The sequence below is a fragment of the Paenibacillus sp. P36 genome (assembly GCF_045866505.1).
GTDB lineage: Bacteria > Bacillota > Bacilli > Paenibacillales > NBRC-103111 > Paenibacillus_E > Paenibacillus_E chondroitinus.
Map to the genome: position 1 here is coordinate 3,600,913 of NZ_AP038372.1, position 57,671 is coordinate 3,658,583.

Here is a 57,671-nt window from a genome sequence, read left to right on the forward strand (position 1 = left end):
ATGTGGTTTGGCATTGGCGAGACTTCCAAATTATTTCTGGTTTCTCTCGGTGTTGCTTTTCCCATCTACTTGAATACCTTCCATGGCATTCGTTCCGTTGATCCGGGTTTAATCGAAATGGGCAAAGTATACGGGCTCCGAGGGTTCTCGCTATTTACGAAGGTCATTTTACCCGGAGCGCTGGCGAACATCCTTCTCGGTATCCGCTTCTCCTTGGGGATCATGTGGTTGAGCTTGATCGTTGCTGAAACAATAGCGGCTGATTCCGGTATCGGTTATATGGCAACACACGCCAGGGAATTTATGCAGATGGATGTCGTGGTGTTATGTGTGATTTTATACGCCGTATTAGGGAAGCTTTCGGATCTGATTGCTAAGTTTTTCGAAAATCGTTGGTTGAAATGGCATCACAATTATATTCACAAAGCGTAGAAGGAGGGGATTCTTATGAGTAAGGTTGGCGGTACTCAGCTTCATATTCGTAACGTGAACAAATCTTTTGGCGCAACACGAGTGCTCTCAGGTATCGATTTAAACATTAAACAAGGAGAGTTTGTTGCGATTGTGGGCCGTAGTGGATGCGGAAAAAGCACGCTGCTTCGCCTTATTGCAGGCTTGGATGAAGCGACGAGCGGAGCCATTATGCTGGATGCTCAAGGCATTCAAGGCGTGCACCAAGATACGCGTGTACTTTTTCAAGAACATCGGCTTCTTCCTTGGAAAAAGAATATCGATAATGTTCGGATTGGCATTAAATCCGGCGACAAGGAAATTGCTTTTAAAGCGCTGCAGCAAGTTGGCCTTGAACATAAGAAGGATGACTGGCCGGCTGTGCTGTCTGGGGGTCAACGGCAGAGAGTGGCGCTTGCGAGGGCGCTTGCCGGTAATCCTAGACTGCTGCTTTTAGATGAGCCGCTAGGCGCTTTGGATGCGTTAACCCGCATCGAGATGCAGCAGCTCATTGAGCAGCTATGGCTGGAGAAGCAATTCACCGTCTTGCTTGTCACACATGATGTAAGTGAAGCCGTAGCGTTGGCGGATAGAGTCATTGTGATTGAAGACGGGAAGATTGGGCTGGATTTGAAAATATCGCTTGCCAGACCTAGAGAGCATGATAGCGGTTTTGCTTATTTTGAGAAGGTTATTTTGGATCGATTGCTTGTGAAACAACCGTATGAGACAGCGAAAACAGCTGCAGAAGCTTTTTCCATATAGGAAATTTGAAAATGAGGAAATAGGGAGGGCATATAAGATGGCTCAATATGATTTGCAATTACAGGCGGATGTACTCATTATCGGTGGCGGGCCTTCTGGAGCATGGGCGGCAATTACAGCTGCCAAAGAAGGAGCAAAGGTCATCCTTGTCGATAAAGGATATTGCGGAACGAGCGGTGCAACAGCTCCGTCGGGAACAGGGTTGTGGTATGTCAATCCAACAGCCGAAGAACGGGAAGCTGCGATGAAGAGCAGAGAGGCGCTGGGCGGATATCTTGCGGATCGCGGCTGGATGAAGAGGGTATTGGATCAAACCTATAGCAATACGAATCAAATTGCAGCTTGGGGATACCCCTTCCCACTGGACGAAGCAGGTACTTCACATCGGAAAAGTCTGCAAGGACCAGAGTATATGCGTTTAATGCGCAGACAGGTGCAGAAAGCGGGTGTCCGCATTCTCGACCATAGTCCTGCGCTGGAGCTGCTCGCAGATGAGCATGGTGTGGCAGGAGCGACAGGAGTAAACAATCAAACCAAAGATACATGGCGCGTTGATGCTGCATCGGTCGTTATTGCAACCGGAGGCTGCGCGTTCCTGAGTAAAGCGCTGGGCACGAATGTATTAACCGGCGACGGGTACTTGCTTGCCGCAGAAGCAGGAGCAAGCCTTTCAGGCATGGAGTTCTCCACGGCGTACTCGCTAGCTCCGGCATTTTCTCCGGTAACCAAATCAGCTTTCTACACTTGGGCAACGTTTTACTATGAAGATGGCACCGTAATTGAAGGGGCTGGTTCGCAGAGAGGGCGTTCGGTCATTGCCAAAACGCTGCTGACTCAACCTGTATTTGCCCGCATCGATAAAGCGGATGACATTGTCAAGAAGGCGATGCGGCAAGCTCAGCCTAACTTCTTTTTGTCCTTCGATCGCTTGGGCATCGACCCGTTCACACAGAAGTTTCCCGTGACGCTGAGATTTGAAGGGACTGTGCGGGGAACCGGCGGCATTCATATTATCGATGAAACGTGCGCGACGGAGGTACCTGGCCTTTATGCGGCGGGAGATGCCGCGACGAGAGAGCTGATTTGCGGCGGATTTACCGGCGGTGGCAGTCACAATGCGGCATGGGCGATGTCATCGGGATATTTCTCAGGGGAAGCTGCAGCGAAATATGCGCTTAAATTAGGCGTAGGTGCTGCGAATCGCAAGGCCAAAGGTTTGTCAGAAGCAAGCGGTGTTCCGAAAGTCGCAACGACGAGAGCCGATGTAATTGACACACAAGAAATTATCAAAGCGGTTCAAGATGAGGTATTCCCATATGACCGTAACTGGTTCCGCACAGGGGAAGGTTTGCAGAACTCTTTAGGGCGCTTGGATAATCTGTGGCATGAATTAAAACAAGGAATTCAAGCAAGTGATGGCAATATTGTTCGGGTTCGCGAAGCAGCAGCCATGACGGCTACGGCAAGATGGATGTATACCAGCGGACTGGAACGCAAAGAAACCCGAGGCATGCATCGCCGGGAAGATTTCCCGCGTATCGACGAAAATCAAAAATACCGCATTAAGAGCGGCGGTTTGGATAAAACATGGGCGAAGCCATTGGTAGATGGTGCCCAGCCAAGGGTCATTAAGGAGGCTGTTGTCTAATGATAGAACTATTAAGTAAAGATCGCTGCATAAGCTGCAACCAGTGCGTTTCCGTATGCCCAACGAATGTGTTTGAGGCGGTTAAGGGAGATATTCCTGTCATTGCCAGACAATCGGATTGCCAAAGCTGCTTTATGTGCGAATTATATTGCCCGACTGATGCCTTATATGTATCTCCGGTGGCAGAAGAGAAGACAAAGGTGGACGAGAGCGAATTAGTTCAAGATGGCTTAATGGGCAGCTACAAACAGAACGTGGGCTGGGGCAAAGGCAGAGCTTCTACGGCCTCTTCCGACGGTTCGTATATCATTTTCCAACGTATGCATGCATCGCATTAATTGATTTATCATTCATTTCATTTACGAATCAGGGGGTCAAGACATATGAAACAGAGCACTGTGAAGGTGATCAACCTTGCGCTCATTTTAACTTTATTTACCTTTTTATTAGCGGCTTGCGGGGCTAAAACAGAGAAAACCGCGGCTCCGGCAGCCTCCAATGCGGCATCAGACGCAAAAATTTCGCTTCCTGAAACACTGCGAATCGGATTTATTTCAGCAAACAATAACAAGACGATTACCGGACCTGAAGGTTGGGCGCAATCCAAAGGATACTTAGAAAGTGAATTAAAGAAATATGGGGTTAAAGAGTTCAAATACTTCACATTTCCTAACGGACCCAACTTAAACGAGGCTATCTCGGCAGGGACGCTTGACGTTGGTATCTATGGCGACACGCCGGCCATCAATGGGAAAGCGGCAGGTTTGAAGACACGGTTAATCAACGTTACGCAAGTAAATATGAATGCCTGGCTGGTTGCGAAAGCGGACGGTTCCAAGTCGTTGGATGATCTCAAAGGTAAAAAAGTAGCTACTTCACAAGGTTCTTATATGAGCCGTTATTTAACTAGCCTATTGAAAGAGAAGGGGCTTGATAAGGATGTGAAAATCCTGCACTTATTGCCTGCTGATGCAGAAGCCGCCTTATCTCGTGGAGATATTGCCGCTTATGCGTACCCGACTGGTTTCGGACCCTTATTGCTGAAGAAAGGGTATGTGGCGATTGACGAAGCTGCCAGTCATCCGCTTTTGCAAGGCTCCAGCTTGACCGTGGTGACGGAGGATTATCTGGCCAAAAACCCGCAATTTCCTAAGCTGTGGAATGATCTGCGCACCAGAGCGGTCAAAGAAATTCGTGAAAACAACGAAGAATATTTCAAATTTTATGCCGAAGCATCGGGTTATCCGCTGGATGTTGTGAAAGCATCTTTTAAAATTGAGCAATGGCCAGTAGAGGCAGCGCAACCTGACGGACTGAAACTGATTGAAGAAACGAAGAAATTTTTGGTCGATCAAGGCTTAGCGAAGAAAGATTACGCGATCAAGGACTGGTTAGCGAATTAGGAGTGACGCAAATGAGAGAAGTCCCGATATCCCTTGTGAAGGCGAATCAAACAGGAATTGTTGTCTTTGTTCTACTGGCAATAGCGTTTCAGTGGCCTTGGTTAGTTGCTATTCTGTGGGCAATACAGGTACTTGGATTAGCTGGAGGAGCGAAGTGGAATCTATTCATCTCGGTCTTAAAGAGGTTTTTTCCGGAAAATCGAACAGAAACGCAAGCACTTGAGTTGACTAAGTTTAACAATGCTTTGGCTGTCCTATTTCTTTCCATATCCTCCTTAGCTTTCGCAGTGGGTTGGTCTTTGGTGGGTTATCTCTTTGCGGTAGGCTTGCTTTTGGCAGCCGGTGCGGCATTGCTCGGTTATTGTGTAGGCTGCACGATTTACTTCCAGTATAAGCAATTTGTGAGCAGACAACGAATGAAACGTGGTTAATGCATGCCAAATATGGAAAGACTCTCACTTGGAGATAACTTTAGTGAGGGTCTTTTCAAATCAACCTATGTTTACCGAAATTTTGTTAAAAACAGGATTGACACCCTCGTACGCGGATGCTAATATTGGTATATAACTAATTCATACTAATCTTATCGGAATTATACGAAAGGGAGTAAACATCATGGAGCATGCCATCACTATACAAAGCGACGACATTGAATTGTCGGCTACACTGCATTACCCAACGAATCAAACAGGAGCTGCAAAAGCTGATTGTCAGCGCTGGCCGTTGATTATCATCTGTCATGGATTCATCGGCAGCCGGATCGGGGTGGATCGGTTATTTGTGAAGGCAGCACGTGAGTTTAGTTCAAAAGGCTATTTGGTCTTGCGGTTTGATTATGGCGGCTGCGGTGACAGCACAGGGGATTATGGTGCAGGCGGTCTGGACGTTCTCATTGATCAAACGCGCAGAGTGATTGATTATGCATTAACAATTGATTGCGTCGATTTGAGCCGCGTGATATTGGTTGGACATAGCTTGGGCGGAGCTACAGCGGTTCTGACAGCGGCGAAAGATTCCCGTGTTAAAACTCTCGTACTATGGTCGGCAGTAGCCCATCCGCATAATGATATCGTTCGAATTGTTGGCAGAAATGAATATGAGAAATTACCACTTGGCGGCGCCATCGATCATCATGGATATTCACTTACCAGCCGATTCTTTGATACACTTGCGCAGCACCAGCCGTTTGAACAACTGCGCAAATTTAATGGCGATGTACTCGTCATACACGGAACAGCGGATGAAGTTATCCCAGTTGATTATGCCCCTTTATATCAAAAGATGTTCTGGCTGCGCAATGAAGGGCAGTGCGATCTGGATCTGGTCTATCAGGCTGATCACACGTATTCGACTTCCGGAGCGACCAAGGAACTATTGGAGAAAACAAGCAATTGGCTATCCTTCATTCAGAAACAGAAAAACGATTGGAATGATTGGACGATCTGATTAAGAAGCGGAGGAAATTGAGATGGCGAAGCCACTAGAGTTAGATGACATTTGGGTGGATAGAATTAAACAAATGTTGAATGGGTTAGAATACGGATCGGTACAAATTGTGGTACACGACGGTAAAATTGCGCAAATCGATAAAACAGAGAGAAAACGGTTTGACACACCTTCGCAAGCACAATCGCAGCTGCAAGCTGTGAAATCAGTCAAACAAACGAGTAAAGTTTAGCTATTATACGTATTTTACCGATCAGCCCGCTTTCTTCGGAAAGGGGCTGTTTTCATGTGCAAAGAGCAGTATACTGAAGAGAATATATGCAATTGCAGGGTAAGGGGGACGCAGGTGATATGCGCAAACAGCACTTTTTTTGGCGTGATGATCAAAATGTGAATCATTATGTTTATGAATGGCTTCCTGAGGAAGCGGTTACAATGAAAGGGCTTGTGCAGATTGCACACGGAATGGCCGAAACGGCTGAACGATACGAGAGACTGGCCGAGAGGTTGACGAAAAGCGGGTATGCCGTGTATGCGAACGATCATTTGGGGCATGGGCGAACAGCCCGATCGCCGGATGCCGTTGGCAAGTTTGGAAAGGATAGCTTTCGGCGGATGGCGGGAAATATGGGCCAACTGACAGGGCAAATTCGGAAACGGCATCAGGAGGAGCTCCCCTTATTCGTGATGGGGCACAGCATGGGCTCCTTTTTGACCCAATATTACATGGGGACGTACCTCATGCAACATCCCAACCAAGTACAAGGGATCATATTATCAGGCTCTAATGGCAGTGAGGGCGTCGCTCTTAACGCCGGAATTGCGCTAGCGGCTTGCGAATCAGCCATTCGGGGAGATCATCACCGGAGTTCGCTGCTGACGGGGTTGTCTTTTGGTGCGTATAATAAAAAATTCACACCTAATCGTACGTCTTTCGACTGGTTAAGCACTGATCCGGTGGAAGTGGATAAATACGTGGCTGATCCTTACTGTGGTGTCGTGTTTACTTCAGGATTTTTTAGAGATTTCTTCAAAGGACTGAAGGAGATACATCGTCCCGCACATGTGCAGCGGATACCGAAGGAGATACCGCTCTATATTTTTTCCGGTGAAGAAGATCCTGTTGGTGGACATGGGAAAGGGGTGCGAAAGCTCATACGGATGTATGAGAATTACGGACTCCAGAACGTCAGCAGCAAGCTTTATCCAGGCGGGCGGCATGAGATGCTGAATGAAACGAACCGTGAGGAAGTGATGGGGGATTTGGCAGCTTGGCTGGATGAACAGGTTGGTAGAGGTCGTGGGTGACCTTAAAATATAGTTTAAATTAATGATTTGACATATTGCAAATTTGTAATATATAATGGGTGACATGAACAATTCAATTGAGATTTTTAAGGCACTATCCAATGAAGCGCGTATTCAAATTTTAGAATGGCTGAAGGATCCAACAACCCATTTTTCACCCCAGGAAGGGGCTGATCTTCTTACAGTTGGGGTATGTGTGAGTCAAATAACTGAAAAATTAAAGATGAATCAATCTACAGCTTCGCAATATCTCTCAATGCTCCAAAGAGCAGGACTGGTGCATGCGACACGTTTAGGGAAATGGACTTACTACAGAAGAAATGAAGATGCGATTAATGATATTGGTCGTTTTCTTCATAAATAATCTCATCAATATAGAGAAAATTGAATTCATTCTAAGAATTCAATTTTTCTTAGAGCTAACATATCGACAATTTGCAAAATATAAATTTTTTTATCAAATCATATTGATAATTTGTAATATATGAATGTTTGTTTAAAGGAGGTGATGTGCATTTCAACACATTTGGCACAATTTATGAATGACTTGGTCAACAAATATAATCTCAATGGAGAGAGGAATAACGAATATGCAAAACTTTGAATTTCAAAACCCGACTAAACTTTTGTTTGGAAAGGGTCAAATAAGCAGCCTGAAAAAAGAAATTCTTGCTTACGGCAAACGCATCTTGCTAGTGTACGGTGGAGGAAGCATAAAAAAAATTGGACTGTACGATAAAGTTATCAATGAACTGAAGGAAATCGGTGCATTTGTCATTGAATTAGGAGGGGTTGAACCGAATCCACGACTAACAACCGTGCAAAGAGGGATTAACCTCATAAGAGAAAATCAGCTTGATTTTATTCTTGCAGTGGGCGGCGGCAGCGTCATTGATGGTGCTAAAGCCATTGCCGCGGGTGTGCCATACGATGGCGACGTATGGGATATCGTGACTAGTAAGGTGAGTGCCCCTTCTAATTCCGTACCGATTGGCACAGTTATAACGATAGCGGGAACGGGATCAGAAATGAACGGAAATTCCGTCATTACGAATTGGGAAACGAATACGAAAGCATTCTTTAACTCTAATTATGTGCTTCCAAAATTCAGTGTTCTAGATCCAGAGCTTACAATCTCTGTACCTCGTGATCAAACGGTATACGGCAGTGTTGATATTATGTCACATGTCTTTGAACAATATTTTCATGGTTCGAGCAATGCCCCTCTTCAAGAAAGAATCGGAGAAGCGATTCTTCGCACCGTTATCGAGACCGCGCCTAAGCTGGTGAACGATCTGAACAATTACGAATATCGCGAGATCATGTTATTAAACGGAACACTTGCTTTAAATGGGCTAACTGCAATGGGTGTCAGTCCGGATTGGTCGACTCATCTAATTGAACATGCCGTATCAGCTGTCCATGACATCCCTCATGGCGGTGGGATTGCGATCATTGCCCCGCACTGGATGGAACATGTCGCGGCGGTACGTCCAGAGAAAGTCGCACAGTTGGGTGTTCGTGTATTCGATCTGGATCCAACAGGAAAAACGGATGCCCAATTAGCAGCGGAAGCGATTCAGTCTCTCAAGAATTTTTGGGAATCCATTGGAGCGCCTACGAAGCTGTCGGATTATGGCATCGATGACAAGGAAATTGAATTGATGACAGAAAGGTCTATGCTTGCCGATCAAATAGGGAGCTATGTCCCTCTTTCAAAAGAAGATGTCAGAAAGATTTTGAGAAATTCTTTATAATGTACGCAAAACGGGCTGTCTCAAGATGAGACAGCCCGTTTTTACATTAGCTAGTGCCTAAACTAATGGTTCATATAGAATCAGTTTAGCCTTCAATTTTCACGCCGGTCATTTCCTCGCTCATGATCCACAAGCGTTCTGCCATGTCAGGGTCGACGGCCCAAGGAAGAACGCCATGATACTGTTGGCTCATATCTCCCATCTTAAAGTCAGCGATTAACTCAGCAATGTTGCAGTCCAAGCAGTATACGCCGCCTTTTCCTTCCAACTGCTGGCTTGTTGCACACCAAACGCTTGTTGCTGCTCCTTGCTCTGTTGTTTTGAATATGCCACCAACACCACGCTCTTGATCAGATAAAAAACGAGCAAGTTCAGTGTCAATTCGGCCTGGATGCACGGAGAACGCACGGATTCCATCCGCATACCCGCGCTTGTCCAGGCCGACCGCAAACAAAGCATTGGCCGATTTTGACTGGCCGTAAGCTTTCCATTTATCGTATTCGTGCTTTTCAAAGTTAGGATCTTCGAAGTCAACACCGCCGAAACGAACTCCAGCTGAGGAAAGCGATATGACTCGAGCGTTCCTTGCTTGCTTCAATGCCGACCATAGACGCAATGTCAATTGGAAGTGGCCCAAGTGATTCGTAGCAAATTGAGATTCATAGCCGCGTGCATCGCGAACTAGTGGAGGTGCCATAATACCCGCGTTTGCGAACAAATAGTGAAGCGGTCTGCCGGAATCAAGAAAATGTTGAGCGAATTTGTCGATGGACGCAGGATCAGACAGATCGAGTTTTTCTATTTCTACGCCAGTAATACCGGCAAGAGCGGTACCGGCTTGCTCGGGAGTACGAGCTGCTACTATGACTGTAGCGCCAGCCGCTGCCAGCGCCCGAGTCGTTTCAAGACCAATACCGGAATGTCCACCGGTTACGATTGCGATTTTACCGTTTAGATTTATGCCGTTAACAATTTCCAAAGCGGTCGTTTCCGCGCCAAAGCCCGATGAGATCGGTGTTTGTGGAGTAATTCTGTATTCGTTGTGAGTCGTCATGATTTAATTCCTCCTCTGAATAATATTGCGCTTTAATAATGAATTACATACTAATCAATCGTTCTCCTAACTCGCCAAATCGATCCACCATTTCGGGGTCAATCGCTAAAGAAGAGACTTGAAGAATGATCACATCATAGCACGATATAGATACTAAGTAAACAAAAAGTGTATTAAACGTCTCAAATGTATCAAATGTTTCATTTGATTAAACTGTATTGTAGAATAGAAAGATTGAAGGAGGAATTTAAAATGAATGCCCCAGTAAAACAGGATGCTAAAACGAAACTACTAAAGAAACTAATTGTATCCGTCAGTAGAGACGGTTTTCAACATTTAAGGATGGACGATATCGCGAAAAATATGGACGTAAGTCGAGCAACTATGTATAGGCATTTTCCATCTAAAGAGGATGTTATGGATGGTGTAGTTCGCATGATCGTTGATTACATCGAAAGGCTTGAGGAGAGTAAAGAAAACGAAGATGAATCGTATTTTTGCGTCTGGTTTCAGCAGCTGTTTGAACAATCAGTATCACTCGTAGAGTATATTACTGACGTTTTAATGAAAGATTTGCAAATAGCGTATCCTGACCTCTACAACATGCTTAAGGGCGTATTGCAGAAGCGCGAAGAAAATTCTCTCCGCTTTTATCGACAAGGAAAAGACAAGGGCATTTTTAACACAATCAACGAAAAGTTTATTTTGCTGCAAGATGATCTTCTGCTACACGAAATCACTAGTGTTAGATATTTGCTCAACAATCAAACAACAATAAAGGAAGTGCTGAACGACTATTATCAGTTTAAAAAAATACAGCTATTTAAAGCTGATAAAATTTCGCTTGTTGATGATGCCAATATTAATTCCGTTATAGATCGGCTATCAGAAAAATTCAATCGGACGCTTATGTAAACTAATCCATTCAGCTTCAGTTGCGTAAAGACTTCTAGATATCGTAGAAGCTGCTAACATGTTCCTAAAATATTTGCTAAGCATACAAGGTCACTTACTATCAAATCTGGATTAGTATTCCCCGGTGATTCAACGTAGCCGCTATGTTTACCAAATTCGTTTGGGCGAGGAATATATACCGTTGAGATGCCAGCATTAGCAGCACCGTCCAAGTCTGTAGGATGAGCTGCAACCATCAATATTTCTTGAGGATTTCCACCAAGGAGATTCACTGCATCCACATAAATAGTTGGATCAGGCTTAAATTTTTTAAACATTTGACCTGATATAATAAAGTCCCATGGTAGGTTCCAATATTTCTCCATATCTAGTAAAAGTCTAAAATCACCGTTAGAGAAGGGACCTAACCTATATTTTTTGCTCAGTTGTAATAAACCAGGTAAAGAATCGCACCATGGCCTTAACCGATGCCAAATTAAATTAAGTTTTTCGACATCCTCTGTACTCATAAACGAGATTCTATAACGCTCAATTAACTCAAGTAATTTTCTTTTATTAATCACATCATTTGTTTCCCAGGGCCTTAAACCTTTGACTATTTCATCCACTGCATTAATATAACTTTCCACTCTCCATGAATTTGCAAAGGAATTCCAATCTATCGAGAAACCATACTTATTTCCTAAACAAATACCGGTATCTACAATAGCACCGTGCCAATCCATCACAGTACCAAACGTATCAAACATAATAATTTTTATTTTTGAAATATCCATGAGAACCCCCTTGCAGTGTGTAGAATGTGCAATTTCATTATTATATTCATTAATAAGAATCCATATGGCTAATTTAAAAGTGAAAGCTGAACGGAGAGAATGTTCTAAAGATCTAATTCTTGCGCCTAACGTCTTGTATATGGGTTAATGTGCTAGGGAAACTTAACTTCTGATGGAGAAATGATGAAGACATTGGAGGAATTGTGATGCCAAGAACTCAATTTAAGGCTCTAAGGATGGCGAGACTGCTGATCATAACGCTAATGCTTCTCCCCGTAAGCTTGGCAACCTACAAGCAAAATGTCGCAACGGCAGCAGAACCGACATTTATTACTGCGACTTCGGAATCGGGTAGTAACGATAATCAGGACGAAGAACTAGTTAAAACGCTTCCGGGCTTTCAGAATGGAACTAAAACGGTCAATGGAATCAAACTTCACTATGTAGAAGGCGGCAAAGGCGAACCGCTATTTTTGCTGCCAGGATGGCCCGAAACGTGGTATGAATATCGCAAAATAATGCCTGAGTTAGCTAAGCATTATCATGTTTATTCCATCGATATTCGAGGAATGGGCAGTTCCGATAAGCCTACAACCGGCTATGACAAGAAAACGATGGCATCCGATATTTATGCATTGATGAACGAGCTGGGCTATAAGAATATTTATATTGCAGGCCATGATATCGGGTCCACGGTTGCTTATGCTTTCGCAGCCAATTACCCGCAAGCCACAAAAAAACTAGCCATGCTTGACATTTCACATCCAGACAACAACATGCTGAAGTTACCTCTCGTGGCACCATCTGGCTCGTACGATGAGAATAATCCAGCCCGTGTAAAGTTTCCGTGGTGGTGGGCGTTTAACGCTGTACCCAATTTGCCGGAACAATTACTGCATGGTAAAAATCTAGACATAGCCTACAATTGGGCTTACGATTATTTATCCTATGACAAACCTGCTCTTACCCCACAAGAAAAAGCGATCTATCTCGCGGCCTATGCAAAACCTGATGCACTTCGCGCAGCTAATGATTGGTTTCGTACATTTCGCCAGGATATCGACGATTTCAACACCTATAAAAAACTATCTATGCCGGTCTTGGGTATCTATGGTTCAACGGGCATTAGCGATCTGGGTCCTTTCCTAAAGGAAAATACAAGGAATCCGAAAGTGGTTGAACTTAAAAAAACCGGACATTGGATTGCAGAAGAGCAGCCTGAAGAAGTCATTAAACAGTTTAAGGAGTTTTTTCGATAACAGGTTAGTAAATACATGGATTAATATGCAAAAACACATCGCATCCCAATAAATGGGCGACGATGTGTTTTTTTGATTTTGTAAGCGTGGAAATGAGAGGGGTTTAAGCATTTCGCTGAAGCTGCAAACGGATGCCTTCGCGGTCAATTTGAATCCAGTATTCGACGATTCGTTCGTTTTCGATGCGATAAACAGCGCTTGCAATCTCGATAATCGCTTTGCCTGTAGGCGCATATCCGTCTACTTCGCCGATATGTGTGCCGGTTTGCTTCCAGCGTACGTAGACACGATCATTCTGCGCGATCATTTCTTGGATTTCGAGCTGGAAATCACCGTAAGCGGCAATCATCTCCCTGACATGATCCGCATAATTGGCCGGTGTGCGGTGAACGGTGGTTTCGTTTTCTCCCGTCATTTGATGGGCCAGCACGTGCTCAGCCATATAATCATGAGCGGCATCAGGTTGTATACCGGAGCGAGCTTTCGCAAAAAAATGTTGAACAACTTCGGTTGGGGTCATGGACATGATGAGAACTCCTAACATCTGGAATGTATGATGAGTTTACTGGAATAGCAGAAGAATTTCAAGAGAAGAGTTCGTTCGGCGAACCGGAAAAAGGAACTAGAGAGAGCTATTCAGGCTAAAACAGCCAAACGTGAGATCTAGGGGAACTGCAGGGCTCTATTTGCCCAGGAGACCTGCTAATCCACCCCGAAAGGGGGAATTAGCGGATCACAGTTCCCTAAGATCGCCAGTTTGGCTGTTTATGCAGCTAGTAGCTGAGCAGCTATTTCAGCAGCTGCCGGAACTCCTCGGTCAGCAGCGGCACGACCTCGAACAGATCGCCGACAATGCCGTAGTCGGCTACTTTAAAGATCGGCGCCTCGGCATCCTTGTTAATCGCGATGATGACGCGCGAGGAGCTCATCCCCGCAAGGTGCTGGATGGCGCCGCTAATGCCGCACGCGATGTAGATCTCCGGCGTCACCACCTTGCCGGTCTGGCCGATTTGCATCGCGTATTCGCAGTAGCCCGCGTCGCAAGCTCCGCGGGATGCCCCGACAGCGCCGCCCAAGACGGCAGCCAGCTCTTCGAGCGGCTGGAAGCCTTCGGCGCTGCGCACGCCCCGTCCGCCGGAGACAACGATCTTGGCTTCTGCCAAGTCGATGGCGCCGGACGTTTTTTTAACCACCTCCCGAATGATGCTGCGCAGGGAGGGGGCTGGGTAGGCAACATCGATGACCGAAGCCTGACGCGTGGCGTCTGGCGCTTGCGGCGCGATGTTGTTCGGTCGGATCGTGACGACCCATGGGCCATCCGGATCGGTAAACGCTTTCTTCTCCACAGCTTTGCCAGCGTAAAGCGGCCGGGTGAATTCGACGCGATCGCCGCTGCGCGAGACCGCCGTCACGTCCGACAGCTGGCCGGCGCCAAGCTTCGCTGCGGCCAGCGGTGCCAGATCTCGGCCAGCAGCCGTATGGCCGAAATATAAGGCATCAGGCTTCGCAACGCCAGTTATGGCTAGCAATGCGCTGAGATAGGCTTCCGAGTTGTAGTTATCAAGAGCGGCATCTTCAACAACATAGATGGATTCCGCGCCATATGCAGCAAGTTCGCCTGCTAGAGCTTTGGTGCCGCTCCCGCCAATGAGTGCAGCGTGAATCGCATCGCCTTCCGCAGCAGACAACTGCGCAGCACGTAAGGCTTCAAAGGATACTTGGCGCAGCTTGCCTCCGCGAGCTTCGGCGACAACGAGAAATGTTTTAGCCATGATCGTAGCCTCCCCTTCGTTAAATCACTTTGGATTCGTTGCGTAACGCTTGGACAAGCTCCGTCACCTGCTGCGCGATTTCGCCTTTGAGAATGCGGCCAGCTTGGCGTTCAGGAGGCAGTGTTAATTCAAGTCTTGTCGTCTTGGCGGTGGCTGAGACGGCGCCTTCAATGTCATCAAGGGTTAAGTGTTGAAACGGCTTCTTCTTAGCTTTCATGATGCCTGGCAGGGAAGGGTAACGAGGCTCATTCAAACCTTGCTGTGCAGTGAAAAGAGCTGGGAGCGGAACCTCGACAACTTCAATATCCCCTTCCGCATCACGGTGGGCAACCGCTCCGCCACCCGAGATTTCAAGTTTTGTAATGGATCCAACATGCGGTAAATCAAGAAGAGAGGCTAACCGAATGGCCACTTGCCCAGCACCATTGTCTACAGAGAAGTTACCGCCTAGCAAGAGGTCGAAAGACTGACTGCGCAGGTATTGTGCTAAAATTTCAGCAGCCTCGTATTCATCGCCTTGAATGCGCTCATCGGTGATAAGAACAGCCTCATCTGCCCCCATAGCCAGTGCGGTACGAAGGGCTTCAGCCGTCCTGTCGGGACCTACGGAGAGGAGGGTGACTTTGCCTCCGAATTCATCTCGCAGCTGAATGGCTTGCTCCACAGCGTATTCATCATAAGGATTAATGACGAATTTGGCGCCATCCTCTTGAACGCTTCCTGCTTGCAGAACAATTTTCTCCTCTGTATCAAAGGTTTGCTTCAATAATACAAAAATGTCCATAGCCAAGCTCCTTCCTGAATATACATGTTATACAGACCCTTAAGCCTCGATGCCTTTCATGAAAAAGTTAACCGTAGGGCCGACTTGAGCGGTTAAGGAATACTTTTGCCCGGAGATGAGCCAGGAGGTCACAACTTCATCCATGCCTCCAAAGATGAGAAGCCTTACGAGTTTCGCATCAAAATCGGCGCGGAAGCTCCCGTCTTGTTTGCCTCTTTCTAATATATTTTCAATGAGGATAATATATCTCTTGAGTGCAAGGCCAATCTCTTTGCGCAGCTCCAAATCGCTTTGTCGCAATTCGATTTGCGTGAGAAAGGCAAGATTGACATTCCCTTCAAGCTCGCTGAAATGAATTTCACAAACTTTATAAAGGGCTTCTTTCGCTGTCATCTGTTCGTTGACGCCACTGTTAAACTTCTCTACAAGCTCGCCTAATTTCTCTTGGAACAGGCTGGTCAAGATATCCTCCTTCTTTTTGAAATATAAGTAGATGGTTCCGTCAGCCACACCGGCTTCCTTGGCAATTCGGGATACTTGTGATTTGTGAAAGCCGTTCTCTGCAAATACTTTCAGAGCGCCTTCGAGAATGGCGTAATACTTGTCTGGTTTTTTGCTACTTGTCAAGGAGATCACCTCGGTGTTAAGATACAATTATCGGTGAATGAATACTCATTCATTTTTGTAATTTCATCATAAAATACGTAGTACGCCTTGTCAACGACTTATTCAGCTTAAGAAGCAAGTAAGAAAGTTAGCCGGCTTACACGAATGATTAAGCATTTTTCAACTCTGGAAATAGGGGCATATGGAACTTGCTTTTTTACGATGCTTCCATGTAAGCGCTATCTTTTCAGGTGAGGAGGTCCTCTATGATTGGTTCGCTCATTCAGTTTGTATTGTTTCTAGCGGTTACCGGTTATGCGTTGTTCTTATTTGGCCGAATTGTGTACCACCGATATTTGTACATCCAGTTAGGTAAATCAGTGAATTTGAAGAAAGAAGCAAAAGCCCGGTTGAAGGAGTTTGCCATTCAAGTGTTTGGCCAGACGAAACTATTGAAGGATAAGAAAAGCGGGATCATGCACATCGTTATCTTTTATGGTTTTCTTATTTTACAGCTAGGAGCGCTTGATCTGATTCTAAAAGGATTAATCGGCCGTGGGCTGCCAATACCCGGGTACGAATATTTTACTTTTATCCAGGAAGTGACGGTTGCGCTGATTCTGCTGGCTATGGGGTATGCGACTTATCGCCGTTATATTGAAAAGCTTAAGCGTCTAAAACGGGGCTGGAAGCCCAGCATTGTCGTGTTTTTTATCTTTTTCCTCATGCTGTCCGTTGTAGTAAGCGGGGGTTTTGAACGGGTGCGAGAGGGGCTGGGAGCTTCCGGTTATGCGCCCATTTCATCCGTTTTTGCCGGGATGTTTAGCGGTCTTTCGCACATTGGGGCGACCATAGGATTTTATGTCAGCTGGTGGATGCATTTGCTGATTTTGCTGTCTTTTCTGATCTATGTTCCGCAATCCAAACATTTTCATATCATTACGGCCCCTCTAAACATATTGCTACGGCGCACAGAGCCTACCGGCAAACTGGCTTCGCTTGACTTGGAGGATGAAGAGGCAGAATCATTTGGTGTCGGCAAAGTGGAGGATTTTACGCAAAAGCAGATGCTTGATTTCTACTCTTGTGTAGAGTGCGGGCGCTGCACGAATGTTTGCCCGGCCAATACGACCGGCAAGCTGCTTTCCCCCATGCATCTGATTACGAAGCTTCGTGATCATTTGACGGAAAAGGGCGCTGCTATCACATCCAAATCGCCGTGGGTTCCGGCGGCAGCATTTGCAACACATAGCGGGCATAACCCGCTGGAGGTGGAACTGATCGGCGGTGTCATCACCGAGGAGGAGCTATGGGCTTGCACAACCTGCCGCAATTGTGAAGACCAATGTCCAGTTGGCAATGAGCATGTAGATAAAATTGTCGATCTGCGCAGACACCTGGTGTTGACGCAAGGCAGTATGCCGCATGACGGGCAGCGTGCCCTGCAAAACATTGAGCGTCAAGGGAATCCATGGGGAATCTCCCGAAATGATCGCGTGAAATGGGTGAAGGAAGTAGATCCAGGAAATGAACTGAATGTTCGTACGGTGAAGGATAATCCCGATTTTGAGTATCTCTTTTTCCTGGGCTCAATGGGGTCGTATGATAACCGCAGCCGTAAAATTACGCATGCTTTTGTAAAGCTGATGAACGAAGCCGGCATCTCCTTTGCGATATTGGGGAATGAGGAGAAAAATTCCGGGGATACCCCCCGTCGTATGGGGAATGAATTTCTTTTTCAACAGTTGTGTGCTGACAATATTGCGACTTTTCAAAAGTATAAAGTTCAGAAAATCGTAACGACCTGTCCACACACGTATCATATTTTCAAAAATGAATATCCCGAATTTGGCCTGGAGGCCGACGTTTTTCATCACACGGAACTGCTTGATTTATGGGTGAAAGAAGGCCGTTTGAAGCCGCAATACGAGGTGCATGAACGCATCACGTATCACGATTCTTGTTACTTGGGCCGTTACAACGAGGTGTATGAGGAACCACGCAGCATTTTGCGTGCGATTCCAGGGGCCGTACTCGTGGAGCAACCGCGTTCCCGTGAAAACAGTATGTGCTGTGGTGCCGGTGGCGGCATGATGTGGATGGAAGAAACGGCCGGCACACGCGTTAATGTAGCGCGCACGGAACAACTATTGAGTGTGAAGCCGACGGTGATCACTTCAGCCTGTCCCTATTGTTTAACGATGGTCGAGGATGGCACGAAGCTGAAGGAGGTTGAGGAGCAGGTTAAAGCGCGAGATATCGCTGAAATTCTAGCCTTATCTGTATTTGGAACTGCGTAAGACAGTCTGAAAATTTCATGTAGGAGGAAATTTCCATATGACAAAGATTCGTACTGCTGCCGTTATCGGCTCCGGTGTGATGGGCTCCGGCATAGCTGCCCATTTGGCAAATGCAGGCATTCCCGTCTTATTGCTCGATATGGTGCCGGCCCAATTACTGCCACAAGAAGAAGCCGCAGGATTAACGTTGGAGCATCCAAAAGTACGGAACCGTCTTGCGGTTAGCGCGATGGATAAGCTCAAAAAAACGAACCCGGCCCCCTTATACAGTGAGGCTTTCATCGACCGACTTACACCAGGCAACTTGGAAGATGATTTGGCAAAGCTCGGCCAGGTAGATTGGATCATTGAAGTCATCGTGGAAAATTTACAGGCGAAGCAGCAGTTATTAAGCCGAATTGAAAAGGTATGGAAGCCCGGGACGATCGTCTCGTCTAACACCTCCGGTATTTCGATTCATGCAATGACCCAGAACGTAGGCGATGAATTTAAAAAACATTTCTTAGGCACTCATTTCTTTAATCCGCCTCGTTATATGAAGCTTCTGGAAGTCATTCCAAGTCAATACACAGATCCGGCGATTATTTCTTTCATGACGGAGTTTTGCGAGAAAAAATTAGGAAAGGGCGTCGTGCAAGCCAAGGATACACCGAATTTTATTGCAAATCGGATTGGCACTTACGGACTTTTAGTTACACTGCGTGAAATGATCGCCAACGGATATTCCGTCGAAGAAGTCGATGCCGTGACAGGTCCTGCCATGGGCCGGCCGAAAAGTGCGACATTCCGAACGCTAGATCTCGTTGGTCTGGATACTTTTGTACATGTCGCGAATAACGTGTTTGGGCTTGTAACGGATCCAAGCGAGAAGGCTGTTTTCGACACACCGGCTATTTTACAGACCATGGTGGAAAAGGGTTGGATCGGCGAAAAAACAGGTCAAGGCTTTTATAAAAAAGTGAAAAGTGAAACTGGTAAAGAAATCCAGTCGCTAGATGTAAACAGCATGACGTATGCAGCAGGCCGGAAAATCAGTTCAGTCTCCCTTGAAGGAGCTAAGCAGGCCAAAGGCGCAAGCGGAAAGCTTAAGGCGCTGCTAGGTGGCAAAGACCGATACTCGGAGCTGGCGTGGAACATTTTGAAACCGGTGCTGCTGTACTCGGCTGCAAAGTTGGATGAGATCGCAGACTCCATCGTCGAAATCGATAATGCGCTCAAATGGGGATTTAACTGGGATTTGGGGCCTTTTGAAACATGGGATGCTATTGGACTTAAGCGTTCTGTGGAGCGTATGGAGGCGGAGGGCAGCGAGGTGCCTGACTGGGTTAAAGCTTGGATTGCTGCGGGCAACGACAGCTTTTATACAAGTAAAGAAGGGCAAGGCTTCTACTATTTAAAAAATGAGTGTAAAGGTATTGAATCAAGACCCGAGTTGATTTCTTTGGCAGCTTTAAAACAGCAAAAGAAAGTTATTCGTTCGAATAGCGGCGCAAATTTAATTGATATTGGCGATGGAGTTGCCTGCTTGGAGTTTCAATCTCCCAACAACGCCGTAGGCGGAGATATTCTCACGATGATTCAGATGAGCGTTGATGAAGTTCGCAGCAATTACCGTGGGCTTGTCGTCGCAAACGAAGGGAAAAATTTCTGTGTCGGCGCCAACTTAATGCTGCTGCTTATGGAAGCGCAAGATGGCGAATGGGATGAAGTGGACGGCATTATTCGCTTATTTCAAAACTCCATGATGAAGCTTAAAGGATTGGATAAACCGGTAGTGGCAGCGCCTCATAAAATGACGCTCGGCGGCGGTGTTGAAGCTTGTATGCCGGCCGATCAAATCATTTTCTCATCGGAGACGTATTATGGGCTCGTTGAAGTTGGCGTGGGCTTAATTCCTGCCGGTGGCGGCTGTAAGGAACTGGCGCTAAGGGCAAGCTCTTTGGTGCGCGATCCAGAAGTGGATCTGCAACCATGGATCAACGCAAGCTTTGAGACCGTGGCGATGGCCAAGGTGTCGACAAGCGGGCATGATACGAAACGGCTCGGGTATATGCGGCCTCAAGATACGGTTGTTATCAATCCGGATCATCGGATTTATGAAGCCAAACAAGCCGTTCTGCGCATGGATGCGGCGGGTTATACCCCACCTGTGCGAGAAAAGATCCGCGTTGTCGGCGAAAATGGCAAAGCGGTCATGCAAGTTGGCGCGTACTCCATGAAGCAAGGCGGCTATATCAGTGACCATGATGTACTTATCGCAAATAAGTTAGCGCATGTGCTTGCAGGTGGCAATGTACCGGCTGGCACGCTGGTCACCGAGCAATATTTGCTTGATCTGGAAAGAGAAGCTTTCCTCAGCCTGTGCGGGGAGTTGAAAACACAACAACGCATGCAATATATGCTTTCTAAGGGAAAACCGCTGCGCAACTAAGTGGTGTAAGCGTAGGGAGAGATGAATGGAAATGTAAATAGGAACAAAAATTCAAACGGAAATTCATAAAGAGCACGCCTTACTACTCTAATTGAGGTGAGAAACGATGAAGGAAGCAGTCATTGTATCGATTACGCGCACCGCCGTCGGACGCGCAAAGAAAGGCAGCTTCGCTCAAACGAGAGCGGAGGATCTGGGCAAAGCCGTCTTGGAGGAGGCTGTGCGGAGGGCTCCTGGCCTCGATAAAGGCGATGTTGACGATATCATCATCGGTTGTGCGATGCCGGAGGGCGAGCAAGGGCTTAACTTCGCCCGCACGATGTCGCTTTATGCGGGCTTTCCGGTGACCGTGCCGGCAATCACGGTCAATCGCTTCTGCTCCTCCGGGCTGCAGGCCATCGCTTATGCGGCGGAGCGCATCATGCTGGGCCACGCGGAGGTGATCATTGCCGGAGGCGTAGAGAGCATGAGCCACGTCCCGATGACGGGCTTCAAGTTCTCGCCGCATCCGCAGCTTGTTGAGACCATGCCCGAAGTGTTCATGGGCATGGGGCATACGGCCGAAGCTGTAGCGCAGCGCTTCGGTATCTCGCGCGAAGCGCAGGATGGCTTCGCGGCGCGAAGCCATCGTCTGGCGGCTGCGGCGATTGCAGCCGGCAAGTTCGTGGATGAGATCGTGCCGGTGGCCACGAGCGTGAAGGGCCTTGACGAACGCGGCAAAGCGTTTGAGCGTTCGTTTGTTTTTGCCGTGGATGAGGGCGTTCGCCCCGATACATCCGTGGAAGTGCTTGCCAAGCTGAAGCCTGCGTTCAGCTTGAACGGCACGGTTACGGCGGGCAACGCGTCACAGACGTCGGACGGCGCAGCGGCGGCCGTGCTGATGAGCCGCGAGCGCGCGGAGGCGCTCGGGTTGAAGCCGCTGGCGACGTTCAAGTCTTTTGCACTTTCCGGTGTGGAGCCGGAAATCATGGGGGTTGGCCCGGTGAAGGCGATTCCGAAGGCGCTGCAGATGGCGGGGATCACCCAAGATCAGGTGAATCTGTTTGAAATCAACGAAGCATTCGCTTCGCAATGCTTGCATATTATTCGCGAGCTCGGATTGAACGAGGAGCTGGTGAATGTGAACGGCGGCGCCATTGCCCTCGGGCATCCGCTTGGATGTACCGGCGCGAAGCTGACGACCTCATTGATTCATGAGCTGCAGCGGCGCGGTGGCGGTTATGGCGTAGTATCGATGTGTATCGGCGGTGGGATGGGCGCTGCTGGAGTATTTCAGGTCCACGCTTGACCCTCGAATTTAGCTGTATTTCCAGTTAAGCATCGTGGGCAGACACTTTCAGCTCTTGCACCTGTTCCAACTCTTTCATCATTTATTAACCCTTGTCCAATTCAATCTGAGGAGAGATGAACCATGTCAGATAAAGTTGTAGGCGGCAGTTTTGTCATTTCAGATCTCGATTTCCACAATATCGTGACACCGGAGGATTTTACGGAGGAGCATCGCATGATCGCAGAGACGACGCGCGATTTTGTGGCGGGCGAAGTGCTGCCGAATGATGAGCATATCGAGAAGCTTAATTACGATTTGACGGTTAAATTGATGCGAAGCGCCGGTGAGCTTGGTTTACTCGGGGCTGACGTGCCGGAGATTTATGGCGGTCTTGGACTGGATAAGGTTAGCTCCACGATTATTAGTGAAAATCTGGCACAAGCGTCTGCTTTTGCTTTATCGATTGGAGCGCATGTTGGAATCGGAACGCTTCCCATTGTATTTTTTGGAACTCCTGAGCAGAAGAAAAAATATTTGCCGGATCTTGCAACAGGCGCCAAGATTGCGGCTTACTGCTTAACCGAGCCAACATCCGGCTCGGATGCATTGGGTGCAAGAACGACTGCGCGTCTATCTAGTGATGGCAAACATTACCTGTTAAATGGCTCCAAACTGTATATTACGAACGCGGGTTTTGCTGACATTTTTATCGTATATGCCAAAATTAATGGAACGGATTTTACGGCGTTTATTGTGGAAAAAGGCGACCCGGGTTTTACGATGGGACCGGAAGAGAAAAAGATGGGGATTAAAGGCTCATCAACCAGACCGCTTTATTTTGAAGATGTCAAAGTTCCTGTGGAGAATTTGCTTGGTGAAATAGGGAAGGGTCACCTGATTGCTTTTAACATTTTGAACATCGGCCGTTACAAATTGGCTACAGGCTGTTTGGGCGCATCCAAGGAAACGATCGAATTGTCGGCCAAATATGCGAATACGCGCCAGCAGTTCAATACGCCGATAGCCACATTCCCGTTAATCGGGAAGAAGCTGGCTGAAATGAATATTCAAACCTTTATGCTGGAGAGCATGGTTTATAGAACGACGGGACTGATGGATCAAATCCTGAAAGACATTGACCATACAAGTCTCGATGCCGGCAAGCACTCGGCGAAGGGCATTTCTGAATACGCGTTGGAGTGCTCGATTAATAAGGTATTTGCATCGGAAGTTTTGGACTTTGTTGCCGATGAAGGCGTACAAATTCATGGCGGATACGGCTACATTCAGGAGTATAAAGTAGAGCGCATTTATCGCGATTCACGGATTAATCGGATTTTCGAGGGAACAAATGAAATTAACCGTCTGCTTATACCGGGTACATTAGTGAAGAAAGCGATGAAAGGCGAGCTGCCTTTGATGCAAAAAGCGCAAGCGCTGCAAGGAGAATTGCTGTCAATCGTCCCAGGCCAGACGTTTGAAGGCACACTGGCTGAAGAGGCGCATCTGATCTCGATGGCGAAGAAAATTTTCTTGATGGTTGGCGGCCTTGCCGTTCAGAAGTATGGCATGGCCTTGGAGAAAAATCAGGAGGTCTTAAGCAACTTGGCTGATATCATGATTCAGATTTTTGCTGGAGAGAGCGGACTTCTGCGTACGCAAAAGCTGATTGCCAAGAGCGGAGAAGAGAAAGCGAAAAATGCGATTCAAGTGACAACCGTTTTCGTGCATGAGGCTTTTGACAAAATTGAGGCATACGCGAAGGAAGCGCTCAGTACGATGGAAGAAGGAGATGTTCTTCGGACGCAATTATCGATTTTGAAAAAACTGTCAAGACGCAGTGCTGTCAATACAACCCAGCTGAAGCGCGACATCGCCGCACGTGTTATTCAGGGTGAGAAATTCATCGTCTAGTCATCCGTGGGAAGAACCTGAAGGGGATGGTTTGTATGAGTGAGGCAAAGCCTTGGCTGCGTCATTATCCAGAAGAAGTGGCGCCGACGTACGAGTACCCTAAGATTAACCTTGCACGTTTGTTGGTAGATTCCGCGCATAAGTATCCCGACCGACCAGCCTTGCACTTCCTTGGTAAAACAATGCGTTATCATGAGGTGCTTGATGCGTCTTATCGCTTTGCAAATGTTTTGAAGGAACTCGGTGTGTGCCAAGGAGATCGTGTATCGATCATGCTGCCCAATTGTCCGTCCGCCATTATCGCCTACTTCGGAACGCTTATGATGGGCGGGATCGTCGTTATGACGAATCCACTGTATATGGAGAGAGAGCTGGTCCATCAGCTCTCCGACTCTGGGGCAGAGGTCATTGTTACACTGGATTTATTATTTCATCGTGTGCAGAAGGCTAAAGCGCAGACGTTAATTCGACATGTCATTGTGACATCGATTAAGGATTACCTGCCTTTTCCGAAAAATGTCTTATACCCGATTAAAATGAAAAAAGAAGGCGCAAAGCTGGACGTTGCTTATGGCGAAGGCGTGTACGCTTTCAAAAAATTGCTGCGTGCCGCTTCAGCGCGACCGATTTGCGTTGAGACGGATGCGGATACGGATATTGCCCTGCTTCAATACACTGGAGGTACAACAGGGGTTTCGAAGGGTGTCATGTTGACTCACACGAATTTGATCGCCAACACGTATCAGACGACAAAATGGTGCTATAAAATTCAAGTGGGTGGAGAACGATTCCTGGGAGCGATTCCCTGCTTCCATGTGTTTGGTTTAACCGTTTTGCTGAATCAATCCATGCTGCAGGCAGGCATGTTAATTCTGATCCCCAAATTTGATATCGACCTCATTTTAGAAACGATAAATAAGATGAAACCCACGATTTTTCCTGGCGCGCCTACCATGTACATTGCCATTATTAATCATAAACGGGTCAAAGAGGTTGATATTTCGTCCATTAATGTCTGTGTAAGCGGTTCGGCACCACTTCCTTTAGAAGTTCAGGAACGTTTTGAGGCTTTGACTGGAGGTAAGCTCATTGAAGGCTACGGGTTAACGGAGACCTCACCGGTTACGCATGCCAATCCCATTTGGGGTTATCGCAAAATCGGTTCGATCGGTGTACCTTTACCCGACACGGCGGCGAAAGTGGTTGATGTGAATACCGGAGAAGAATTGCCGACTGGGGAAATCGGTGAATTGCTGATCAAGGGCCCGCAGGTGATGAAAGGGTACTGGCAGCGAGAGCTTGAAACAGCGATGACTATTCGTGATGGTTGGCTTTACACGGGAGATATGGGACGCATGGATGAGGATGGCTTTTTCTCCATTGTCGACCGTAAAAAGGATCTCATTATTGCCGGAGGCTTCAATATTTATCCCCGTGAAATTGAGGAAGTGCTCTTTGAGCATCCGGCTATTTTGGAGGCGACGATTGTTGGGGTGCCGGATGAATACCGGGGGGAAACGGTGAAAGCCTTTGTAGTGTTGAAACCCGGTATGACGTTGACGGAGAAAGAACTTGAACTGTGGTGCCGTGAGCGCTTAGCGGCTTTTAAAGTTCCACGGAAAGTGGAATTTCGGGATTCATTGCCCAAGACGATGATTGGAAAAGTATTGCGAAGGCAATTACTAGAAGAAGAGAAAAAGGGGTAGCCCTTTACAAGGAAAGTGGAGGGGAATCCTATGGATAACACTCACGAGCGATTGAATAGACGACTGCAGCAGCTGGCCGCAGCGGCGGAACCTACGTTTTGGGGGTTTCTTGGTTGTGAATTTGTTGATCTGAAAGACGGTATCATTACGATCGCTTTGGAGGCAAAACCTCATCATTTGAATCCGATTGGCATTGTCCATGGCGGTGTTCTGTCCTCTTTGCTGGATAATGCGATGGGGATTGTCGTTATGACGGCAAGGCCGGAGGATAAGGTTGTTACAACGAATTTGAACGTTCATTTTGTCGCTCCGCTGTATGAGGGGCGGCTGACTGTTACAGCTGAGCTGGTTCATCAATCCCGCAAAATGATTACAACACAAGGGCGAGTGATGGATCGCGAAGGGAATTTAGGGACTATGGGCACTGGAACATTTCGTGTGATTTAGTAGGATGAGTCTTTAGGAACGAGGGGCATGTGCAAGCATGTCTCTCGTTTTTTGTGTGTATATGTTACATTAAATAACATCGTTGTGCGATATAGACATAAATTGTTCAAAAAAATTTAACCAATGTTATATAATCTAACATAAATCCATTGACTGTTTGGTCATGTCATCCTATAATCTGTAAAAAGGCATAAGGGGGGAAGCACGATGCATCTTACCATTCGTGAAGCATTATCCATTTATCCATTAACGGAAGCGAAGCTTGTAGCTGGCAAGCAAGGGGAATCCCGCATCGTTAAATCTGTCAATGTTATGGACGCGCCAGATATTGCGGATTGGACGAAATCCGGCGAGATGCTCTTCACCACCGCTTTCGCCATGAAAGATAGTCCGCAGGAGACCGTTAATTTACTTCGTAAATTAAATGATCGCGGCGCTGCCGGGCTAGGGATCAAGCTTGGCCGATTTTGGACGGAGCTGCCGCAAGTTGTTGTCGAGGAAGCGGACCGGCTGCATTTTCCGATTATTGAGATGCCCTTCCAGTTTACTTTTTCCGATCAAATGAATGCCTTGTTCAACGCGGAATACCGCCGTAACACGAAGCTGCTGCAATCCGTGCTGGAGAAACAGACGAGGTTGATGCAGTTCGGTTTGAAACAGGACAATATGGCGTCAATGTTCCAATTACTCAGTAATATTCTTGGATATCCCATGGCTGTTGTTGGGGCCAGAGGGCAAATCTTATATAATACAAGCGCGTGGAAGCAAGATCAATTAGCTCAGAACTGGCCGAAGAGAAAGTGTGGCTGGGTTTACTCGAACAAAGACCGCGCGTACCGGGTAGGGCTCTACCATCAGGATGATGAGCTCCTGGGCCATTTGTTGATCATGCCGGATGCGGTCCTTCTTGCCAATGTCGAGGAAGGTTTATTCCAGCAAGCCGCAGACATCTTAACTTTTCATATGAACTATACGTTTCGGTCACATGTGGAGGCATCAGCAGAGCGTGATTTGCAAAACTCCTTGTATCGCTATTTGGAGAAAGGGACGTCACTGGAAGAGTTCCTGGAACAGGCAGAGGGTAGAGGGTTAACGCTCTTTACAGGTGCTTACCAATGTGTGATAAGCAAAAGCAAGCCGGATGGGCAGTTAGATGAACAACGCCAAGGGAGAATGAAGCGGCTGAAAGAGTACATGGAGCTGCATCCCAAATCGAATCACTTGCGCGCAAATCATTTTATACTCAAAGACCTCATGTTTTCCATTTATTCCTCGACTCAAGCAGAGGGTTTTCCGGAAGATGAGTTGGCACAACTTCTGATTAAATATGCAGGCGATTCAGGCTGCCGAGAGGAAGCCGGCGAGATGGTGTTCTATACAAGTGCCATGAAAAGCAAGCCGACAGCGTTAAGAGAAGCTTACATGGAATGTATGGAGACACAACGAATGGCCAATAAGCTCGAGTTATCGGATCGCGTGGTTCACTACGAAACGATAGAGTTCGCTCATTTGTTCCAACATGTGTCGGTCAATATGATGGAAGACTACTGTGCCAAAGTATTGCGACCGCTCTTGGAGAAGGATGCCGAGTATTCGCAAGAAATGATTCGAACTTTGGAGGTCTTCATTCGTAACGACGGCCAAGTTAGCGAAGCGGCTAAGCAATTATTCATTCATAGAAATACCGTTACCTATCGGTTAGAGAAGATCAGTGATCTTTTGCAAGTGGATTTCAAGAAAGTTAATGATCTTTTGAAGCTGAAAGCTGTCTTCTTATTCCGTCAATTTTTGCATGTCAGACAATAAATCCTGAACCCTGAGACGCTGTGTAGGCGCTCAGGGTTTTCGTTTTTCTAAGGTGATCACGGTAATTTCAGGTCTGCAAAGGAAGCGGAAGGGGAGAAACGTTGTCCCGATCCCCCGATTCGTATAGACTAGCATCTTGGAATCAGGTAGTTCGTAAAGTCCCATCACGTACTGTTTACCTTGTAGCGGTGTAAAGAGCGCACCTACGATAGGCAAGCGGACTTGTCCTCCATGAGAGTGGCCGGATAGCTGCAAATCGACGGGTTGTCCGATGACTTGATTAGCGAAATCGGGACAATGCGAGAGCAGGAGCGTGAACATTTGAGCATTGGTGCCTTGGAGGGTTTTGACGATATCGGGAGAACCGGTAAGTCGATCTTCTACACCTGCAATCTGAATGGATTGTCCTTTGTAGGTAATCTTCTTACAGGCATTGAGTAGCGTTTGAAACCCGCCGTTCTGGAGGATTGGCAGCGTATAGTTTTTATCGATCCATTTATCATGGTTGCCAAGTACGGCCCATTTGCCGAGTGGTGCTTCTAGGCTGGCTAGCAGATTGCTCGTTAACGTTTCGTCTTCTGTAATTCGGGCATCAAATAAATCTCCTGTGAAAGTTAGAAGATCTGCTTTTTCTTTATTAATAAGGGTAACGATACGTTCTAAATCTTTTAAATTAAAATGATGACCTATATGTAAATCGCTGAACTGTAAAAGCTTAAGTCCATGGAAGGCATTGGGGAGCCGTTCAAATGATAAGGTGATTCTCGTAATATCGTACCATTTGGTTTCGATAAAGCTGGAATAACTGCCAACAAGACCTCCGGAAGCCAGTAAAGAACCTGCAAGCAGAACGCCTTTTTTTAGAAATGTTCGTCTTGACACTGGGGGTGTTGATTCCATTATGTTCCTCCTAGTTCCAAAGCTCATTTTATATCTTGATTATAGCAATAAGCTTGCTGTGTTTGCGAATCTTGCGAGGTTTGGCTAGGTCTGTCTAGGCCTCTCTCGGTCTGGCAAGTTGCATAAGCAGCTTGGTTAATTTATAATAATTTCAATGTAAAACGAAGGGAGAGATTGGAATGTCAGCATGGAAAGAGCTCACAACGGTTGATCAGTGGCAGGAAGTATGGGATCGTTCCTCCGATAAACCGGCGGTCGTTCTGAAACACAGCACAACTTGTCCGGTAAGCGCAAGCGCGCTAGATGAATATGAACAATATTTGTCCGGGAAGCCGAACGAAGGTGTAGATTATTACTTGGTTAAGGTCATTGAATCTCGCCCGGTTTCTAACCAAATCGCGGAGGATCTGGGCATCAAGCACGCATCACCACAAATTCTTTATTTCAAGAATAAAGAATCCATCTGGAATACATCGCACTGGTCTGTTACAACCAAGCATATTACGGCTGTTTTAGACTAACAATGCGCAGGACTTAATCATAAAGCCCGTGGAAGCTGCCTATTCTTATTTAGGTGGACGCCGCGGGCTTTTTTTCTTATGGAACAATAATTGAACAACGTCTAAAAAAGATTGGCAACAGTGACATCCTCCTATATAATAATTTGGTGTTTGGCAACAACAAGGTAACTATGCAGCAAGGAGTTTTGCAAGATGAATGCAATGAATAAAACGAAAGTTCCAATTCCTGTTTTTTTGTTAATCGGTATTATCGCAATCTCATTTTCGGCTATTTTTGTGAGATGGTCCGATGCGCCTGCCGCAGTCACGGCTATGTATCGTTTATTGATGACGAATGTCCTTATGCTGCCTTTTCTATGGAGTTATCGGTCAGAGATTACTAGAATTCGTTTGAGAGATTGGCTCCGAACGGCAGCCTCCGGTATCGCGCTTGGATTACATTTTCTATTCTGGATGGATTCCCTTCGATTTACGACGGTTGCCAGCTCGACAGCGATTCTCACGTTAGAGCCGATCTTTGTGCTTGTCGGTGCGTTTTTGCTTTATGGGCAAAGAACCAATCGTGCAGCCATATTGGCGATGTGTGTGGCGATTGTAGGCGCCATTTGTATTGGCTGGGGAGATTTCCAATTTTCAGGTGCAGCATTGAAAGGCGACTTTTTATCCCTCATCGGAACTGTCGCGGTTGCCTTGCACATGCTCTGGGGCAAAGGCTTGAGAGAGCGGATCTCCGCTTTCGTGTATAGTTTCTTTGTTTTCCTGTTCGCTGGCCTCGTACTTGCCGTTACGAATGTGATGACAGGAACCTCATTCACCGCTTATCCAGCGAAAGAGTGGGGCGTTTTCTTGCTGCTTGCCATCATTCCAACGGTCTTCGGCCACTATGTATTCAACTGGCTGCTCAAGTATATGAAGGCATCCTCCGTATCGATGACCGTTCTGGGCGAACCGCTTGGCGCGACGATATTGGCTTATTTTTTGCTCGGGGAAAAGATTACTGCCATCCAGCTTTTGGCGGGTTGCCTATTGTTAGTTGGCGTAGGCTTGTTTTTGCGCAGTAACGAGAAAAAGTAATTTTCAACGTATTAATTGAACGAAGGTGAAATAAGAGGCTCGGCAGATTTGTTTTTCCACTTGGAGGGATCACGTGAGATTTCGCGATTTTCATCGTAATGTTAAATTAAGAATCGGCCTTTCTTTTATTTCCGGTACCGCGAACAATATGGTGCTTCCCTTCATGTCCATTTATTTTTCTGGAAAATTAGGTGATACGAGCGCTGGGCTTGTTGTCATTCTCGGCATTCTGGCGGGTGTCATCGCAGGAATTGTAGGGGGCTATTACGCAGATCGCATAGGCCGTAAAAAGCTGATGCTTACCGCAGAAATCGGTTGGATGATCTGTTTTATGGGGATGGCTTTGTCTAATTCGCCGTGGTTATCGTCACCGTGGATGACGTTTGTGCTGATGATTTTCGTGAGCATGTTCTGGGGTGTTCATGGACCCGCCAACGATGCGATGCTGCTCGATGTTACAGCTCCCGATATTCGCAAATACATGTACGCCATTATGTACTGGATGAACAATTTATCTTTTGCAATTGCGGGTATTGCAGGCGCGTTTTTATTCAAATCCTACTTGTTTGAGTTGTTTATTGGTTTATCGGTTATTGGATTGATATCGCTAATTATCACCTACTTCTTTATTCATGAGGCCTACCAGCCAAAACCTTTATCCGATCGTGGAGAAGTGGGAGGCAGCTTTCAAGGGAAGACGTCCTTGTGGTCCAATTACAAGCTGGTGCTGTACGATAAAACATTCATGATCTTCACAATAGCTTCTTTATTGTTGGTCTCTGTAGAGTTTCATCTAGGTAATTATGTCGGTGTGCGATTGGAAAAAGAGATGGTATCCGCTCCGTTTATCCCTTGGATGGAGTCATCCTGGACCGTTGACGGTCTCAAAATGTTAGGATTTATCCGCACCGAGAATACCGTGCTCGTCGTTGTGCTTTCCGTTCTTATGGGAGTTTTGATGCGGCGTTTCTCAGATAGCAAAGTGTTGTTTATCGGCTACACCTGTTATATTCTGGGCTATAGTTATTTAGCTTATAGCAATCAGCCTTGGCTATTGATGCTTTCGATGTTCATTGCAACGGTTGGTGAATTGATGTATGTGCCGATCAAGCAAGCGTATTTGGGTAATATTGCTCCCGACCATGCAAGAAGCTCGTATATGGCTCTATATGGGATGGTATACAAAGGAGCAACACTGCTTGGCGGTGTTGGCGTGATCCTTGGCGGCTGGATGCCGTCTTGGTTGATGGCAACGCTCATTGGGATTAGCGGAGTCATTGGCATGGGGATGTTTTACGCGATCTTGGCTCAGCTTGAAGAGCGAAAAGATAAGGCGGAAAAGAATCACAGGGAGGCAATGGCGACTGCTGCAGCAACGACTTCTGGCGTTACGGCTTGAGCTATCTATTTCAGTTGAGTCAGGCAAAAATAGAGCATCTCGGTGGTAATGGCTGGGTGTAAAGTGGATGGTTTATTTGTAATTAGCGCCGATTCCTCCTGTTATTGTGCTTCGGAAACCTATTTTATTTGAAATAACTGGAATTTCTACCGCTAAAACTGCCAATTCTAGCAGATTTCGAGCAGCTACCAGTGATTTAACCGTACTTTCTACCGTTATTTCACTATCTGCCACCGAGCAGCTCGAATTAGCGGCCGTTTTTCCATCTATTTCAGCTGAGGCGAGCAAAGCTAATCGCTTAGAAAAAAAAGGGGCTGTCCCTCAGGACTTTCATGTCCTGTAGTGACAACCCCATTTTTATCTTATTTCGTTGCTGTCGCAAACTCATCTTTAATTCTTTGCAGCAGGTCCGGGCTGCTGAGAACTTCGTAAGCTGTGTTAGCCAGCGCTTTGGCTGTAAAAATCATCGCGTCAAGGGCAGGCTCTTGCAGCGCAAGATCGCGGAACTCCTTGGTATGCAGCATGTGCTTCTCGCCAACGACTTTGACGAAAGGATGAATCGTCGGACATTGGATCGATACATTGCCCAGATCAAGTGAGCCGTGATCCTTGCCGACTTCCACGTCTTTCGGGTCAATTCCCATCTCGCTTAGTTGATCCGAGAATACTTGGGACAACGTTTCGTTGGTACGCAGCTCGTCATACGAATATTCGTAGAAGGATGTTTTGAGCGTACATCCGGTTTGCAATGCAGCGCCCTCCGCGCAGCGGAGCACCTTCTGGACGAGCTCATCCGTATAGGTACGAGTCGCTGATCGAACATAGAACTGAGCGACGGCGTAGTCAGGGATAATGTTAGGAGCTTTACCGCCTTCGCTAATAATGCCGTGAACACGTGCGTCGGATTTCATCTGTTGGCGCAGTGCGTTAATGGAATTGAAAAGCTGGAGAACGGCATCCAGCGCGTTAACCCCCTCATATGGCTGCGCAGCGGCATGTGCAGGGCGGCCGAAAAATTCATACTGAATCGCATCCATGGCCAGGGATTCACCCGATTTCTCGTAGGTGTAATAAGGATGCGCCATCAAGGCGATATCCACATCGCGGAAAAGCCCTGCTTCGGCCATAGGTACTTTCGCACCTTTGGTTTCTTCGGCGGGAGTCCCATACACACAAATGCTGCCGCCTGTTTCGGCAAGAACAGACTTAAGGCCGATGGCTGCTCCTATGCTCATCATACAGATCAAGTGATGGCCGCAGGCATGACCCAGATCCGGCAAGGCGTCGTACTCCGCCAAGAAGCCGACGACAGGTCCTGTTTTTCCGGAATCATAGGTGGCTATAAAAGCAGTTGGAATATCCAGTACGCCACGTTCAACTTGGAAACCGTGATATTCCAGCTCTTCCGTCAGGCGAGCGGTAGCCTGAAATTCTTCATGTCCGAGCTCGGGATTTGCACCGATAAAGCTGGAAATCGCTTTGAATCTATTGGCGTTGTTGTCAATGGTTTGCGTAATGGTGGATTTCGATGTCATATGTGAGAAGGCTCCTTTATCTAATTACTTGCTTTTATTGTAGTATAAAGGAGCGCAAACTACCACTTTCAGGAGCTCTGAGTTACAATAAATAAACGAGGTTCAAATAGAAAAATATCAGCTTTTTAGAAAATAATGTTGCGGGGGAACTGTCAGATGATGAAATATGGCGCAGAGCACGTTGAACACAAATTTACTTTATCTTTTGTTGAATCTGAGGTGCGCGGACAATGGCGTGATCTGTATTTAAGCATGCAGCTAGAGGATGGCGAGACGTTTCCGGAAGATCTCATCGATCCTTCTATTCTTGTGATTTGCAATTTGGAGGGGGACATTGTGCAAATTGTGCTTCATGACGAGGGCTGCGACTGCGAGTTTCAATTTACCTACGCGGAAAAAGCGCAAATCGAAAATTTTGTTCAAGAGCATGTAAACGTATAAAAAAACTTGCCGCACAACTGGTGAGAGTGTCCCTTCCCAAACTGGGCGCTGACGCATATACTATCCTACGTCAGCTTTAGGGAGAGGATAGCATGGATAAGACGATTAATTATTTGGCATTTGGTGATTCACTTACCGTTGGTTTTGGTGCGCCGGATGGTCGTGGATTCGTGTACAGCTTTAAGCAGAAAGTAGAGCAGTGGCTTAACGTTCCAGTTCAATTGATCCAAGCGGGCACGAACGGTGCTACGACTAACGAATTGCTCCAAACGCTGCAGTCCGATCCGCAAATTCAGAAGGATATCCAAACGGCGGATATCATCACGATTACAGCTGGCGGCAATGATTTAATCCAAGGTGCGATTCCTTTCTTTTATCAAAATGACCCCGCTTTTTTAAAGACAGCTCTTCAAACCTACGAATCGAATTACAAAGAAATTATGGTGCAAATAGAAACGCTGCGGCAAGGTATCGATACACCCTATTTAATTGCATTGATTGGACTATATAATCCTTTACCGCAGGTGCCTGAATCGGCTTATTGGGTGCAGCGTTTTAACATATTTTTGCGTAAATTAGAGCAGCCGCATATCCACATCGTTCAGGTGTATGATGCTTTTGTGGGGCAGGACACTCGCTACCTATCTGACGATGCCATTCATCCGAATGAGGATGGTTATGATGAGCTGGCGCGCCAAGTTGAGAGCGTCGTCTCCCTTCAGCAGCTGCAGCGGCTGATTCCTTGACTAGGACATGATGACATATCCGAAGATGGAAATGAAATGACAGGCGCTACCGGCGAGCACGAAAATATGCCAAATGGCATGGTGATAAGGGATGCGCCTCCATACATAAAAGATGGAACCGAACGTGTACAGCAGTCCGCCAACTACAAGCCATACGATGCCTCCGAAGGGCAGGTTGATGTAAAGCGGCTTAAAAGCAATAACAATAAGCCAGCCCATGAGTATGTAACAGAGCGTGGAGATAAGGACAAATCGCTTCACATAAAATATTTTGAGCACAATACCTGTTAGGGCAAGCCCCCATATCACACCAAAGAAAGTCCACCCCAAAGGCCCGCGTAGGGTCACCAGCAAATAGGGGGTATAGGTTCCGGCAATTAAAACGTAAATAGCGGCATGATCGAGCACCTCAAAAATGTCTTTCAGCCGGGGATGCCTGACGCTATGCAGCAGGGTGGAGCAGGTGTACAACGTAACGAGCGCCACACCGAACACGCTAAAACTTACAATATGCCACGCATCGCCATGTAGACAAGCCTGAACAACGAGCAGGATAAGCGCTGCACAGCTTAAAAGGACGCCAACCCCATGGCTAATGGCGTTTGCTTTCTCTTCTTGAACGGAATATTCCATGTGAATAACCTACTTTCTTTTTTTAGCTGCAAAAAAAACTACCTAATAGATTGGACGATGAGAATATGTTATTACCTTCATTTCGACTGGAAAATAAAATTGCCTTGGTGACAGGAGCAGGAAGAGGGATCGGTAGAGCACTGGCGATCGGGCTTGCGGAGGCCGGCGCTGATGTCGCCCTTTTTGCGCGTACGTCAAGTGATATCGAAGAAGTCGCAGCCGAAATTCGTGCTTTGGGCAGACAAGCTTATCCGTTTCAAGTAGATGTCACGAGTAGAGAACAAATTGAAGCGGCTGTGGAACAAATCATCGAAAAGGCAGGTAGATTGGATATTCTGATCAACAATGCCGGGATGAACATACGCAGCCAAGCGCTGGCCGTAACCGATGAAGAGTGGGATGCCATCATGCAGACGAATCTCAAATCCGCCTTTCTGTGCGCCCAAATTGTCGGCCATCATATGAAAGAGCAGAAGTATGGCCGGATCATCAATATCGCCTCTGTTGCCGGACATATTGCCCTACGCACCGGAGTTGTATACGCGGCTACTAAAGCAGCCATGATTCAAATGACAAAGGTGCTAGCGCTGGAGTGGGGGAAATTCGGAATTAACGTGAACAGCATCGGGCCTTGGTACTTTAAAACATCGCTTACGGAGAAAATATTGGCTAACCCTGATTTTCTGGCTGATGTTATTGCGCGTACACCCCTGCAACGTGTTGGGGAGCTTGAAGAGCTGGTAGGACCTGCTGTTTTCTTTGCTTCGGATGCTGCAAACTATGTGACGGGTCAGACGTTATTCGTTGACGGCGGTATGACGATCTATGGTTTCTAATTTATAGTTACTTCTTTTGTATGATTGAGCTTTCATCTCATATTCGATATACTGAACACACAACAATCCATAGAATTCATGTGGATTTCAGTTTATAGACGGATAGATAGAAGGATAAGGTGGTTGACCGTAATGTCCCGGGTGCGTATTTTTACTGACAGTACGTGTGATTTAAGTGAGGAGCTCATTCATCGATACCAGATTGAAGTTGTCCCTCTTTATGTTATTTTTGACGAATTATCGTTAAAAGATGGTGTTTCCATTAAGCCAGTCCGGCTTTTTGAGCTTGTAGATGAAACCGGCAAACTGCCCAAAACAGCGGCGCCTTCTCCGATCGATTTTGAGAGGGCGTTTGAAGCGGCTGTGCAAGCTGGTGATGATGTCGTTTATATCGGACTTTCGTCAGAACTGTCTTCCACGATTCAAAATGCCTCCATAGCGGCTGCAAATTTTTCTGAAGGTAAAGTTACCGTAATCGATTCTAGAACTCTATCAACAGGGATTGGTTTGCTAGTGTTGAAGGCTGCTCATTCGGCTCAGGAGGGTAAAAACAGTTCGGAAATTAAATCCATGATTGAGTCGTTTCGATCCCACATTGAAGTAGAGTTTATTATTGATACGTTGGAGTACTTGCATAAAGGCGGAAGATGTTCGAGCGTCCAGCATTTCCTCGGAAGTTTATTGAAGATTAGACCTGTTGTGAAAGTGATTGACGGGGCTATGACATTAACGGACAAAGTAAGAGGCAAAAGGGAGAAAGCGCTTCAACAATTACTGGATAATGCACTTGCTTTAAAAGATGAAATGGATACGGAGTTCCTGTTCGTCACTCATGCGATGGCAGCCGATGAAGCTGCGTATGTCAAAGAGCAGATTGAGCAACGAACCAATATAAAGCAAGTCTATATGACCGAAACCGGGTGTGTGGTATCCAGTCACTGCGGACCTCGCACGCTTGGCATCGTTTTCGCCAAAAAATAGGAAATGAGTGTACACAACATGACGACAATCAAGATTATCACTGACAGCAGCTGCGACCTCCCCAAATTGATTGTGGACGAGCTAGGGATTACCATTGTTCCTTTGTCCGTACATTTTGGAGAGGAGTGCATGCCTCCTCATATGGAGCTTTGTGAATTTTATGCGAGAATGAAAACGGAGAGTGTACTGCCTAAAACGTCTAGTCCCTCGCCGCTGCATTTTCTCACGGATTATCAAAAAAAAGCTGAGGTCAATCAGGATATTCTTGTGATTTGTCTTTCTTCTGCGCTAAGCAGTACGTACAATCATGCCCTTATGGCCAAAGAGATGCTCATAGAGGAAGGTTATCAAGGACGTATTGAAGTCATTGATTCCAAAACGGCTTCACTTGGGCTTGGTGTACTGGCCTTCAAAGCAGCCAAAATGGCCGAGAATGATGTTCCTTTTGAGCAAATTGTTGAGACAATACGATGTTCGGTTGCTACTTCGGGGACGCTGTTTTTCTTGGATACATTAGAAAATGTCATTAAAGGCGGACGGCTTGATCGGGTCAGAGGGGCTGTCGCTTCTGTTCTGAATATTAAACTCGTCATGAAAGCCAGTGAAGAAGGCTCGATTGAAGTCATGGATAAAATCCGCGGCACGCAGCAAGCGTTGAAGCGAATGATCGCCAAAGTGGGCGAGGCTGTTCACGACTACGATAAAGATGTGATTGCCGTCGCCCACAGCAACTGTGAGGAGAGAGCGCGCGAGGTGTTGAACCAACTCCTCCAAAAGCATCCGTTCCGCAATGTGCTATTCGCAAACATGGGCACCGTCATTGGCACGTATGCTGGAGAAGGCGGCGTGCTGATCGCATATTAAAAAAAGACACCTGATCGATTTCTATGGCACTTGGCCTAAGAAAAATCAGGTGTCTTTTATTTTATGGTGAATCCGTTGTGACAATGTCCGCATCGTCTGTCGAGACAAGAGGCGATAAGTCGCCAGGAGCCATCAGCCACAATTCATGAAGCGCGCGTGTGCAGCCTACATAAAGCAATTTGGCATCCATAAGCGTTGCTTCGTAATGTGCGGCCGTTACGTCCATTAGCAAAACGGCGTCAAACTCCAATCCTTTGGTTAAATAGACTGGTACAACCGAAATTCCTCCGCGATACACACGTTGTTTGGATGTGATGAGATTTGTTTCTATGCCGGCTTTGGTCAGGACGTCGTGCAAGTCCTCAGCCTGCTTCTCCGTACGAGCAACAACGGCAATCGTGCTGGACGTTCCTTGTTGTAACGTCGCGATAGCCTGCAGCAGCAGGGGGATTCTTTGTTTGAGGTCAGTCTGCAAGACCCGGACTTTGTTCCCGCTGCGGAACACGGGCACGGCAAGGAGCGGGTTCTCGACACCCCGCTGAAGCACCAGATTGGCGAACTGGATGATTTCCATCGTTGACCGGTAACTGCGCTCGAGTTCGAAGTAGCCGCCTTGCTCTTCCTGAAATAAACTGGAAAATTCCTTCCAGTCTTTGATGCCTTGATAAGCATGGATTCCTTGCGACAAATCACCCAGAATCGTAAAAGAACTGTTGCGTGTATAGCTATCAAGAACAGCTACCTGGAAAGGTGAAAAGTCTTGGGCTTCGTCTATGACGACATGGTCGAACAATCGGTCCGATGATATGCCATATAGACGTGTATGGATATAAAGGAGTGGAGCAAGATCTTCAAGCTGCACTTCTTTTTTCTTGAAAAGCTTAAGTGACGCGCTAACAATGGGCTCAGGAAGCTTATGCAGAAGCTCTGCAGGCAGGCTGTCCGGGCGATTGTTTTCAGCGAACAGCATTTTGTAAAAGCTGAATGCCGAATGCTCCGGCCAACTGGTCAAATACGTCCGCAAGCGCTGCGATGATTTCTTTTTCAGCTCTTTTTTCCGGGTTTGCTCCCAGATTTTGTCGAGCTGCATTTCCATCCAGCGTTTGATACGCGCTACGACGCGTTCGCGGCGTTTGACGAGTGGATAATGCTTATTCTCGACGAAAAACCATTCACGGATGTTCGCAAGCGGCAGCTTAACGCCCTCCCAAGGAATGAAATCCGCCGATGGGACGTAGGAGGACTCGAATTTGGTCAAACAATCATCCAAATATTGTTTGAATGCAATCGAACCCTTAAACCTGCCTGGGGCGTTATCATCCAGCGGTGGTCTTTTACTGCCAAGTGAAAACCAGGTTTGCAGGGTGAGCGCTTGATCCGCTAACTTCACTTCTTGATCGAGCACATCGAGTGCCCAATCGGTAAAAGTGCTCTGCTGAATATTGCCGACACCCAGCTCAGGCAGAACGCCGGATATGTAGTCGAGGAACATCGAGTTCGGTGCAAAAATAATCATTCGCTCAGCACGAACCTGTTCACGGTATTGATAAAGTAAAAAGGCGAGACGATGCAGGGCAACCGTCGTTTTACCACTTCCTGCGACCCCTTGGATAATGAGCGCGGTATTTTTGGCGGCACGGATGATGCGGTCTTGCTCCGCTTGAATGGTGGAGACGATATCGCGAAGCTTGTTATCTTTATTTTCCCCTAATCGATAAAGCAAAAATTCGTCGCCAACGGCTAAAGAGTCTTCGGTGCGATCATAAGTGTCCACGACGCGCTGAAGGATTTGCTTGCGCACCACGAGATTTCGCTTCAAATAGACGAGGCCTTCGATGAGACCGTCCGGTGAATCGTAGGAAGCAGCATCAAGTCCGCCTGTGAACGAGTAGAACAAGCTGGCCACCGGTGCGCGCCAGTCAATAACGAGCAATTGGCCGGTACGTTCGTCTTCTACGCCTGATTTGCCGATGTATAGCGGCTGTGATGAAGCAGTGCCTGACTCTTGAAAATCCAAACGTCCAAAATAGGGTTCATCAACCGCTTTGGCTAAGTTGTTCCGCCCATTTTCACGTGCGACTTCTAACGCTTGTTCCGTTAAATCGGGGCCGTAATAGACAGGCGTGGCTCTAAGCCTAGCCAGTTGTTTGTCAATTTCGATATTCGTTTCTTCGAGTCGCTGCAGTTCTTCTTGATAGGCACTTTGAGTCTTTGTGTCCAAGATCAGTTACCTCCTAAGATCAGATGATATGTCTATTTTGCGAATAAACAGGTAAACAATATAACACACCTGTCAGGATATGGGAAGCTAAAACGTTTAAACATGAAGATATTTGGGGGTGTTGGCAAACAATGCTATAATGGACAAGTAGTTATTTTATCATTGAAGGAGTAGATTACTGTGTCCATTTATGATATTGAAGTTCAGACCATCTCGGGAGAAACGAAGTCACTTTCCGATTACAAAGGCAAAACATTACTTATTGTCAATACAGCAAGCGCTTGTGGACTTACGCCTCATTACAAAGGTTTGCAGAGTTTATACGAGCAATATCAAGAAAAGGGCCTTGTTGTTCTAGGATTCCCTTGTAATCAATTTGCCGGTCAAGAGCCGGGGACCAATGAAGAAATTCAAAGTTTCTGTGAGCTTAATTACAATGTCACTTTCCCGATGTTTGCAAAGATCGATGTGAAAGGTGAACACGCTCACCCTTTATACACTTATTTGCTAAGCCACACTCCAGAACCTTACCGCACTGGCGATATTGAATGGAATTTCGTGAAATTCCTTGTTGATGCTAACGGTAGCGTAATCAAGCAGTACGGCGCGAGAACGGAACCTTCCGATATTGCAGCAGATATTGAAGCGGTTCTAGCCTAAAGGCATTCAGAAAAAAGTTGTTGCATTGCTGACAACCCACCGCTATAATCAGTAATAATTATGACAGTGAAGGAGTCGAATCAATATGAAGAACACAGTTTGGTTCGTACAATTTCATTATTTTTATAGGCGTTAGCACATACCTGAACTTATCAGGGTGGGCTAACGCATTTCGCGTTGGCCTCCCTGCGAGATAGTAATTCGCGCAGGACCATAGGTCCGGCGCGTTTTTTTATCTCGGGAGAAGGGACTAGGTGAAAGGTATGGGAAACAGCAATCAAAGGTATGAGAGTCCGGAAGAAGAGAGTCGGTTCATGAATCACCTCGAACAAGCCAAAGTTATCCTGTTAGCGCCTAAAGCTTCCTTGCAAGTGAATGCACGGATACGTGAACTAACGAGTGAATTGCAACTCGTTGGCATTGGGGTAAGAATGGAATGTCTTACTTCGGATTCAGGGAAACATATAGCTGAAGGGTTTGGCATGCGCTTCGTCATCTCAATAAGTGATAATTCGAAGGCGGAGAACGAAGTCAGCTTGATGGATTTGCAAGAAAACACGGAGATGACGATGCCTTGGGATCAAGCGATTTTCGTGATTGAGAACGTGTATCCGCCCGCCAATTTTACATAAAAGAAAACGGAGTGAAGATGAAGATGGGAATTCAAAATGGTTTTGTTTATGCGCATCCGGATGATGAGACCTTTCTCAGTGGATGTTTAATTCGCAAATATGCGGATGAAGGCAACGCGCCTGCGCTGCTACTAGCGACGAGGGGGGACGCAGGCCGGCATGGGTTGGAGAGAGCGACTGATAAGTCGGAGCTTGCCAGGGTGAGAGAAGAAGAAATGAATGTTGCTGCTGAAGTGTTGGGGATTTCCATTGTGGAACATTTGGGCTTCCCGGACGGTCAGTTGGCGAATATTGATTTCGACGATCTGGTTGCAGGCGTTATTTCATTTCTACAGCGTTATGAGGTAGAGAATGTATTCAGCTTTGCAGAAGATGGTGGGAATGGGCATCCGGACCATGTGACTATTTCCAAAGCTGCGACAGCTGCTGTTTTAAGCGGGAAATGCCCAAGCGTTCGCAAGCTATACTATGCGGCGTCAGGAATTTTACGGGAACGGGGGCTGCAGCCTTCAATTGTTGTGGATACGGAGCTGGGATGGTCAGTCAAAGCAGCTGCCCTGAAAGCTCATGCGACCCAGCATGTGGCTATCGCGAAATATTTTGGCGATTTGGAGGTTTTTCCGGAGGCGCGCAGATGGGAAGCTTTTGTACTGGGATGGGAAGATGGTGTGATGTGGCCGGAGACGGCGGGAAGACAGTAGGCTGATAAAAGTCGAAACATCATTAACAACAAATGCCATTCGTGCATATGGATAAGTAGGTTGCGAATTTTTGGACAAGGCGGGTAGGCTATAGATGACGATGATCATAAAAGTTGAAGCTGTGCTTATTGCAGATAACCCAGATACATTTATTACAAGAGAAATTGACGTTGCCGAGTTGAAATTTGGCGGTATAGAAGGTGATAGGCATTTTGGTCTATTTGCCAAAGCTGACTCCAGACAGCCTATGTATAAGAGAGGGACGGAAATCTTTAATCGTCGCCAACTTAGCCTTGTGTCTGTTGAGGAACTTCAAGGAATCGCAGACCGGTTAGGTGTCGAAACGATTCGGCCCGAGTGGTTGGGAGCGAACATTCTGGTGAGCGGCGCGCCGGACTTAACCAAGCTTTCCATGGGCATTCGCATGATGCTTTCAAGTGGCGGCGGGTTAGTATCTGAGGGGGAAAATGAGCCGTGTGCCGGGCCAGGCAGAGTGATCGCGGAACAATATGACGATAAAAGTTTAACGAAACATTTTATCATTCAAGCGCAGAAAAGCAGGGGAATTGTCGCCTATGTGGAACGCCCAGGTGAGATTAAACCAGGGGATCTTATCGAAATTCACCTGCCTACCCCCTGAAAACAGCACGCCGTTGCGAAAGCTATTTTTGATTGGAAATAGCCTGGTAAAAGTTGGCTCTGGAAGGTGTAGAGAAATGACATTAAGCAACTGTGAGGCATGCGGAAAAGTTTTCATAACACAATTTGAAAAACGTTGTAAACCCTGTGCGCAACTGCTGCTGGTCGAGTCGCATAAGGTCAAAGATTTTGTTCGCAGCCATCCGGGTGCCACACTGATTGATGTGTATCATGAGACGGGCGTATCGCTTAAGACGATCAAAGAGTTGATACAGGAATGAGTGAAAACGAAATCGTGACTTATTTTTTTACATATATACATAAAACGAAAATAAGCGGACATACTATCTTTGACGGTGAAAGCAGAGAGGTGTCGTGTCAAAGACAATTTACACCAAGGGAAGTTGTTGTTGAATCCGTATAGAAGCGAGGAGATGTGCCGCAGAAATCATTAATGTGGTCAAGTACTGCAATAGTGTGATGAGGTAGAGACCAAGCTGAGTTAAGGTTCATAGCATAGTACCATAAATCTATTCACCGTCAATGAGGACTCCGAGAGGGGTCCTTATTTCGTATGTTTTGGGGTACACTCTTCCTAAAAGTATGAAAAACCCGACAAAGTCAACACAGCCAACACAGCCGTTTATCCTTGTGTTCACTGGAAGAGTAACTGGAATTTCTACTGTTAAAAACGGCGCGGAGTGGGATTTCAATAAAATAACTGGAGTTGGTGGAGGTAATTCAGTCGATTCGAATCATTTTTGAGGAAACTTGAGGAAATAGAAGGATAAATTCCATATAATGGATCGCAAGTGGTGGAAATGATCAGACTAAGCTGCACTTTTTCCCGTTAAAATTCAAGGGAATGGTGATGGGGGAAGGGACAAGGCTGATGAGTATAAGGCTTACGTTGCATTATATACAACGAAATGGCCTCGTTTGACGGCGAATGCGGTCTTTGATTGCACAATATACAACCATTTGTTGTGAAAAGGTGAGATGTAAGCGTTTTAGTGTAAGATTCGTTGCATAAAGTACAGTATAGAGGTGTACTGAGGCCTAGTTACAGCCAAATGGTTGCACAATGTACAGGCCTGTTGATTATCCACAAAATGGCAGGTAAAAAGGCCGCCCATTCGGTAAACTGTTTGTACCCCTACAAACATCCGAAAGAAGGCGACCTCATGAAAAAGTCTACTATGTTCTCGAATATTCTGCAAACAATTATACCGAAAGAAGAAGTGCTTCCTCTTATCAAAGAAGAGTCCTACGTTGATTCTGCGCGGAAATTTACTGTTTATGATCTCTTTCTTTTTTTATCGCAAGCCGCACTCCAGCAATGGGACGGCTACCGAGATGGTGAAAAACGCATGTCTTCTTGTGGACTTGTAAAAGCTGATCACTCCACGATTTCAAAAAAAGCCAAAGATGTCCCATTTGAGGTGTTCAAGCAGCTGTTGCGTCTGATGATTCAGAAATGTAATCGCCCAACGCGTCGTCGTTTAGGTATCCCTAAGGAATTGCTTGTAGTGGATTCCACTAAGATTACGGTTGGTAAAGAACGATGGCCATGGGCGCCGCTAAAAGGTGAAAAAGCAGGAATTAAACTCCACGTTTCAATCATTGCAGATGCAGGTCAGCTACATAAAGTTACAGAAACAACGGGGAATCGCCCAGATCTATTAAGCTGTAATGACGTACGCGACGACCGTTTCATACTAGTAGCTGACCGCGCTTATGGTAAGCATAAACAATTTGATGATTATCAGGAACAAAACCAATATTTCGTGATTCGCCTCAGGGATAACACACATTTTCATGAACCTAAACGGAGGACACGAAAACGTCCATTTGCTGGCACAATTGAACAAGATTTAACCTGTCAGTTAGGAGCGAAGTCGACGCTTTCAAAAAATAGGTTTCGTGTCGTTATTCTAAAGGATCCGCATGGCAATCCTGTTATTCTGGCAACCAATCTACATAGGCCCTCTGTCGAAAAAATTGCTGAGATGTATAAGAAGCGGTGGCAAATCGAGGTTTTTTTTCGTTGGATTAAGCAGCATTTGAATGTACCGATGATATTTGGAACAACGCCAAATGCCGTTTATGGCCAGTTGTACACAGCTTTATTGGTATATGTCTTGCTTAAATTTGTATTCGAACAAGGAAATTCCAAAGTACATCCAAGTGCCCAGTTATCTTTTGCCGAATTCGATCGGTTATTTGGTATGAACGATTTGCAAGCAGAATGGTTGGTCTATTTGACAAGTAATTTTACTTTCTCATGAACCCATTTTTTGGTAGATCAACAGGCCTGCACAATGTACAACATAGAATGCTGCTCCAGTCGTAACTTGGTTATGAGTGATAAAAGGTGTGACGGAGTGAGGTAACGAAGGTACGGCTTAGCAGCAAAATCTAAGGCTTACGTTGCACTTAATACAGCGTAATGGTGTCGTCTGACGGCAAATGCGGTTACACGAAAACAATCCCCCGGTGCCAGCGAATCGAGTCGAGACGAGTCGAGGCAATCGGGGGATTGTTTGCTGTGGTCATCGCTTTGCAAACACATCTAGCAGCAGCTCATCCTTAACGGGATCCTGCATATCCCAAGCTGTTGCAAATCGTACCTGATGCGAAACGCCCATAATCTCGTATTTTTGCACGAGATGCTGACGGGCGGAGCCGATGATCAGGGAATGCAGCCGCAGCTGCTTTTTTTGGCCCAGCAGCGCTAGCTGCTGCTGCGTTGCTTTGGAGATCTGGCCAACGCCATCGGTGACCATCACGAAATCGGCATCGCGAAACTGCGGCTGATGCTGAACGATGTCCATGCCTCTGCCTAGCGGGGCATCGAAGTTGGTACCGCCGCCGAAGGCAAGCTGCGCAAGGCCATAGAAGCGTTCCCAGTCGGGACGCTTGTAAGACAAGATGTGCTCGACCAGCTCGCCTTTGGCGCCGAACAGCAGCAGGACGAAGTCCCGCCGCTCGAGAAGCGCAAAGGAGGCGAAGGTCGCCGTGAACAGCTGGGCAAGCCGGAGCTTGCTGCCGCGCATCGAATGCGACGTGTCGAGCATACAGATCACGGGACCTTTTTGTGGTTCTGGAGAGGAACCGCTGTAATTATAAGTCATGAGCTTATTTTCCATCCATTTGACAAGAAAATAAGGCTCAAAATCTTCATCCGCGAGCAAACTGGCTTCGCTTGGCAGCAAATGCGCGATGTCTCCGGATTGCCGCAGATCATCGTAGGATTCAGGGACATACGGCGAGCGCTGCTTTTTCCGCTGAACCCGCAAATGATGGATGTTGCGGCCCACCTCCTGCAAGAAAGCGACCAAATCCTTGCTGCGCTTCAGCTTTTCAATCCACTGCACGTAGTGCTCGAACGTCTGCCTCCGCAGCTTCCCCAGCTCGCTGCCCCAGCGCCGGTTCGCAAGCCGCTGACTCGCCTGCACGAGCTCGTGCACATTAAAGCTGTCCGCCTCTTCGAGGGACAGCGTCTCCTTCAAAGATCGCCCGAGCCAGTCGCCAAGCTCGGACTCAAGCTCCTGCATCGCGGCGAGGTCGCGGGCGCTCATGCGGTCCAGCTGCCGCTTCCGGCGCTCGAGTTCCTCTTCCGCCTTGCGAAGCTTGGCTTTCAGCTTGTCGCGTTTCATGAACTCCGTACGCAGCTCGCCTTGCAGTTCCAAGATGCGCTGTTTCAATGCGCGGATCTCGTCTACAACCAGCGGCCGTGAGTCGGAGGCCTCTTGCTTGTCCTCTACAGCTCTTTTTCCCTGCTGCAGGGTATATCCAACAAGCCTCAGCTTCTCAATTTGTTTATCGGTGAGCCGCTCGCTGACGCTTTTGTCCTCTTGACCGCTCATTTGCTGTTTTTTCTCCAAACCGATGCCGATCTGCTGCTGCTCTTTTTGCCGTTTTTTTACTTCTTTCTCGTATGACTCCGTTAGCCACATTAGCGCTTTGAGCGCCGTCTTAAAGGAAGCGTTCACTTGTCCAATTGTGCGCGGGTGAATGGAGACATAGAAGTATTGTTTGGTCAAGGTCAACACCATCCAACGATGGAAAGGTGTTTCCTCGGAAGCTGCATCGATCTCAGGCTTTGTTAAGTAAAAGCACATGAAGAAATCGGCAAACAGTTCAAGCGAAAACCAGGGAGCTTGCCGCACCGCTTCGCGCATCCACTCCTGGGCGACGCGGGAAGAATGAACATAACCTTCAAACACATACCGATCGACCCGTGTGCAGCGAATGATCATAGCGTAACCTCTTATAGGGTATAGTCGTACACGATTCCCGGAATTTCACGGTCAAACAATGTGCGATATAAGCCTTGAATGGATTGTAGAATGCGTTCACCCTGGATGCGAAGGTGCGTAAATTTGACGGCATACTGTTCGGGATGCTGCAGGAAAATGGATTGTGAAGCAATCCATTCGGGCAATTTCTTCTCTTTTTCCTGCCAAGAGACAAGTCTGCCTCGTAAACTGCGTGCCGTATCCTCAAGCTCCGTGCGGCATTCTTCCAAGCTGCCCTTCAGGCGTTCAGCGGCGTCTTTGGATAAGGAACCGCCGATTTCTTTTTTGAATTGGAAGGCATGGAGCTCATCTTCCTTGTCCAGCCATTTTTTAACCGTCATATTGTACTGCTGCAGAGGAAGCTCCTGTTCCATCTCGCGTTTGAGCATATCCTGAAATAACGTATCAAAAACCGCTTTAACTTCAGGCAAATCCTCTGGAAAATCCCAAAGCATGTGCGGAGTGAGGACGGTGTCCCAAACGCCAACAGCACTTCGTCCGTGGATAGCGGCTGAAATTTTCCAAGTATGTCCTATTTTATTCCAACGCCGATCGGAGAGCACGTATTCTTTCTCTTGAAGGGCTGTTTTTAACTGGAAGAGCATGTAAATCAAAGCATCCGGCAACTGCACGTCCATCGCTTGTGATCTCAATTGGTTGATCAACTCTGTTGAAAGCAGTGTGGGAAGAGGCGATTTCGGCGCTTGAAACATCAGTTCAAAGCTGGAAATTTGCTTGACATACTCGACTTCAAAGCGGAACAAAAAGCGATCGTAAAGTGCAGCCAGCTGCTCGTTATCTTCAGGCAATTCGTTGGAGGCCGCCATTAAAAATAACAGAGGCGACGGCTGTTTCAGACGTCCGTTGAAGAAAACGCGCTCATTTAATATCGATAAGAGCGAGTTAAGAATCGCACTGTTTGCTTTGAATATTTCATCCAGGAAGGCGAAACGTGCGCTAGGCAGATATCCTTCCGTGAGGCGACTGTACTCATCTTGTTTTAATTTTTGCAAAGAGACTGGGCCGAATAACTCGTCTGGCGTCGTAAAGCGAGTCAATAAATAGTCGTAATAGGGCTCATTGCCGAATAATTCTGCTGCAGCTCGGGCCAGCTGCGATTTCGCCGAACCGGGAGGTCCGACCAATAGGACGTGTTCACCGCTCATGATCGCAAGGAGCAAGGCTCGGATGAGTTCTTCACGCTCCATGAACCTTTTCTCGAGATGCCCCATAGCTTCTCTTAATTTGTTCTGTATGACGATGGGATCTTTCATCATCGGTGTCCCCCTTGGCGTAGACTTCAGCAATATTGTATCAAACTGATCTGCAAACATCGAATTTTCGGGAGATCTGTCTCATCATGAGTCAGATACCTTAGTCTGCTCTTTATTCTGCCTTGTATTTGCAGTTCCTTCCGGCGAATGAGAAAATAGGAGCATATGTGGAAAAAGGAGTGATTATATGCGAATTGGTGTCATTTCCGATACGCATCTATCCGCGAGAGTACAAAAGCTGCCGGATACGCTAGTAGCAGGATTAAAAGGTGTTGACCTGATTCTGCACGCAGGAGATTGGGTGAGTGAGCATGTCGTCGATCTCGTTGAGCAAATTGCTCCATGCGAGGCTGTGGCCGGGAATAACGACGGTCATGACATAATAGAGCGGTTTGGTTTGAAAAAAATCGTGACCGCCGGTAAGTATCGAATCGGTCTTATTCACGGTGACGGCTTCCGTAAGACGACAGAGGAAAGAGCCCGGGAAGCATTCCGGGAAGAGCAGCCGGACATCATCATTTTCGGGCATTCTCATGTTCCTTATCATCAAACTGTTGACGGGATCCTGATGTTCAATCCGGGCTCGCCAACGGATAAAAGAAGACAGCCTCAATATTCCTATGGCATTATCGAATTGAGCGATCGTATTCTGGCGCAGCATTATTTCTATGAGAGCAAAGCTTAGTCCCGGGTTAGCGTGCTCACGTCTTGCTTCCACTTCGTCTACATTCGACGAATGTTAAATAATTCCTTCATACTTTTCGTTCGCGCTTAGGTATTTACCGTGTTACTCGCTAACAGAGAGACATACACTGACAATATTCTTATTTGCGAATGGCGGTGGTGTTTAGGTGCGAACGACGGTAGGTGTCTTACTTGATTTAAAAACGTACAAGGGGATAGTAAAGCGAAGAACTGGGAATGAACGTATAGCGTTGTATGATCGAGCAGGCAACAAGTGGGGAATCAAGCCTTTCTATATGTGTTTGAGGTATGTGAACAGGAAATCAGCTTTGGGTTATTTTTACACCAATCATAAATACAAGCTTGTCCGGAGGAATATTCCTCGTGTCACACATAACCGCGCCATAACCTTAACGCCATATTTGAAAAAAAAATTAAACGAGCTATCACGCTACAGCTATGTATTTAATAGGCAAAATCGCTATGACAAACATCTCATTCATCATCTTATTCATAAGAATGCACATCTCCGCAAGTATTTGCCGGAGTCTACGAAATACACGCGCAAACAGTTGGAGTCGGCCATGTCCAAGTATACCTCACTTTTTATTAAACCAACGAACAGCAGTGTAGGGAACGGCATCATGAAAGCTTCAAAGCAAGCAGGCGGAGCTTGGAAACTGCATGGTGTTTTCAGCAAACCTAAGCTTGTATCCCGGGAGCGGGCCATACTTTTAATTCATAAAAAAGTTCGCAAACAAAGGTATATGATTCAAGAAGCCATACCTTTAGCGACATACAAAGGCAGGCCTTATGACATCAGGGTATCTGTGCAGCGAAGTGAGAACGGACAATGGCAGATCACAGGCATCGTGGGCAAAGTCGCAGCTAGAGGTCGTCACGTGACCAATGTTGCCAAAGGGGGCCAAGTGAAGCGCTGCGAGGAGCTTTTTAAGTCGAGCGGGTTTAATGCCGCACACATTACGGAGGAAATACATCAAGCATCGTTAGCGATAGCGAGGCATCTAGGCAGTAGTCTGCCTCACATGGCTGATCTTGGGCTGGATGTAGGTGTTGATCAAAGCGGAGGCATCAAGTTAATTGAAGTGAACGGAAGAGATCAGCGTTATTCCTTCAGAAAAGCGAAAATGCATGCAACTTTTTATAAAACGTATGAAGCACCGATACAGTATGCGAAGTTTTTGCTGAAATGACGAGAGCACGAAATGACATTCCCGGGAGGCCGGGAGTGTTTTTCGTGCTGGCTGCATTCATTTTCTGAAAATACTAGGTTTCGATTTCATTCAGCCTGTTAAGTGCTTCGCCGGCGAGGGTATAGGTCGGGGACAGCCCATATGCCTTTTCATAGGCGTTTATGGCCTCTTGGTCATTTCCTAATTTTTCCCAGCATAAACCTAAATAATAATACGCATGAAAGCTGCCTGTACCTCGTAATGTTAGATGTTGCCCTGTCATTTCCCCCGACTCAATGCAATGCCGAAAAACGTCAATTGCCGCAGCGTACCACCCCTTCAAATAGCAAATCACACCTTTATAAAAATGTAGATCGACATAATCGGGATACAAGGCAATAGCTTTCTCGATACCGGGCCAGGCGCCATCGATGCTCCCTGTGTTAAAGAGGATGGCATATTTCAGTTTATACAGCATAGAAGGGGGCATTTTACCTGATTGAATGAAGCGGACGATGGATAGATTCACATACTCAAATGCTTTGTCATATTGATGCACGCGATAGTACTCGCTGGCTATGTGGTATTCAATCCAAGGATTCGAAGTTGCCGCTGGAGCGCTTGCTTCCTGCTGCAGGAGGGTCATATTGCGGGCAAACTTGTTTTTCTGAATCGTAATTGGTTCCATATATCCGCGGTGAAATAATTTGAGAGGGATCATTCCCAAAAGGTCCGTCGTGTCACGATCAAGGAAAATGTCATCGATATTCAGTGTTTCATGGATGGCATATTTAAACTTTAACCCGATGTGATTGCGAAAAAAACGTGGATGAGCAATATGAAATGCTTCGTCTTCATTTGGCGTTTCGCCAATATAATTGACTAAATGGAGGGATAAAACGGAAGCCTTGTGTCTCTTGAAGCACCCTGTGTAAATCGAAATCACCTAGAGGCGACAATTCCTCATCAGCATCCAAATATAGGATCCAATCCGACTTGGCATGCTCTAGCCCATAATTCCTGGCATCTGCAAAATGGTTATTCCATTCGTAAGTAAGGACAGAAGCCCCCATGGAACGGGCAATCTGCACAGTGTTGTCTAATGAACCCGTGTCCACAACGATCATTTCATCAATCCATCCTTGGACACTTCGTAAACAGGTTTCAATCAGGCGTTCTTCGTCTCTCACAATCATGCACAGCGAAACTGTTGGGCGGCTCATCCAAAGGCACCTCCGGTTTAATCACTTATGGCCATAGATATGCGCACACCTTCAATTACATGAAAGAAGGGATGATTACATGCAGCCATGTCAGCATATTTATCAGCTGCAAGATAAGACGAGGATCATGGTTGGACTTCAGTCCAACTGGCACGGGCATGAAATCTTTTGCGTTGCGGGGCAGCGCCATGAGTAAATTGACACTTTCCATGGTTGTAAAAAACGAAAGCCACCGCTACTTGCGCAAGGCACTACTCCAGCATCGCGACTGGATTGATGAAGCAGTCATCATTGATGACGGAAGTACAGATGATACTTCAGAGATTTGCGAAGAGCTTTTGTCCGGCATCCCTTTGCAGTTGATTCGCAATCCTGAATCGCGTTTTGCCAATGAAGTGCAGCTAAGGAAGCAGCAATGGGAAGCGACAGTGCAAACCAATCCGGAATGGATCCTGAATCTGGATGGCGATGAGCTCCTGGAGGATCAATTTGCTAATCAAGTGCGTGATTTGCTGAGCCACTGTGAACAGGATGCCATCTATTTTCGGCTGTACGATATGTGGAGCGAAACCAGTTATCGGGATGATGCTTACTGGAGTGCCCATCATTACTACCGTCCTTTCCTGATCCGATATAAACCGGATTTACCATATCTCTGGAAAGAGACGCCTCAGCACTGCGGCCGCTTCCCGGCCACGATCAACCATTTTTCCTATTTATGCCACCCTGCCAGAATCAAGCACTTTGGATGGGCGAAACCGGAAGACAGGATCGAGAAATATGAGCGGTATATGCGACTTGATCCAAACGCCCAATATGGCTGGAAAGAGCAGTATGATTCCATTCTGGATGAACATCCCAACCTTGTGACTTGGGAGGAATAGCCAATTGATAACGATTAGTTTATGTATGATAGTCAAAAATGAAGAGCAGTCGCTGCATCGCTGTCTTCACTCTGTAAGAGAAATAGCGGATGAAATCATTATTATAGATACAGGTTCTACGGATAAAACCAAGGAGATTGCTTCCTCTTTTACGGAATTTATCTATGATTTGACATGGAAGGATCATTTCGCTGAGGCCAGGAACTTTGCTTTTTCTAAAGCGACTAAGGACTATCTCTTATGGCTGGATGCGGATGACGAGTTTGAAGAGACAGACCGGCTGAAATTCAAAGCGCTTAAAGAGGACTTGGATCCTTCCGTTGACAGTGTGATGATGCCATATCACTTAGCTTTTGATGCTGATCATAACGTAACAACGAGTCTTAAACGCAACCGTTTAGTCAGGCGGGCAGCCGGGTTTCGTTGGGAAGGTCCCGTGCATGAAGTGCTGATCGTCAGCGGTAACGTGATTCAGTCGGATATTGCCGTTACCCATAAGAAGGATAAGGCGTATACCGACCGGAATTTGCGGATTTATCAAAAACGCGAGTCAGAGAATGAATCTTTTTCCCCACGAGATCTGTACTACTTTGCTAATGAGCTTAAAGATCATGGTCTTCATGAAAAAGCGGTTATGTATTACGAACGTTTTCTTGCTACCAAACAGGGATGGCGTGAGGATTGTTTTGCCGCTTGCCTGAAGATGGGAGATTGTTACGGCAATCTAACGAATCGGCAGATGCAGCTGAGGACTTGGTTCAGAACCTTGCTATATGGAAAGCCAAGAGCGGAGATGATCTGTCGGGTGGGAAACTTTTTCTACGAAGACAACAAGCTGGAACTTGCGATCTATTGGTTTCAGAAAGCAACCTCGTTAGGAGAGCCAACCGACTATGCCGGTGTGGTTGATCATGCGGCTTGGACTTGGATGCCACACTTGCACCTCTGCTTGTGTTACGACCGAATGGGGCAGAAGCAGAAAGCGGAGCTGCATAATGAGATTGCCTATGTCTACAACCCGACTCATCCGAGCATTTTGCATAATAAAGCTTATTTTGCTAATCTCCGCCGAGAGGAGAAGGCACTTTGAGTCCTAAAAAGCGTGTCCTGATTGGAAGCCCCATTCGCCAAGTACCTGAAATTCTTACACCATTTCTTACTTCACTTGCTGAACTTGAGCGCAAAAACTTTATGGTGAGCTATTTATTCGTCGACGATAATGAGGTAGAAGCTTCACAGCAATTACTGCTTGATTTTCAAACGAAATATGGCCGGACAGTCATTCACAATGAAGAGAAACATGCCCAAACCTATGAGAAAGATGAATTCACTCACTATTGGCCGGAGGATACGATTTGGAAAGTAGCCAGAATGAAGGACAATATCCTTTCTTATGCCTTAGAAAAGAAATTCGATTATGTATTTCTGATTGACTCCGATCTCGTTTTACACCCGCACACGCTTGAGCAGCTTGTGTCGGCGAACAAAGCGATTATCGCCAACATTTTCTGGACGAAATGGCAGCCGGATACGATGGAAATGCCCCAAGTTTGGCTGAGCGACCAGTATACGCTGTACCACAAAGGCAGGCAGGAATCTTTAGCCGACGAGGAGTCAGCTAAGCGGACTTGGCAGTTCTTCGCTCAACTGAGAATACCGGGTATTTATGAGGTTGGCGGGCTTGGGGCGTGCACCTTGATCAGCCGCAAAGCCATTCAAGCCGGTGTACGTTTTGCGGAAATCCCTAATTTATCATTCTGGGGGGAAGACCGGCACTTCTGCATTCGCGCACGCGCTTTGGGCTTCTCACTCTACGTGGACACTCATTTTCCCGCCTATCATATTTATCGCAAGTCAGAATTGGCCGGTGTTGACGCCTATAGGCAAGGCAGCATTGGGGTGAACGCCGATGAACGCAAGATCACAGTCAGTCTATGTCTCATTGTCAAAAATGAAGAAAACGCACTTCCAATATGTCTCCATTCCGTGCGGGGTATTGCCGATGAAATTATAATTGTCGATACGGGCTCTACGGATAGGACGAAGGAAATTGCCGCCAGATATACCGACCGAATTTATGATTTTGCTTGGGTGGATGATTTTGCTGCAGCCAGAAACTTTGCTTTTTCCAAAGCAACGAAGCAGTACATTCTATGGTTGGACGCTGATGATACACTGACGGAGAAAGATCGGCTGCTATTTCTCGAATTGATTCAGACGATGGAGCCGCTTGTGGATCGCGTGTCGATGAATTATAACCTCAGCTTTGATGAGAATCAGAATGTGACGTATAGTCTGCGCAGAAACCGGCTAGTTCGCCGAGATTGCCAGTTTCAATGGATTGGCGCTGTGCATGAATATTTAGCGGCAAGCGGATCCGTTCTCCATAGTGAAATTGCGGTCACACACCGGAAAGATAAGCTGCATACGGATCGCAATTTACAAATCTATCGGAAGAAACTTGCCGGAGGAGAGACGTTAAGTTTACGTGATCAATTTTATTATGCTAACGAATGCAGAGAACATGGTCATTATGAGGAAGCTGTGACGTATTATGAAGATTTCCTTCAATCGCCAGACGGCTGGTTGGAAGATAAAATTGCTGCTTCCCTTCATTTGGCAACCTGTTACAGCCATTTAGGTAAGAGAGATGAGCAACTGATGGCTTTGTTCAGATCATTCGAATTCGATACGCCTCGCGCAGATTGCTGCTGCCGAATCGGGTCTATTTTTCTGGGGGAGCAAGATTATTTGCAAGCGATCTATTGGTATGAGTCCGCAACACAGTTTACCAAGCCCAAGGAATCGATGGGTTTCATGGATCACTCGTCCTGGACGTGGCTGCCACATGTTCAGCTTTGTCTGTGTTACGACCGGATCGGCAAGGTGGATAAGGCGAAATTTCATCATGATATTTCTTATTCGTACAATCCCAAACATCCATCCGTCATTCATAATCAACGTTATTTTGAGCAAATTGGAGTTAAATAGAGCTGCATGAAGTTCGATAAAAAAGTTCGATAAAACAAGTTCACGAGCATATATATTAGCAAACGAAGCAACTTGAGCCGATAGGAGGGAAGGGAATGTCACAAGCGAATATACCTAACATTACCCCCATAATATCACTAACATTAGGGGGGACTGTGAATTTATTATTAGCTTCCATTGCTTTGGAGGAACTTGCCTTAGCACATATCGTCAATGCGGAAGCAGAGAAGATCCAATATGTGGTTGGTACATTATTTCCGGCGGTTACGCCACCAACGACTACTATCTCGAATTTGTTATTGATTAATGACAGTGTTAGAAAAACGTTACAAGACGTGATAAAGAAAGAAATGCTGCTGCAATTTAAGATGGAAAATATTTTGGATCATTTTCCAAATGAAGTGACGTAGATTGTTTTGCAAAAAGAGCCCGAAAGGGCTTTTTTGTTTTTATTTTCCAAATAGAGGCTGAAAAAATCATGAAAGGAGACAACCATCATATACTAAATTGAAGGTGCGGATAAATGCCGAAATGTTCCTATCTTACAAATACAGGAGTTGAAAGACATGTCCATGCCTAATATTCCTGACATTAAACCAGAGATTATTCTGAAACGAAAAGAAGTCATTAATTTATTATTAACCTCGATTGCTCTTGAGGAGATCGGACTTTCTCACATCATTAATGCCGAAGCTGAGAAACTTCAGCACGTTCTGAAAGACCGTTGTCTGACCATTAACGAAGCATTGCTCATTAATTCGAGCGTGGATCGCATGATGCGGAATATCATTAGCAATCAAATGCTCTTAACCTTTAAATTATCGGATATCATGAAACTCGAAGAAAAGGAAGAGCTCTCGGAGTATGTCATAGATGAATGTGAAGAATAGAAGTTGATTTCAGGCGAAAGGGGAGTGAATCGTTGAGTGTCCATGCAAAGTTTCCCTATGAGCAAGTGCCTCCTTCCTATTCGGCTGCGATCACTCAATTATTGCAGTCTCTTGCTTCTGAAGAGGAATCCCTGGCTAAACTAATGCGGACGGAAGCGGATAAAACATCATCCTTTGTTGGAAGAGATCTCGATTTTCCGACTGCGCCAACTACACAGGAAATTCTCGTTTATAATCATAGTGTCATTCAATTCCTGGATTCCATGGTAATGACCCAATGGTTAATGCTTAAGAAGCTGCATGCTATCTCACATATGCAGTTCCTTCAAACAAGATCGTCCGCATTGCTTAATGAAGGGGAGGCAGAAAATATTATGGAACTGGAAAATTTGGAGTATGAGCATATCGACTACTGATCAAACCATAAACCAATGTGCAGCAGCCATCTCGCAGTTAAGTTTATCTGTTTTCCAACTTATAGAAGCGATTTTGTATCGGATAGAAAGTCAAGTAGATGAAGACAAGAGTGTGCTCTCTTTTCAAATTTGTGTCTTGCTTACGTCCTTATTGGATGTTCATACAGCTCATCAGCGTAAAAATCAAAGTCTTTCCTGGATTGAAAAGAACAAACGTCAGCTATTTTCATCGCCTGAAGTGCGCGAGAAGATTGCTGACCTATATACGTTACTCCAGCAGACAGATCTTGTCACAAGTCCAGAATGCATGGAGCGATTAGATGAGTTTAAGATCTATTATCCGTGCAACCCAATTCAACCTGAAGCTGAACGGACGGAAATAGAAACTCAAGCAACTGTATCCGAACAATCTCCAATTGAAAACATTCAGCACATGGAGATAATTACGAGCAGCCAAACCCAAATGTCGGCGTCACCGCCGCCGCTTATGTTTACTCAACGAGAACGAAAAACCAGCTCTAAAAAGCGTTAGTAAGTAATTTCAAGGGTTGTCCCTCAGTCAAGGAAGTGACTGATGGGGCGACCCTTTTTGCTTAGGTAGATGAGCTTGATTTAATTTCCAAAATTAGGTATGTGAGCAATCACCATTCTAAGATCGGAGAATAATCTGTAACTATCGAATGGAGGTTGGGATACATGTCACAGGCTAATATACCTAATATATCACCAAATATTACTGTAACGCGCGATCAAGCGATAAATTTATTGCTTTCGTCGATTGCCATGGAAGAGCTTGGGTTAAGTCATATTCTCAATGCGGAAGGTGAGAAGCTCCAGTACGTACTGGGCACATTGCCGGGATTAACAGGACCACCGGCGACAATCAGTGATATTTTACTTATTAATGACAGTATGAAAAGTACGATTAATACGGTGGCTAGAAAAGAATTCCTTCTGCAGTCCAAGTTGGAAAGCATTCTTGAAACGCCTATCTCAGTAGGACCAACTGGTCCAGTTGGTCCTACTGGTCCAACTGGTGGGCCAGCTGTTGGTCCGACGGGAGAGACGGGTGCACAGGGTGTTGCAGGGGCAACGGGAGCGACCGGACTAACCGGTGCAACAGGAGCTGGTGCAACAGGCGCGACTGGAGACATAGGTCCAACTGGTGCAACAGGTTCAATTGGCGTGACAGGACCTACAGGAGCGGGGGCAACA

General features: G+C 46.4%; 58 protein-coding genes (2 of these 58 only partly in view). 44 read left to right on the plus strand and 14 right to left on the minus strand.

Annotation, left to right across the window (positions count from 1 at the left end; genetic code table 11):
• The 11 genes from ACKTT9_RS16035 to ACKTT9_RS16085 all read left to right on the plus strand — a co-directional run.
• Positions 1–432, plus strand: partial view of an ABC transporter permease subunit gene (locus tag ACKTT9_RS16035; protein WP_407872331.1) — the 3' portion only. The gene continues 360 nt to the left of window position 1, outside the view; only the last 432 of its 792 coding nucleotides appear in the window; its start codon lies beyond the left edge, outside the window; its stop codon occupies positions 430–432.
• 15 nt (positions 433–447) lie between these two features.
• Positions 448–1,215: an ATP-binding cassette domain-containing protein gene (locus ACKTT9_RS16040; protein WP_407872332.1), complete on the plus strand. Its 768-nt coding sequence runs from the start codon at positions 448–450 to the stop codon at positions 1,213–1,215.
• Between the two features lie 37 nt (positions 1,216–1,252).
• The gene (locus ACKTT9_RS16045; RefSeq protein ID WP_407872333.1) at positions 1,253–2,863 is read left to right on the plus strand and encodes an FAD-dependent oxidoreductase; all 1,611 of its coding nucleotides are present in this window, start codon (positions 1,253–1,255) and stop codon (positions 2,861–2,863) included.
• Entirely contained in the window at positions 2,863–3,201 is a 339-nt protein-coding gene (locus ACKTT9_RS16050) for a 4Fe-4S binding protein (RefSeq protein ID WP_407872334.1), read from the plus strand. The genes ACKTT9_RS16045 and ACKTT9_RS16050 overlap by 1 nt, the downstream gene beginning before the upstream one ends.
• A 45-nt stretch (positions 3,202–3,246) precedes the next feature.
• Positions 3,247–4,266 (plus strand): ABC transporter substrate-binding protein, encoded by a 1,020-nt coding sequence (locus ACKTT9_RS16055; protein ID WP_315949631.1) that lies wholly within the window; start codon positions 3,247–3,249, stop codon positions 4,264–4,266.
• A gap of 11 nt (positions 4,267–4,277) precedes the next feature.
• Positions 4,278–4,697 carry a DUF4395 domain-containing protein gene (locus tag ACKTT9_RS16060; protein ID WP_315949632.1) on the plus strand — a complete coding sequence of 140 codons (420 nt, stop codon included), beginning with the start codon at positions 4,278–4,280 and terminating at the stop codon, positions 4,695–4,697.
• Between the two features lie 184 nt (positions 4,698–4,881).
• Positions 4,882–5,712 (plus strand): S9 family peptidase, encoded by an 831-nt coding sequence (locus ACKTT9_RS16065; RefSeq protein WP_157324812.1) that lies wholly within the window; start codon positions 4,882–4,884, stop codon positions 5,710–5,712.
• 22 nt (positions 5,713–5,734) lie between these two features.
• Positions 5,735–5,944, plus strand: a complete 210-nt coding sequence (locus tag ACKTT9_RS16070; RefSeq protein WP_315949633.1) for a YezD family protein — start codon at positions 5,735–5,737, stop codon at positions 5,942–5,944.
• A 119-nt stretch (positions 5,945–6,063) separates the two neighbouring features.
• The gene (locus ACKTT9_RS16075) at positions 6,064–7,020 is read left to right on the plus strand and encodes a lysophospholipase (protein ID WP_407872335.1); all 957 of its coding nucleotides are present in this window, start codon (positions 6,064–6,066) and stop codon (positions 7,018–7,020) included.
• Between the two features lie 64 nt (positions 7,021–7,084).
• Positions 7,085–7,384, plus strand: a complete 300-nt coding sequence (locus tag ACKTT9_RS16080; protein WP_407872336.1) for an ArsR/SmtB family transcription factor — start codon at positions 7,085–7,087, stop codon at positions 7,382–7,384.
• A 226-nt stretch (positions 7,385–7,610) separates the two neighbouring features.
• Entirely contained in the window at positions 7,611–8,777 is a 1,167-nt protein-coding gene (locus ACKTT9_RS16085) for an iron-containing alcohol dehydrogenase (protein ID WP_407872337.1), read from the plus strand.
• A gap of 85 nt (positions 8,778–8,862) precedes the next feature.
• On the opposite strand, the gene ACKTT9_RS16090 is transcribed toward ACKTT9_RS16085, so the two are convergent.
• The gene (locus tag ACKTT9_RS16090; RefSeq protein WP_407872338.1) at positions 8,863–9,831 is read right to left on the minus strand and encodes an SDR family NAD(P)-dependent oxidoreductase; all 969 of its coding nucleotides are present in this window, start codon (positions 9,829–9,831) and stop codon (positions 8,863–8,865) included.
• A 252-nt stretch (positions 9,832–10,083) separates the two neighbouring features.
• On the opposite strand from ACKTT9_RS16090, the gene ACKTT9_RS16095 reads away from it, so the two are divergent.
• Positions 10,084–10,746 carry a TetR/AcrR family transcriptional regulator gene (locus ACKTT9_RS16095; protein ID WP_315949638.1) on the plus strand — a complete coding sequence of 221 codons (663 nt, stop codon included), beginning with the start codon at positions 10,084–10,086 and terminating at the stop codon, positions 10,744–10,746.
• 53 nt (positions 10,747–10,799) lie between these two features.
• Here the strand turns inward: ACKTT9_RS16095 and ACKTT9_RS16100 are convergent, their stop codons facing one another.
• Positions 10,800–11,522 carry an HAD-IA family hydrolase gene (locus ACKTT9_RS16100; RefSeq protein WP_407872339.1) on the minus strand — a complete coding sequence of 241 codons (723 nt, stop codon included), beginning with the start codon at positions 11,520–11,522 and terminating at the stop codon, positions 10,800–10,802.
• Positions 11,523–11,728: 206 nt separating this feature from the next.
• On the opposite strand from ACKTT9_RS16100, the gene ACKTT9_RS16105 reads away from it, so the two are divergent.
• The gene (locus ACKTT9_RS16105) at positions 11,729–12,781 is read left to right on the plus strand and encodes an alpha/beta fold hydrolase (RefSeq protein ID WP_407872340.1); all 1,053 of its coding nucleotides are present in this window, start codon (positions 11,729–11,731) and stop codon (positions 12,779–12,781) included.
• Between the two features lie 103 nt (positions 12,782–12,884).
• Here ACKTT9_RS16105 and ACKTT9_RS16110 read toward each other — a convergent pair whose 3' ends face one another.
• The 4 genes from ACKTT9_RS16110 to ACKTT9_RS16125 all read right to left on the minus strand — a co-directional run bounded on the left by ACKTT9_RS16110 (position 12,885) and on the right by ACKTT9_RS16125 (position 15,964).
• Positions 12,885–13,301, minus strand: coding sequence for an ester cyclase (locus tag ACKTT9_RS16110; RefSeq protein WP_407873050.1), 417 nt, complete (start codon positions 13,299–13,301; stop codon positions 12,885–12,887).
• Positions 13,302–13,569: 268 nt separating this feature from the next.
• A complete protein-coding gene (locus ACKTT9_RS16115; RefSeq protein ID WP_407872341.1) occupies positions 13,570–14,553 on the minus strand; it encodes an electron transfer flavoprotein subunit alpha/FixB family protein in 984 nt (327 codons plus the stop codon).
• A gap of 19 nt (positions 14,554–14,572) precedes the next feature.
• Positions 14,573–15,337: an electron transfer flavoprotein subunit beta/FixA family protein gene (locus ACKTT9_RS16120; protein WP_407872342.1), complete on the minus strand. Its 765-nt coding sequence runs from the start codon at positions 15,335–15,337 to the stop codon at positions 14,573–14,575.
• Positions 15,338–15,376: 39 nt separating this feature from the next.
• Positions 15,377–15,964, minus strand: a complete 588-nt coding sequence (locus tag ACKTT9_RS16125; RefSeq protein ID WP_157326655.1) for a TetR/AcrR family transcriptional regulator — start codon at positions 15,962–15,964, stop codon at positions 15,377–15,379.
• A 245-nt stretch (positions 15,965–16,209) separates the two neighbouring features.
• Here ACKTT9_RS16125 and ACKTT9_RS16130 point away from each other — a divergent pair, with 245 nt between their 5' ends.
• The 7 genes from ACKTT9_RS16130 (at position 16,210) to ACKTT9_RS16160 (ending at position 27,817) form a co-directional block, all read left to right on the plus strand.
• Positions 16,210–18,243: a (Fe-S)-binding protein gene (locus ACKTT9_RS16130; RefSeq protein ID WP_407872343.1), complete on the plus strand. Its 2,034-nt coding sequence runs from the start codon at positions 16,210–16,212 to the stop codon at positions 18,241–18,243.
• Between the two features lie 37 nt (positions 18,244–18,280).
• The gene (locus ACKTT9_RS16135) at positions 18,281–20,674 is read left to right on the plus strand and encodes a 3-hydroxyacyl-CoA dehydrogenase NAD-binding domain-containing protein (RefSeq protein WP_407872344.1); all 2,394 of its coding nucleotides are present in this window, start codon (positions 18,281–18,283) and stop codon (positions 20,672–20,674) included.
• 106 nt (positions 20,675–20,780) lie between these two features.
• Positions 20,781–21,962, plus strand: a complete 1,182-nt coding sequence (locus ACKTT9_RS16140; protein WP_407872345.1) for an acetyl-CoA C-acyltransferase — start codon at positions 20,781–20,783, stop codon at positions 21,960–21,962.
• Positions 21,963–22,085: 123 nt separating this feature from the next.
• Positions 22,086–23,858, plus strand: a complete 1,773-nt coding sequence (locus tag ACKTT9_RS16145) for an acyl-CoA dehydrogenase family protein (RefSeq protein ID WP_407872346.1) — start codon at positions 22,086–22,088, stop codon at positions 23,856–23,858.
• A 35-nt stretch (positions 23,859–23,893) separates the two neighbouring features.
• The gene (locus ACKTT9_RS16150; protein WP_407872347.1) at positions 23,894–25,564 is read left to right on the plus strand and encodes a long-chain-fatty-acid--CoA ligase; all 1,671 of its coding nucleotides are present in this window, start codon (positions 23,894–23,896) and stop codon (positions 25,562–25,564) included.
• 30 nt (positions 25,565–25,594) lie between these two features.
• Positions 25,595–26,011, plus strand: a complete 417-nt coding sequence (locus ACKTT9_RS16155; RefSeq protein WP_407872348.1) for a PaaI family thioesterase — start codon at positions 25,595–25,597, stop codon at positions 26,009–26,011.
• Positions 26,012–26,218: 207 nt separating this feature from the next.
• Positions 26,219–27,817, plus strand: coding sequence for a PucR family transcriptional regulator (locus tag ACKTT9_RS16160; protein ID WP_407872349.1), 1,599 nt, complete (start codon positions 26,219–26,221; stop codon positions 27,815–27,817).
• A gap of 30 nt (positions 27,818–27,847) precedes the next feature.
• Here the strand turns inward: ACKTT9_RS16160 and ACKTT9_RS16165 are convergent, their stop codons facing one another.
• A complete protein-coding gene (locus ACKTT9_RS16165) occupies positions 27,848–28,717 on the minus strand; it encodes a metallophosphoesterase (RefSeq protein ID WP_407872350.1) in 870 nt (289 codons plus the stop codon).
• Between the two features lie 179 nt (positions 28,718–28,896).
• On the opposite strand from ACKTT9_RS16165, the gene ytxJ reads away from it, so the two are divergent.
• From ytxJ to ACKTT9_RS16180, 3 genes are all read left to right on the plus strand, one after another.
• Positions 28,897–29,238, plus strand: coding sequence for a bacillithiol system redox-active protein YtxJ (gene ytxJ, locus ACKTT9_RS16170; RefSeq protein ID WP_127456505.1), 342 nt, complete (start codon positions 28,897–28,899; stop codon positions 29,236–29,238).
• A gap of 192 nt (positions 29,239–29,430) precedes the next feature.
• Positions 29,431–30,312 carry a DMT family transporter gene (locus ACKTT9_RS16175; protein ID WP_407872351.1) on the plus strand — a complete coding sequence of 294 codons (882 nt, stop codon included), beginning with the start codon at positions 29,431–29,433 and terminating at the stop codon, positions 30,310–30,312.
• A gap of 73 nt (positions 30,313–30,385) precedes the next feature.
• The gene (locus tag ACKTT9_RS16180) at positions 30,386–31,711 is read left to right on the plus strand and encodes an MFS transporter (protein ID WP_407872352.1); all 1,326 of its coding nucleotides are present in this window, start codon (positions 30,386–30,388) and stop codon (positions 31,709–31,711) included.
• 362 nt (positions 31,712–32,073) lie between these two features.
• Here the strand turns inward: ACKTT9_RS16180 and ACKTT9_RS16185 are convergent, their stop codons facing one another.
• A complete protein-coding gene (locus tag ACKTT9_RS16185; protein WP_407872353.1) occupies positions 32,074–33,246 on the minus strand; it encodes a M20 family metallopeptidase in 1,173 nt (390 codons plus the stop codon).
• A 156-nt stretch (positions 33,247–33,402) separates the two neighbouring features.
• Between ACKTT9_RS16185 and ACKTT9_RS16190 the strand changes: the two genes are divergently transcribed.
• Both ACKTT9_RS16190 and ACKTT9_RS16195 read left to right on the plus strand, forming a co-directional pair.
• Positions 33,403–33,687 (plus strand): hypothetical protein, encoded by a 285-nt coding sequence (locus ACKTT9_RS16190; RefSeq protein ID WP_407872354.1) that lies wholly within the window; start codon positions 33,403–33,405, stop codon positions 33,685–33,687.
• 92 nt (positions 33,688–33,779) lie between these two features.
• On the plus strand, positions 33,780–34,433 hold the full coding sequence (locus ACKTT9_RS16195) for a GDSL-type esterase/lipase family protein (RefSeq protein WP_407872355.1): 654 nt from the start codon (positions 33,780–33,782) through the stop codon (positions 34,431–34,433).
• On the opposite strand, the gene ACKTT9_RS16200 is transcribed toward ACKTT9_RS16195, so the two are convergent.
• Entirely contained in the window at positions 34,434–35,066 is a 633-nt protein-coding gene (locus ACKTT9_RS16200; protein WP_407872356.1) for a hemolysin III family protein, read from the minus strand. It abuts the gene before it with no gap.
• Between the two features lie 65 nt (positions 35,067–35,131).
• Here ACKTT9_RS16200 and ACKTT9_RS16205 point away from each other — a divergent pair, with 65 nt between their 5' ends.
• The 3 genes from ACKTT9_RS16205 to ACKTT9_RS16215 all read left to right on the plus strand — a co-directional run bounded on the left by ACKTT9_RS16205 (position 35,132) and on the right by ACKTT9_RS16215 (position 37,747).
• On the plus strand, positions 35,132–35,902 hold the full coding sequence (locus tag ACKTT9_RS16205; RefSeq protein ID WP_407872357.1) for an SDR family NAD(P)-dependent oxidoreductase: 771 nt from the start codon (positions 35,132–35,134) through the stop codon (positions 35,900–35,902).
• A gap of 132 nt (positions 35,903–36,034) precedes the next feature.
• The gene (locus ACKTT9_RS16210; RefSeq protein WP_407872358.1) at positions 36,035–36,883 is read left to right on the plus strand and encodes a DegV family protein; all 849 of its coding nucleotides are present in this window, start codon (positions 36,035–36,037) and stop codon (positions 36,881–36,883) included.
• Positions 36,884–36,901: 18 nt separating this feature from the next.
• Positions 36,902–37,747, plus strand: coding sequence for a DegV family protein (locus ACKTT9_RS16215; RefSeq protein ID WP_407872359.1), 846 nt, complete (start codon positions 36,902–36,904; stop codon positions 37,745–37,747).
• A gap of 61 nt (positions 37,748–37,808) precedes the next feature.
• Here ACKTT9_RS16215 and ACKTT9_RS16220 read toward each other — a convergent pair whose 3' ends face one another.
• Positions 37,809–39,968: a HelD family protein gene (locus ACKTT9_RS16220; RefSeq protein ID WP_407872360.1), complete on the minus strand. Its 2,160-nt coding sequence runs from the start codon at positions 39,966–39,968 to the stop codon at positions 37,809–37,811.
• Positions 39,969–40,148: 180 nt separating this feature from the next.
• On the opposite strand from ACKTT9_RS16220, the gene ACKTT9_RS16225 reads away from it, so the two are divergent.
• The 6 genes from ACKTT9_RS16225 (at position 40,149) to ACKTT9_RS16250 (ending at position 44,888) form a co-directional block, all read left to right on the plus strand.
• On the plus strand, positions 40,149–40,628 hold the full coding sequence (locus ACKTT9_RS16225) for a glutathione peroxidase (RefSeq protein ID WP_407872361.1): 480 nt from the start codon (positions 40,149–40,151) through the stop codon (positions 40,626–40,628).
• A gap of 254 nt (positions 40,629–40,882) precedes the next feature.
• Complete coding sequence (locus tag ACKTT9_RS16230) at positions 40,883–41,260, plus strand: hypothetical protein (RefSeq protein WP_407872362.1); 378 nt, start codon at positions 40,883–40,885, stop codon at positions 41,258–41,260.
• A 23-nt stretch (positions 41,261–41,283) separates the two neighbouring features.
• Entirely contained in the window at positions 41,284–41,961 is a 678-nt protein-coding gene (locus ACKTT9_RS16235; RefSeq protein WP_407872363.1) for a PIG-L deacetylase family protein, read from the plus strand.
• 94 nt (positions 41,962–42,055) lie between these two features.
• Positions 42,056–42,601 (plus strand): MOSC domain-containing protein, encoded by a 546-nt coding sequence (locus ACKTT9_RS16240; RefSeq protein ID WP_407872364.1) that lies wholly within the window; start codon positions 42,056–42,058, stop codon positions 42,599–42,601.
• 76 nt (positions 42,602–42,677) lie between these two features.
• On the plus strand, positions 42,678–42,881 hold the full coding sequence (locus ACKTT9_RS16245; RefSeq protein WP_157326634.1) for a hypothetical protein: 204 nt from the start codon (positions 42,678–42,680) through the stop codon (positions 42,879–42,881).
• Positions 42,882–43,784: 903 nt separating this feature from the next.
• The gene (locus tag ACKTT9_RS16250) at positions 43,785–44,888 is read left to right on the plus strand and encodes an IS4 family transposase (RefSeq protein ID WP_407869802.1); all 1,104 of its coding nucleotides are present in this window, start codon (positions 43,785–43,787) and stop codon (positions 44,886–44,888) included.
• Positions 44,889–45,152: 264 nt separating this feature from the next.
• Here ACKTT9_RS16250 and ACKTT9_RS16255 read toward each other — a convergent pair whose 3' ends face one another.
• Positions 45,153–46,862 (minus strand): hypothetical protein, encoded by a 1,710-nt coding sequence (locus tag ACKTT9_RS16255; RefSeq protein ID WP_407872365.1) that lies wholly within the window; start codon positions 46,860–46,862, stop codon positions 45,153–45,155.
• 11 nt (positions 46,863–46,873) lie between these two features.
• Positions 46,874–48,175, minus strand: a complete 1,302-nt coding sequence (locus ACKTT9_RS16260; RefSeq protein WP_407873051.1) for an AAA family ATPase — start codon at positions 48,173–48,175, stop codon at positions 46,874–46,876.
• Positions 48,176–48,362: 187 nt separating this feature from the next.
• Here ACKTT9_RS16260 and ACKTT9_RS16265 point away from each other — a divergent pair, with 187 nt between their 5' ends.
• Positions 48,363–48,860 (plus strand): metallophosphoesterase family protein, encoded by a 498-nt coding sequence (locus ACKTT9_RS16265; protein ID WP_407872366.1) that lies wholly within the window; start codon positions 48,363–48,365, stop codon positions 48,858–48,860.
• A gap of 166 nt (positions 48,861–49,026) precedes the next feature.
• Entirely contained in the window at positions 49,027–50,073 is a 1,047-nt protein-coding gene (locus ACKTT9_RS16270) for a YheC/YheD family protein (protein WP_407872367.1), read from the plus strand.
• 73 nt (positions 50,074–50,146) lie between these two features.
• On the opposite strand, the gene ACKTT9_RS16275 is transcribed toward ACKTT9_RS16270, so the two are convergent.
• Both ACKTT9_RS16275 and ACKTT9_RS16280 read right to left on the minus strand, forming a co-directional pair.
• Positions 50,147–50,998 (minus strand): tetratricopeptide repeat protein, encoded by an 852-nt coding sequence (locus tag ACKTT9_RS16275; RefSeq protein WP_407872368.1) that lies wholly within the window; start codon positions 50,996–50,998, stop codon positions 50,147–50,149.
• On the minus strand, positions 50,907–51,275 hold the full coding sequence (locus ACKTT9_RS16280; protein WP_407872369.1) for a glycosyltransferase family 2 protein: 369 nt from the start codon (positions 51,273–51,275) through the stop codon (positions 50,907–50,909). The genes ACKTT9_RS16275 and ACKTT9_RS16280 overlap by 92 nt, the downstream gene beginning before the upstream one ends.
• A 188-nt stretch (positions 51,276–51,463) precedes the next feature.
• Between ACKTT9_RS16280 and ACKTT9_RS16285 the strand changes: the two genes are divergently transcribed.
• The 8 genes from ACKTT9_RS16285 to ACKTT9_RS16320 all read left to right on the plus strand — a co-directional run.
• Entirely contained in the window at positions 51,464–52,159 is a 696-nt protein-coding gene (locus ACKTT9_RS16285; protein ID WP_407872370.1) for a glycosyltransferase, read from the plus strand.
• 4 nt (positions 52,160–52,163) lie between these two features.
• Positions 52,164–53,249 carry a glycosyltransferase gene (locus ACKTT9_RS16290; protein WP_407872371.1) on the plus strand — a complete coding sequence of 362 codons (1,086 nt, stop codon included), beginning with the start codon at positions 52,164–52,166 and terminating at the stop codon, positions 53,247–53,249.
• Positions 53,246–55,150, plus strand: a complete 1,905-nt coding sequence (locus tag ACKTT9_RS16295; protein WP_407872372.1) for a glycosyltransferase — start codon at positions 53,246–53,248, stop codon at positions 55,148–55,150. The genes ACKTT9_RS16290 and ACKTT9_RS16295 overlap by 4 nt, the downstream gene beginning before the upstream one ends.
• A 95-nt stretch (positions 55,151–55,245) precedes the next feature.
• Positions 55,246–55,560 carry a hypothetical protein gene (locus ACKTT9_RS16300; protein WP_407872373.1) on the plus strand — a complete coding sequence of 105 codons (315 nt, stop codon included), beginning with the start codon at positions 55,246–55,248 and terminating at the stop codon, positions 55,558–55,560.
• Between the two features lie 156 nt (positions 55,561–55,716).
• Positions 55,717–56,040, plus strand: coding sequence for a hypothetical protein (locus ACKTT9_RS16305; protein ID WP_157326626.1), 324 nt, complete (start codon positions 55,717–55,719; stop codon positions 56,038–56,040).
• A gap of 32 nt (positions 56,041–56,072) precedes the next feature.
• On the plus strand, positions 56,073–56,456 hold the full coding sequence (locus ACKTT9_RS16310; protein WP_407872374.1) for a hypothetical protein: 384 nt from the start codon (positions 56,073–56,075) through the stop codon (positions 56,454–56,456).
• Entirely contained in the window at positions 56,437–56,988 is a 552-nt protein-coding gene (locus ACKTT9_RS16315; RefSeq protein WP_407872375.1) for a hypothetical protein, read from the plus strand. The genes ACKTT9_RS16310 and ACKTT9_RS16315 overlap by 20 nt, the downstream gene beginning before the upstream one ends.
• A 164-nt stretch (positions 56,989–57,152) precedes the next feature.
• Positions 57,153–57,671 carry the beginning of an exosporium glycoprotein BclB-related protein gene (locus ACKTT9_RS16320; RefSeq protein ID WP_407872376.1) on the plus strand. The gene runs 645 nt beyond the window's last position, so the window shows 519 of its 1,164 coding nt (coding positions 1–519); the start codon lies at positions 57,153–57,155; its stop codon lies beyond the right edge, outside the window.

Coding starts and splice junctions, on each gene's coding strand:
- ACKTT9_RS16255 (WP_407872365.1), bottom strand. CDS start 46,862: ATGATCATTCGCTGCACACGGGTCGATCGGTATGTGTTTGAAGGTTAT.
- ACKTT9_RS16110 (WP_407873050.1), bottom strand. CDS start 13,301: ATGACCCCAACCGAAGTTGTTCAACATTTTTTTGCGAAAGCTCGCTCC.
- ACKTT9_RS16080 (WP_407872336.1), top strand. CDS start 7,085: ATGAACAATTCAATTGAGATTTTTAAGGCACTATCCAATGAAGCGCGT.
- ACKTT9_RS16195 (WP_407872355.1), top strand. CDS start 33,780: ATGGATAAGACGATTAATTATTTGGCATTTGGTGATTCACTTACCGTT.
- ACKTT9_RS16140 (WP_407872345.1), top strand. CDS start 20,781: ATGAAGGAAGCAGTCATTGTATCGATTACGCGCACCGCCGTCGGACGC.
- ACKTT9_RS16240 (WP_407872364.1), top strand. CDS start 42,056: ATGACGATGATCATAAAAGTTGAAGCTGTGCTTATTGCAGATAACCCA.
- ACKTT9_RS16065 (WP_157324812.1), top strand. CDS start 4,882: ATGGAGCATGCCATCACTATACAAAGCGACGACATTGAATTGTCGGCT.
- ACKTT9_RS16165 (WP_407872350.1), bottom strand. CDS start 28,717: ATGGAATCAACACCCCCAGTGTCAAGACGAACATTTCTAAAAAAAGGC.
- ACKTT9_RS16050 (WP_407872334.1), top strand. CDS start 2,863: ATGATAGAACTATTAAGTAAAGATCGCTGCATAAGCTGCAACCAGTGC.
- ACKTT9_RS16235 (WP_407872363.1), top strand. CDS start 41,284: ATGGGAATTCAAAATGGTTTTGTTTATGCGCATCCGGATGATGAGACC.
- ACKTT9_RS16160 (WP_407872349.1), top strand. CDS start 26,219: ATGCATCTTACCATTCGTGAAGCATTATCCATTTATCCATTAACGGAA.
- ACKTT9_RS16285 (WP_407872370.1), top strand. CDS start 51,464: ATGAGTAAATTGACACTTTCCATGGTTGTAAAAAACGAAAGCCACCGC.
- ACKTT9_RS16115 (WP_407872341.1), bottom strand. CDS start 14,553: ATGGCTAAAACATTTCTCGTTGTCGCCGAAGCTCGCGGAGGCAAGCTG.
- ACKTT9_RS16130 (WP_407872343.1), top strand. CDS start 16,210: ATGATTGGTTCGCTCATTCAGTTTGTATTGTTTCTAGCGGTTACCGGT.
- ACKTT9_RS16205 (WP_407872357.1), top strand. CDS start 35,132: ATGTTATTACCTTCATTTCGACTGGAAAATAAAATTGCCTTGGTGACA.
- ACKTT9_RS16150 (WP_407872347.1), top strand. CDS start 23,894: ATGAGTGAGGCAAAGCCTTGGCTGCGTCATTATCCAGAAGAAGTGGCG.
- ACKTT9_RS16145 (WP_407872346.1), top strand. CDS start 22,086: ATGTCAGATAAAGTTGTAGGCGGCAGTTTTGTCATTTCAGATCTCGAT.
- ACKTT9_RS16185 (WP_407872353.1), bottom strand. CDS start 33,246: ATGACATCGAAATCCACCATTACGCAAACCATTGACAACAACGCCAAT.
- ACKTT9_RS16090 (WP_407872338.1), bottom strand. CDS start 9,831: ATGACGACTCACAACGAATACAGAATTACTCCACAAACACCGATCTCA.
- ACKTT9_RS16060 (WP_315949632.1), top strand. CDS start 4,278: ATGAGAGAAGTCCCGATATCCCTTGTGAAGGCGAATCAAACAGGAATT.
- ACKTT9_RS16155 (WP_407872348.1), top strand. CDS start 25,595: ATGGATAACACTCACGAGCGATTGAATAGACGACTGCAGCAGCTGGCC.
- ACKTT9_RS16305 (WP_157326626.1), top strand. CDS start 55,717: ATGTCCATGCCTAATATTCCTGACATTAAACCAGAGATTATTCTGAAA.
- ACKTT9_RS16215 (WP_407872359.1), top strand. CDS start 36,902: ATGACGACAATCAAGATTATCACTGACAGCAGCTGCGACCTCCCCAAA.
- ACKTT9_RS16120 (WP_407872342.1), bottom strand. CDS start 15,337: ATGGACATTTTTGTATTATTGAAGCAAACCTTTGATACAGAGGAGAAA.
- ACKTT9_RS16260 (WP_407873051.1), bottom strand. CDS start 48,175: ATGAAAGATCCCATCGTCATACAGAACAAATTAAGAGAAGCTATGGGG.
- ACKTT9_RS16210 (WP_407872358.1), top strand. CDS start 36,035: ATGTCCCGGGTGCGTATTTTTACTGACAGTACGTGTGATTTAAGTGAG.
- ACKTT9_RS16070 (WP_315949633.1), top strand. CDS start 5,735: ATGGCGAAGCCACTAGAGTTAGATGACATTTGGGTGGATAGAATTAAA.
- ACKTT9_RS16315 (WP_407872375.1), top strand. CDS start 56,437: ATGAGCATATCGACTACTGATCAAACCATAAACCAATGTGCAGCAGCC.
- ACKTT9_RS16190 (WP_407872354.1), top strand. CDS start 33,403: ATGATGAAATATGGCGCAGAGCACGTTGAACACAAATTTACTTTATCT.
- ACKTT9_RS16175 (WP_407872351.1), top strand. CDS start 29,431: ATGAATGCAATGAATAAAACGAAAGTTCCAATTCCTGTTTTTTTGTTA.
- ACKTT9_RS16045 (WP_407872333.1), top strand. CDS start 1,253: ATGGCTCAATATGATTTGCAATTACAGGCGGATGTACTCATTATCGGT.
- ACKTT9_RS16085 (WP_407872337.1), top strand. CDS start 7,611: ATGCAAAACTTTGAATTTCAAAACCCGACTAAACTTTTGTTTGGAAAG.
- ACKTT9_RS16280 (WP_407872369.1), bottom strand. CDS start 51,275: ATGAGCCGCCCAACAGTTTCGCTGTGCATGATTGTGAGAGACGAAGAA.
- ACKTT9_RS16055 (WP_315949631.1), top strand. CDS start 3,247: ATGAAACAGAGCACTGTGAAGGTGATCAACCTTGCGCTCATTTTAACT.
- ACKTT9_RS16265 (WP_407872366.1), top strand. CDS start 48,363: ATGCGAATTGGTGTCATTTCCGATACGCATCTATCCGCGAGAGTACAA.
- ACKTT9_RS16300 (WP_407872373.1), top strand. CDS start 55,246: ATGTCACAAGCGAATATACCTAACATTACCCCCATAATATCACTAACA.
- ACKTT9_RS16105 (WP_407872340.1), top strand. CDS start 11,729: ATGCCAAGAACTCAATTTAAGGCTCTAAGGATGGCGAGACTGCTGATC.
- ACKTT9_RS16200 (WP_407872356.1), bottom strand. CDS start 35,066: ATGGAATATTCCGTTCAAGAAGAGAAAGCAAACGCCATTAGCCATGGG.
- ACKTT9_RS16100 (WP_407872339.1), bottom strand. CDS start 11,522: ATGGATATTTCAAAAATAAAAATTATTATGTTTGATACGTTTGGTACT.
- ACKTT9_RS16075 (WP_407872335.1), top strand. CDS start 6,064: ATGCGCAAACAGCACTTTTTTTGGCGTGATGATCAAAATGTGAATCAT.
- ACKTT9_RS16040 (WP_407872332.1), top strand. CDS start 448: ATGAGTAAGGTTGGCGGTACTCAGCTTCATATTCGTAACGTGAACAAA.
- ACKTT9_RS16135 (WP_407872344.1), top strand. CDS start 18,281: ATGACAAAGATTCGTACTGCTGCCGTTATCGGCTCCGGTGTGATGGGC.
- ytxJ (WP_127456505.1), top strand. CDS start 28,897: ATGTCAGCATGGAAAGAGCTCACAACGGTTGATCAGTGGCAGGAAGTA.
- ACKTT9_RS16245 (WP_157326634.1), top strand. CDS start 42,678: ATGACATTAAGCAACTGTGAGGCATGCGGAAAAGTTTTCATAACACAA.
- ACKTT9_RS16250 (WP_407869802.1), top strand. CDS start 43,785: ATGAAAAAGTCTACTATGTTCTCGAATATTCTGCAAACAATTATACCG.
- ACKTT9_RS16095 (WP_315949638.1), top strand. CDS start 10,084: ATGAATGCCCCAGTAAAACAGGATGCTAAAACGAAACTACTAAAGAAA.